The organism is Achromobacter sp. 1012554356 (assembly GCF_059760815.1).
The window spans coordinates 1-56,699 of record NZ_JCBANC010000002.1 but is presented as its reverse complement, the minus strand read 5'-3'; the positions used below and the strand labels follow the sequence as shown (position 1 = coordinate 56,699).

Sequence of the window (56,699 nt, the reverse complement as noted above, 5' to 3'; positions counted from 1 at the left end):
TTCGCCATGCATCGCGCCGTCGAGCCGCAGGGCGAGGCGCGAAACGATTTCGATATCTTCGCGGAACTCGCGCGGCGCGCCGGGTTTGGCGAGGCGTTCACGGCGGGGCGCGATGTGCCCGGCTGGTGCCGGCATGTTTATGACGGCATGCGCGCGGGATGTCAGGCGCGGGGCGTCGAACTGCCTGACTTTGAGACCTTCTGGGCGCACGGGCATGCCGAAGTGCCCCCGCCCGAAACGCCTTATGTGCTGTTTGAGCGCTTTCGGCAGGATCCGGCCGCCAACCCGCTGTACACGAAGTCGGGGCGCATCGAGCTGTATTCCGAAGCGGTGGCCGGATATGGGTATGACGATTGCCCCGGTTATCCGGCCTGGCTGGCGCCCACGGAATGGCTGGGCGCGCCCGCGGCAAAACAATGGCCGCTGCATCTGCTGACCAATCAACCGCGCACGCGCTTGCACAGCCAGTTGGATCCCGCCAGCCTGTCGCGCGCCGGCAAAGTGTCCGGCCATGAACCCATTGCGATCAATCCGCTGGATGCCGCCGAGCGTGGCATCAGCAACGGCGATGTGCTGCGGGTTTTCAACGACCGTGGCGCATGTCTGGCTGGCGCGGTGCTGGACGACGGGCTGTCGCGCGGGGTGGTGATCATGGCGACGGGCGCCTGGTCGGATCCCGACGGCAACCTGGACAGGCATGGCAATCCGAACGCACTGACCGCGGACATCGGGACCTCGCGGCTGACGCAGGGGCCCAGCGCGCAGACCGCCTTGGTGCAGGTGGAAAAACATCTGGGCGAGCCGGTGCGGCATCGGGCTTGGGAACTGCCCGTGTTGCTGTCCGGAGCGGCTTAATACCTCAACCCTCCCTGCCTCAGTCAAGTATTTCCGCGACATATCCTTAGAACGGCACGTTTGATTTTCTGGCGGCAAACTTCGTTTTCCTTATTTACGATGGATCCGGAGTGCGCCATGCGCCTTAACCAGTTTTTGGGTTTGCTGCTGTCTGCGTCGGTGCTGAGCGCCGCGCAGGCGGCTGATATCACGTTGGCGCTGGGCACCGAGCCCTCGACGCTGGATCCGCAGACGGCGCAGGATGGCTCTGAGCGCGCTGTCTCGCGCAACATCTTCGAAACCCTGCTGACCCGCACGCCCACGGGCGATCTGGTGCCGCAATTGGCTACGGGCTTGCCGCGTCAGATCGACGCGACAACCTGGGAAGTGACGCTGCGTCCGGACCTCAAGTTCAGCGACGGCAAGCCCCTGGACGCCGCTGCCGTGGCGACCAGCATCAACCGCATCGTCGATCCCAAGACCGCCTCGCGCCAGCGTCCGTTCTTTCTCGGCATCAAGCAGGCCGAGGCCGTGGACGCCGTGACCGTCAAGGTGCACACCAATGGCGCGGATCCGGCGCTGCCGGCGCGCCTGTCCTGGCTGACCATCGTGTCGCCCGCCGCGGCCGCCGATGGCAGCTTGAGCCAGAAGCCGGTGGGCAGCGGCCCCTATGTGCTGACGGAATGGTCCAAGGGCAATCGCATCGTCCTCACCAAGAACCCGAATTACTGGAACCCCAAGGCAGTCGGCAATGTCGACCGCGCCACCTATCGCTTCGTCGCCGAACCCGGCACGCGCCTGTCGGGCCTGCGCGCCGGCGATTTCGACTTCATCACCAATCTGCTGCCGGAAGACACCAAGCGCGTGGCCAAGGCCGTGACCCTCAAGGGCACCGACCTGCCCTTTGTGTCGCTCAACGCCTTGAAAGGCCTGACGGCCGACGTGCGCGTGCGCCAGGCCTTGAACTACGCGGTGGACAAGGAAGCGCTGGCCAACGACCTCTATGGTGGCTACGCCTCGGTGTCGCACGGCCAATTGCTGGCGCCGGGCTGGTTTGGCTATGACGCTTCCATCAAGCCCTATCCCTACGATCCCAAGCGCGCGACCGAGCTGCTGAAGGCCGCTGGCGCCCACGGCAAAAGCATCGATCTCTACGCGCCCTCGGGCCGCTGGCTGAAAGACAAGGAATTGGCGGAAACCATTGCCGCCTACTGGGAGGCCGCGGGCCTGAAGGTCAACTTCCGCGTCCTGGCCTGGGCCGAATATCTGGACGCGCTGAACAAGAATCGCGTGCCGACCGAAGCGCAGATCAGCAGCAGCCATTCGAATCAATTGCTGGACGCGGATCGTACGCTGAGCGCCTATTACGCGGAAGGCGGTGTCGCGGCCGCCAACGACAATGCCGAACTGAAGAAGCTGATCGAAGACGCGCGCCAGGAAGCCGATCCCGCCAAGCGTCAGGCCTTGTACTCCAAGGCCCTGCAGATCGGCCGCGATCAGGCCTATCTGGTCTTCCTGCTCGATGGCGGAGAAATTTTCGGGTTGTCCAAGCGGGTGGAATTCTCGCCGCGCGTTGATGGCCTGATCCCGCTCAAGGACTTCCGTGTCACCGACTAATCAGGGCGGGCGCGGCTTGCCGCGCTTTTTGCTGGGCCGCTTTCTGCAAGGCTTGCTGGTCGTGGTGGGCGTGACGACGATCGTGTTCGTCGTCACGCGTCTTATCGGCGATCCAGTGCAAGCCATGCTGCCGGTCGATGCCTCGGCCGAAGACCGCGCCGTGCTGGCGCGCGCGCTGGGCATGGATGGCCCGATCTGGCTGCAGTACGTGCACTATCTGCGCGATATCGCCAGCTTTCAGTTTGGCGACTCCCTCTGGCAACACCGGCCCGCCGTGGACATCGTGCTCGAACGCCTGTCCGGCACCCTCACCTTGTGTCTGGGCGCGCTGGCATTCGCCGTGCTGCTGGGCGTGCCGCTGGCCATTGCCGCAGCCCTGAAACCCGGGCAATGGGCGGATCGCATTTCGGTGCTGCTGAGCTTGAGCGGCCTGTCCCTGCCGCAATTCTGGCTGGGCTTGCTGCTGATCCTGCTGTTTGCCGTGACCTTGAACTGGTTGCCCTCATCGGGATCGGACACCGCAGCCAGCGCCGTGCTGCCCATCGTGACGCTGGCTTTACCGGCCTTGGGACGTATCGCCATGATGTTGCGCTCGGCCTTGATCGACGAACTCAATTCGCAATACGTGCGCACGGCGCGCGCCAAGGGATTGCGCTCGCGGCGCATCGTGCTGGTGCATGCCCTGCGCAATGCCGCCGTGCCGACGGTCGCGCTGCTGGGCTGGGAGTTCGCCGCCATGCTGGCCGGCCATACCGTCGTGGTCGAAACCGTGTTCGCCTGGCCGGGGCTGGGCCAGACGGCGGTGCAGGCCATCGAGCGCCAGGACCTGGTGCTCTTGCAAGCCGTGGTCTTCTTCATCGCCTTCCTGATCGTGATTCTGAATTTTTGCCTGGACATCGTGTACCGGCTGCTGGACCGGAGAATCGCGGTATGAGCGCGCCCGTCTGGGAATTGCCGGTGCCCGCGCCGGCGGCAAGCGGCTGGCGTGCCCTGTCGGATCGTCAACGCGGCTGGATCCTGGCCCTGGTGCTGCTGCTGGCGCTGGCAGCGGTTGCCATCGTCCTGCCGTGGCTGGCGCCTTATGACCCCGCCACGATCAAGTTGTCCGCGCGCCTGCGTCCGCCGGCCTGGGAAGAACGCGGCAGCCTGGCGAATCTGCTGGGCACGGACAACCTGGGACGCGATGTGCTGAGCCGGGTGCTGCATGGCGCGCGGCTGTCGATATTCATCGGCGCCGCCGTGGTGGCGATCTCTGCCGGTGTAGGCGTGCTGGTGGGTTTGATTGCCGGTTTCGCCGGTGGCCGGGTGGACGCGGTGCTGATGCGCTGGGTCGATATCCATGTGGCCTTCCCCGGCCTGCTGCTGTCTCTGGTGATCCTCGTGATTCTGGGACCGGGCCCCGGCACGGTCATTCTGGCCTTGGCCTTGAATGGCTGGATGGTTTACGCGCGGCAGATCCGCAGCGTGGTGCTGTCGGTGCGTCAGCTGCCTTACATCGAAAGCGCCGAGATGGCCGGCGCGCGGCCGGCTCGCATCCTGCTGCGCCACGTCTTGCCCAATCTGGCGGCGCCGCTTATCACCTTGATGGTGCTGGAGTTTGCCCGCGTCGTGCTGGCCGAGGCGGCGCTGTCGTTTCTGGGCGTCGGCGTGCAACCGCCCGGCGTGTCATGGGGTCTGGACGTGGCCAATGGCCGCAACTATCTGACCAGCGCCTGGTGGCTGGCGACCTTTCCCGGTCTATCCATCGCGCTGACCGTGCTGGGCGTCAATCTGGCTGCCAGCCGCCTGCGCCTGGCGCTGGACCCGCGGGAACGCGAAAAGGACTTCGCGCGCAAATTGCTGGCCAAGGAGGCGCGATGACGACGCAGCCTCTATTGAGCGTTCGTGATCTGAGCGTTGAATTCCTGACCCGCCAGGGCAGCGTCAACGCGGTCGATCGCGTCTCCTTTGATCTGCATGCCGGCGAGACCCTGGCCCTGGTTGGCGAAAGCGGCTCCGGCAAGAGCGCCTGCGCCTTGGCGTTGATGGGTTTGACCACCCTGCCCGGCCGGGTGGCGGGGGGCAGCGTGCTGTTCGACGGCCAAGACCTGCTCAGCCTGCCGGAACGGGCGCTGGAAGACATCCGCGGGCGGCGCATCGCCATGGTGTTTCAAGACCCCATGAGTGCGCTGAATCCGCTCCTGACTATCGGCACGCAGATCGATGAAGTGTTGGAGCGCCATACCGCGCTGAATGCCGCAGCGCGCCGTGCGCGCACCATCAGTCTGCTGGAGCAGGTGGGCATCCCCAAACCGGCCGAACGCCTGGCGCGCCTGCCCCATGAGTTTTCCGGGGGCCAGCGGCAACGCATTCTGATCGCCATGGCGCTGGCCTGCGATCCGCAGGTCCTGATCGCCGACGAGCCGACCACCGCATTGGACGTCACAATCCAGGCGCAGATCCTGGCGCTATTGGCCGAACTGAAAACCCGCCTTAAGCTGGCGGTGCTGCTGGTGACGCACGATCTGGGCGTGGTGGCGCAGGTGGCTGATCGCGTCGCGGTGATGTATGCCGGCCGTCTGGTCGAGGTCGGCGATGCCGATGCCTTGTTTGCCCAGCCTGCCCATCCCTATACCGCGGGCTTGCTGCGCGCCACCCCACGGCTGTCGGATAACCAGCACCGCATGACGGCAATCGAAGGCGTGCCGCCCGATCCCCGTGTGCGGCGCAGCTATTGTGATTTTGCGCCGCGTTGCCCCGGCGCCGATGCGGCATGCGCCGCGCGGCCGCCGTTGCAATCGCTGTCGCCGGGACGCCTGGCTGCCTGTGTGCGGCCGTTTGCACCGGTCTGGAAGGAGGTGGCATGACGCCCCCGTTGTTGCAGGTAGCGGATTTGCGCGTGCATTACCCGGTGCGCTCGGCGGGCTGGTTCAGCCGGCCCATGACCGCGCGCGCGGTCGATGGCGTCTCGCTGGAACTGGCGCGCGGTGAAACCTTGGGCCTGGTGGGCGAGTCCGGTTCGGGCAAGACGACGTTGGGCCGCGCGGTCCTGCGCCGCACGCCATTGACCTCGGGCTCCATCCGGTTTCGGGGTGAAGACATCAGCACCGCAGGCACCGCGCAATTGCGCGAACTGCGGCGGCACATGCAGCTCGTGTTTCAGGACCCGTCCACCAGTTTGAATCCGCGTCACACGGTGTTCGATGCGATTGCCGAGCCCTTGATCGTCCATGGCTGGTCAGCGGGACGGCGTGCGCTGGAAGAACGCGTGGCGCAGTTGATCGCCCAGGTCGGCCTGCCGGCCGACACCGCCAGGCGCTATCCGCATGCCTTCTCCGGCGGTCAGCGCCAGCGGGTCGGCATTGCCCGCGCGCTGGCGATTCAGCCTGAGCTGATCGTGGCCGATGAGCCCGTGTCGGCGCTGGACGTCTCGGTGCGGGCGCAGATCATCAATCTGTTCCAGGACTTGCAGCAGGAACTGGGACTGTCCTTCCTGCTGATCGCGCACGATCTGGCCGTGGTGCGGCATATCTCGCATCGCATCGCCATCATGTATGCCGGCCAGGTGGTCGAGACCGGTCGTCGTGACGATGTCTATGACCGGCCGCTGCATCCGTATACGCGCGGCCTGCTGGCTGCCGTGCCCGAGCCGGAACGCCATCGCGATGGCCGGCGGACGTTTCCGGTGGCGCTGGGTGAACCGCCCAGCCCGATGTCCCCGCCCTCAGGCTGCCGCTATCACCCGCGCTGCCCGCTGGCGGTTGAACGTTGCCGCCAGGAAGCGCCGACGCTGACGGCAATGGCGGGCGAACACAAAGTGGCTTGCTGGTTTCCTGGCGCCGCGCCGATTTCCTCGTAATTTTTCATGGAGAAACCATGTCTGTTAAAGCTCTGACCCCTGTTGCGCCGGCCGATGCCGACGCGGTGCGTGCCTGGTTCAAGGAACTGTCCGACCATGTCCAAGCCGTGGATTACGCGGCGGCACGCCATCTGTTCGCAGAAGACTTTGTCGCGTTTGGCACGTACACCAACTTCGTGCACGGCCGCGATCACGCCGAGAAGAACCAGTGGCGCAATGTGTGGTTCAGCATCGATAAGTTCTTGTGGCGTCTGGACGACGTGCAGACCTTTGTGTCGCCGGATCGCCTGTTCGCCGTCGGTGCGGCGGTGTGGGACTCGATCGGCTATCACCCCGACGGCAAGACCTTCGACCGCCTCGGCCGCGCCACCGTGTCGTTCGCGCGCGAAAACGTCGGCGATCCGTGGGTGGCGACGCACACGCACATGTCGCTGTTCCGCGATACACCCAGCGTGTCGCACGGGAACAAGCCGGTTCGGAGTTAAGTAAGCGAGGCGCTCAGGCCAGCAGCAGACGCAACTGCTGCACCAGATCCGATCGGGCTTCCCGCGCTTGCGGCAGGATGCGGGTCATGCCGATGAAGCTGTGCGGCACGCCGGGGTAGATTTTCAACCACGGCTGCGCGCCCGCCTCGCGTAGCGCCTGCGCCAGATCCTTGGTGTCGTCCAGCAAGGGATCAAGCTCTGCGGCTTGCAGAATGACAGACGGCAGACCCTGCACGCTGCTCAAGAGCGGCGCAACGCCGGGATCCTGCAATTGCGCCTCATCCGCCACATACTGGCGCCAGAACCAATCCAGCTTGTCGGTCGACAACCCAAAGCGGCCATCGCCCAGCTCCTGCTGCGCCGGCGTATCCCGGCGCGCCGACAGCATGCCGTAAATCAACGCAATCGCGCGGAGCAACGGCTCGCCCGCATCACGCAGCCTTTGCGCCGCCGCCAGCGTCAGATTGCCGCCGGCAGATTCTCCGCCCAAGCTCAAACGCCCCGCATCCAGACCCAGCGTTGCCGCATTGCCATGCAACCAGCGCACCGTTCCCAACACCTGCTCCACGGCGACCGGATAGCGCGCCTCAGGCGACAGCGCATAGTCCAACCCGCCCGTCACCACACCGGCCTCATTGGCGATCTCGCGCTTCCAGCGATCCAGGGTTTCCAGATCCCCGTGCGCAAACCCGCCGCCGTGCAGATGCAGATACAGCGGCAGCGCCTTGCCCTCCGAGCCCGCCGGATAGTAAAGCCGCAAGGTCGCCGGCACCGGCAAATGATCCAGCCGATGCTCAACCACGCGTCCGACCTCGGGCGCGTCCCCCGCCAACCAGATTTGATAACCGCGCGCCTGCCGGCGCACTTGATCCAGCGGGGTGGTCAGCACATTGGGGGTGCCGACACCGGCTTCACGGCCCAGGGCCTGGGCGGCTTGAACTTCGGGTGACAGGGTGCTCATGATGCGTCCGATGCAAGGAAGGAAGGCGGCCCGGCGGGCAGGCCAAAACCGCTCAGTATGGACAGGCCGGTGGCAGGAGGCCAAATACGATTCAGGCATATGCTTTTAACCTGAGGCGGAAGGCGATCTGCGCGGCACCCTCGCGCAGGTTTCATCAAAACCGTGGAGCGCGATCAGATCCATGTCGCGCATAGCGGGCCGGTATCGCTTACGTCCTGGCTGATGGCGCGGCTTACGACGAGATCAGCGGCAGGCCTAGGGAAATCCCGGGGCTAGCCTGGCCCTTGCCCTTCCCCTAGAATTTGGCCTGCCTTCACGCATTGAAGGTCGGCCCGGTAAGTTCCAAAGGCGCAACTGCCAGCAAGGCCGCTCAGTGTTTCTCGTCGACAACGGCGTCGACATCCTGCCGGGTTCTCGGCATACCCACAAACTTACACACGTCTACGCGACTTTCGGCGTCGGCCTCTGCACGTCCCTGCACTTCGCGCCGGGCGCCAGACCGCGCGCGCCGCAAGCGCTCAAGGGGCCATCAACATGAGCATGAACCGCCGTCAGTTCCTCTCGTCTACCGCAGCCACCGCCGCCTCTGCCACCCTGATGGGGCTCACTGGCTCGCGCGCCTTTGCGGCTGGCGACGAAAAAATCAATGTCGCCGCCATCTACGATCTGTCCGGGGGCCTGGACATCTACGGCAAGCCGGTGATGGACGCGCTGCGGTTCGCGGCAGAGGAAATCAATGCCAAGGGCGGCCTGCTGAACAAGCAGATCAACTTCATCGCGTATGACGCGCAATCGAACATGCAGCTCTATGCGCAATTTGCGCAGCAGGCCGCGCTGCGCGACAAGGCCGCCGTGGTCCACGCCGGCATTACCTCGGCCTCGCGCGAGGTCGTGCGTCCGGTGCTCAACCGCTATCGCACCCTGTACTTCTACAACAATCAGTACGAAGGCGGCGTCTGCGACCGCAACTACTTCGCGGCCGGCGTAACGCCCGCGCAGACCGTGCAGAAGCTCGCGCCCTACGCCGTCAAGCAATGGGGCAAGAAGGTGTACATCGTGGCGGCCGACTACAACTACGGCCAGATCGTGTCCAACTGGGTGCGAAAGTACGCATCCGATGTCGGCGGCAAGACCGTCGCAACCGAATTCTTCCCGCTGGACGTGACCGATTTCGGCGCTGCCATTTCCAAGATCCAAGCCGCCTCGCCGGACTTCGTCTGGTCGGGCCTGGTGGGCGGCGCACACATGTCCTTCTATCGCCAATGGAAGGCCACCGGCATGACGGGCAAGATCCCGCTCGCCTCGACCACCTTTGCCGGTGGCAATGAACACATCGTGCTGTCGCCCGAAGAATGCAATGGCTTCCTCGTCTGCCAGAACTACCTGCAAGAGCTTCCTGGCGCGGCCAACGCCGACTTCGTCAAGCGCTTCCATGCCCGTTACGGCGCCGACTACCCGTACATCACCGAACTGGCCATGGGCGCCTATCAGGGCTTCATGCTGTGGGCCGAAGGCGTGCGCAAGGCCGGCTCGATCGACCGCATCAAGGTCATCGAAGCGCTGGAGTCCGGCATCGCCATCGATGCGCCGAGCGGCCGCGTGTCGCTGGACCCCGCCACTCATCACTGCACCCTGGATGTGCACATCGCGGAAGTACGTGACCGCAAGCTCAATCTCGTCGAGAGCTTCCCGCAGCAACAGCCTGGCGACACCGCCGCGGTCTGCGACCTGATCAAGAACCCGACGGACAACCGTCAATACGCCATCAAGTTCTGAGCGATTCATGGATCTCGTTGCCATTTATGCCATCGATATCCTGGGTGCGATCGCCACCCTGGCGCTGTTGAGCGTCGGGTTGGCGGTGGTGTTCGGGATGATGAAGATCATCAATCTCGCCCACGGCGAATTCATGATGCTGGGCGGCTACGTCGCCATCCTTGCCACCAATCAATGGGGCGTTCCGATCTGGATCTCCATGCTGGTGCTCGCGCCGTTGATCGTCGGCATGTTCGGCGTGCTTGTCGAACACCTGCTGGTGCGCCATCTGTATGGCCGCATGATCGACACCATGCTGGCGACCTGGGGGCTGTCGCTAGCCGTCATCGGACTGGCCACCATGGTCTTCGGGAACACGACAGTCGGCATCTCGTCGCCCCTGGGCGGCATCACCATCGGCGCGCGCCAGGCGAGCGGCTACACCCTCTTTCTGATTGCGCTGGCTGCCGGCGTGATGCTTGCGCTGTGGTGCCTGCTGCGATTCACCGATTTCGGCCTGCGGGCCCGCGCGTGCATGCAGAACGCCGCGATGGCCAATGCGTTGGGGATGAACCCCAATGGCGTTTACAAGATGACCTTCGGTCTGGGCGCCGCCTTGTCCGGTCTGGCCGGCGCCGTGCTCGCCCCGCTCACGGGTGTCATCCCGACCATCGGCGCGGCCTACATCGCCAAGGCCTTCATCACGGTCATCAGCGGCGGCAGCGCCGTCATCGCCGGCACGGTCAGCGCATCGGGCTTCTTCGGCGCAATCAGCCAGGGCGTGACTTTTCTTGCCACGCCGGTTTATGGCCAAGTGGCCTTGCTGCTGGCCGCCATCGTGCTGATCCGTCTACTGCCGCAAGGCATTACCGGGCGATTTTTCAAGCGAGCGATCTGATGCGTGTACCTGTAATTTCTCTGGCGCTGGGCGCAGTGGCCGTCGCGGCCGCGGTCATGTTGCCCACCGTCGTCGACATGTTCAGTCTCCTGTCCATGACGGTCTACCTTGTCATGGCCTTGCTTGCGCTGAGCCTGGCCTTTGTCTGGGGCCACGGTGGGATTCTGTGCTTTGGGCAGGCTGCGTTCTTTGGTCTGGGCGCCTATGCGTGGGCGATCGGCGCCTTCAATTTCGGACCCGGCCTGGTCGCGATGGCGTTGGCCGTCGCCGTGCCAGCGGCCTTTGCCGCCCTGCTTGGCTACTTCATGTTCTACGGCAAGATCAGCGACGTTTATCTGGGTGTCATCACATTGGCCGTGACCTTGATCCTGTTTAACCTGATGAATTCGACCTCGGGCGACAGCTATCGCATCGGCGAAGCGCTGCTGGGCGGATTCAATGGCATTCCGTCGATCCCGCCGCTGACGCTCCCGGGCGCGACAGAGCCCCTGTCCCCCGAAGGCACGTTCACACTGGCCGCCCTTATCCTCATCGGGGCGTATTTTGGCCTGCGCGCCATCATGGCCTCGCGCTTTGGCCGCGTGGTTGCCGCCGTACGCGAAAACGAACAGCGCGCCCTGCTGCTGGGCTACAACGCCAGCCTGTATAAGCTCGCCGCGTTCACGCTGGGCGGCGCGCTGGCCGGCCTGGCCGGCATGCTTTACGCCAACTGGGGCGCCTTCGTCAGCCCCGGCGTGTTCGGTCTGTCGCAGTCGGCGCAAATTATCATCTGGGTGATCGTCGGCGGCCGCGGCACACTGATCGGCCCGATCATCGCCTGCGTGGCGCTGCAAGCCATGGTCACGGAACTGGGCGCGCAGCACACCGTGGACACCGGCCTGGTTCTGGACCTCATCCTGATTCTCTTTGTTCTGTTGATCCCGCGCGGCCTGGCCCCGACAGTGCTCGACGCTTGCCGCCGCGTGGTGCGGCCCGCCAAGGAGCAAGCATGAGCGAACTGCTGTTGGAAACCCAGGCCCTGGGTGTAAGTTTTGGCGGCGTGCACGCCGTGCGAGACGTCGATTTCCGGCTGGAGCGCGGCGAAGTGCGCTGCCTGATCGGCCCCAACGGCGCCGGCAAAAGCACCTTCTTCAAGATGCTTTCGGGCCAGTTGCAGCCGAGCCGCGGAGACATCCGCTTCAAGGGCCAACCCCTGCGCGGTCTGGCCACACATGAGGTGGCGCGCCTGGGCATCGGCATCAAGACTCAGGTGCCCAGCGTCTTCGAAGGGCTGGACGTGCGCGAGAACCTGCGGCTGGCCGCGGCGCGGCGCACCGACGGCGAGCCGGACGCCATTGCCGCGCAGGTGCTGGCCGAAATCGGCCTGGATGCGCATGCTCGCACGCCCGTCAATGCGCTGGCCCACGGCCAACGCCAATGGGTGGAGCTGGGCATGATCCTGGCTTCGCGGCCCGAGCTGGTGCTGCTGGATGAACCGGCAGCCGGCATGACGCACCAAGAGACGCGCAAGACCGCCGACCTGATTGCCGCCATCAACCGCCACAGCACCGTGGTCGTGGTCGAGCATGACATGGCCTTCATCCGCCTGATCGCCGGCCGCATCACGGTCTTCAACCAGGGCGAAGTGCTGGCCGAAGGCAGCTTCGACGACATCATGGCGCATGCCGAAGTGCGTGCCGCCTATCTGGGCAAGCAAGGAGAAACACATGCTCCAGGCGCGTGATTTAAAAGCCGGCTACGGCCGCATCCCGGTGCTGCACGGCGTGAGCTTCGAAATGGCCGCCGGCGAATTCACCGGCATTCTGGGCCGCAACGGCATGGGTAAGACGACGTTATTGCGCACGTTGATGGGCGAGCTTCCCCTTACCGGCGGCGACCTGACGCTGGCCGACCGAAGGATCGGCACGCTTGCCCCGCATGCGCGCGCCCGCCAGGGCCTGGGGTTCGTGCCGCAGGGGCGGCAAATCTTCCCGGCGCTGAGCGTCGCCGAGAACCTGCGCATGGGTTGTGTGAAGAACCTGCGCGGCGCCGATGCCATGGTCACCTCGGTGCTGAAGGTGTTTCCGCGTCTGCAACGTCTGCTTGATCGTCCGGGCGGCAGCCTGTCGGGCGGCGAACAGCAATTGCTGGCGCTGGCCCGTTGCCTGTGCGGCGAACCCAGGTTGATGCTGCTGGACGAACCCACCGAAGGCATCCAACCTTCGATCTGCGACGAAATCGTCGAGGCCTTGCAGCTCCTGCGTGCCTCGCATGGCATCGCCATCCTGCTGGTCGAACAGGACATCGATTTCCTGTGCGCGCTTGCCGACCGCATCCTGGTGCTGGAAAAGGGCGAGCTGATCGCCGACATTCCCACCGCAACCACTACTCCCCAAGAGATCGCCCGGCGTTACGGCGGTCTGCAATCCTGAACCGGAATCCGAGATGTCCCTTCCCCGTCCCACTCTGGAAGCGCTGGACCAGGCCGCGCGCCGCATCGGCCTGAATCTGGACGATGCCATGCTGCGTGCCTACGACAGCATTCTGGAGGCCACCTTCGCCGAGTACGACCAGGTGGATGCCATGATCGATCAGCCGCCGGTGGTGCGCTATGCGCGCACACCGGGCGTGCAGCCCGAGGACAATCCGCTCAATGCCTGGTATGTGCGTACCGAGATCGATGGCCGCCCCGGCGGTCCGCTGGCCGGCAAGCGCGTGGTGCTCAAAGACAATGTCTGCCTGGCCGGCGTACCCATGATGAATGGCGCGGCCACCTTGCGCGGTTATGTGCCCGACCAGGACGCCACGGTTGCCACTCGCATTCTGGATGCTGGCGGCCGCATCGTCGGCAAAGCCCATTGCGAATACTTCTGCGTATCGGGCAGCAGCCACACCAATGCCACCGGTCCCGTGCGCAACCCGCGCCAGCCCGAGCATTCTGCGGGCGGTTCGTCGTCCGGCGCGGCGGCGCTGGTCGGCGCCGGCGAAGCCGACATGGCCATCGGCACGGACCAGGGCGGTTCGGTACGCATTCCAGCCGCCTATTCCGGCATCTATGGAATGAAGCCCACGCATGGCCTCATTCCCTATACCGGCATCATGCCGATCGAAATGACGCTGGATCACGCCGGCATCATGACGGCCACGGTGGCCGACAATGCCCTGCTTCTCGACGCCATCGCCGGCAGTGATGGACTGGACCCGCGCCAGCAGAATCTGCCGGCCGAACGCGCGTCGTACTGCGAGGCGTTGGGCCTGCCTCTCAAGGGCCTGCGCGTCGGCGTGGTGCCCGAAGGCTTTGGCTGGCACAACAGCGAACCCGAGGTTGACGATGCGGTGCGCCAGGCCGCCGCCGAGCTGGCAGCCCAGGGGGCCGACGTGATCGAGCTGTCGGTGCCGCTGCACCGCAAGGGCCATGCCATCTGGACCCCCATCGCGGTCGAAGGCACGACCCAGCAAATGAAGGGCTTCAACTACGGCAGCAACTGGAAAGGCTTGTATGTCACCGGTCTGATGCAGGCGCAACGGCATTGGCTAGATCATGCCGACGAGTTTCCGCATGACGTCAAGACCTGCCTTCTGGCCGGTGAATACTTCTACGCACGCTACGGCGGCCAGTACTATGGCAAGGCGCAAAACCTCGCGCGCCGCCTGCGCCAGGCCTATGATCAGGCTTTGGACCGTGTCGACCTGCTGTTGATGCCGACGGTGCCCATGCGCGCGCCGCGCCTCATCGATTCCGACGCGGCGCCGGACCTCTTTGTGACCCGCGCCCTTGAAATGAACGCCAACACCGCGCCTTTTGACGTCACCGGCCATCCGGCCATTTCCGTTCCCTGCGCCCTGCGAGACAGCTTGCCGGTCGGCATGATGCTGGTGGGCCGTCATTTCGACGAAGCGACGCTGTATCGCGCTGCCCATGCTTTCGAGCGCTCGCTCGACTGGACGTCGCTGTGACCGCGACCACAGGCCATCGCGTCGGCCTGCTGTTCTCGCACGAGAGCCTGACAGCGGCTACCGAGATCACCCAGGAAAACGCCACGCTGCTGGCTATCGACGAGGTCAATGCCGCCGGCGGCATCGATGGCGCGCCGCTCGTCCCAGTCAGCGCCCGCGTGGGCGCCCAGCCGGCCGACTATCGCGAGGCCGCCGAACGGCTCTGCGATCGCGAACGCGTGCCGCTGATCTTCGGCACCCATATGTCCAGCACCCGCAAGGCAGTGCTGCCGGTCGTGGAAAGCCGCCGCGCCCTGCTGTTCTACGCCACGCTCTACGAGGGTTTCGAGTATTCGCCCTATTGCTTCTACGGCGGCTCCGTACCCAATCAGAACTCGGTGCAGCTGGCCAGTTACGTGATCCGCCACTTTGGCAATCGGGTGCTGTTCATTGGCGGCCAATACGTCTACCCGCGCGAGTCGAATCGCATCATGCGAGAGCTGTACGAGCAGGCGGGCGGCGAAGTGGTCGACGAGGTCTACCTGCCGCTGAACGCACCGCAGGAACACCTTGCCGAAGTCCTCAAGCGCGCCGTGGCGTTGCGTCCGGACGCCATCTACTCGACCATGGTCGGACGGGACATCGTCAAGCTGTATCGGGCCTACCGCGAGCTGGGCCTGGATCCGGCGCGCATGCCCATCGTCAGCCTCGCCACCAACGAGACCGACGTGGCGTTGCTCACTGCCGAACAGGCCGAAGGCCACATCACCGCCGCGCCGTACTTTGCTTCGCTGGACACCGCGCCCAGCCGCCGGTTTGCCCAGGCCTACCATGCACGCTTCGGCGAAGACAGCCCGATCACGGCGGGCGCCGAAGCCGCCTATTCCCAGGTCCATCTCGTGGCCGACGCCGCGCGCCGCGCAGGCGGTCTTGCCCTACCCGAGCTGGTACGGGCCCTGGACGGCGCCCAATTCCAAGCGCCGCAGGGTCTGGTCACTATCGATGGAGACACGCAGCACACCTCGCTCTGGCCGCGCATCGCCCGCATCGATGCCCAACGGCGGTTCCAGATTATCTACGCCGCGCGTGCCGCGGTGCGGCCGGTGCCGTACCTCGTCGACCATGCGCTGGATCCCCACGCCCTGACGCTGCCGTGACTGCCTTTCTTTCCCGGCCATGCCGCAGCACCACGGCGCTGCGCGAACTCAACGGCCTGCGCGTGCTGGTCCTGCACCCGCAGGACGCCGAATCGCGCCTGTTGATGTCGCATCTGAAGCGCATCGGCTGTGTGCCGACCCAGCAATGGCCGATGCCCGATACGCTCTGCGCCGATGCCGACGTTGTCGTTCTGCCCATCGAAGAAGACTATCGCGAGGCCATTCAGAAGCTGGCCGATGGCCTGAACGCGCTGAGCCCGCCGCTGGTCGGCATCGTCGAATACGAAAATCCGGCCACGCTGCAATTGGTTCTACATAGCGGCTGCACCGGAGTCATCGAACGGCCGATCCGCCCCTTTGGCCTGTTGACCCAATTACTGCTGGCACGCACCGCCTGGCGCCAGCAGGCCGCCACCATGGCCCATATGCGCAAGCTCGAGGGGCGTTATGCCGCCGTCAGCAAGGTTGCCACGGCCAAAACGCTATTGATCGCGCGTGAGGGCATTACCGAAAACGAAGCGCACCGCCGTATCCAAGGCCGCGCCATGGCCACGCGATCATCGCTGGAAGACGTGGCGCAAACCATCATCAACGAATTCTCCTGATCCCATGTCCGCCTTCTCCTTCCAGACCGTCCCCCACATTCTCGTCGAGCCGGGCCTGGCCCGCCGCCTGGGCGCCCTGCTGCGCGAACGCCATACGGGCGCTCGTGCGGTGTTGGTCACCGACAACTTTCTCAATCGCAGCGGTGCGCTGCAACCGGCGCTGACCAGTCTGGCGGCCAGCGGCTGGCAGACGCTGGTTATTGACGACGTGGTTGCCGACCCGCCCGAAGCCGTGGTCCAGGCAGCAGCCGAACGCGCCCGGACGTTCGACGCCGATGTGGTTGTCGGTTTTGGCGGCGGCTCTTCCATGGACGTGGCCAAACTGGTGGCCTTGTTGTGCAATAGCGATCAGCCGCTGCCCGCCATGTATGGCGTCAACCAGGTGCAGGGCCAGCGATTGCCGCTGATTCAGGTGCCGACTACGGCTGGCACGGGCTCGGAGGTCACGCCCATCTCGATCGTGACTACCGGCGCCACGACCAAGAGCGGCGTGGTGTCGCCGCAGCTCTATGCCGACGCGGCCTTTCTGGACGCCGAACTGACGGTAGGCTTGCCGCCCGCGGCCACCGCCGCCACGGGCGTGGACGCCATGGTGCATGCCATCGAAGCCTACACCAGCAAACGCCTGAAGAATCCGCTGTCCGATCACCTCGCCGTCCTGGCGTTGAAGCTGCTCACTGCCAACCTCATCACCGTTTGCCGCGACGGCGCCAATCTGCAGGCGCGCTCCAACATGCTGCTGGGCGCCATGCTGGCCGGCCAGGCATTCGCCAATGCCCCCGTCGGCGGCGTGCACGCGCTCGCCTACCCGGTCGGCGGCATATTCCATGTGCCGCACGGCCTGTCGAACGCGTTGGTCCTTCCCGCCGTGCTGCATTTCAATGCGCAGGCCGCAGCGCCTCTCTACGCCGAACTGGGTGCAGCGGTGGGCCTGCCGCCAGCCGTGGATACCGCGAGCGGCGCGGCTGCCTTCATATCCTTCCTGGAAGACCTCATCCGCCAGGCCGAGCTGCCGCAGGGCCTACGCGCCGTCGGCATCGAAGAGTCCGACCTGCCTACGCTGGCAAGCGCCGCGATGGCGCAACAGCGCCTGCTGATGAATAACCCGTTGCCTATCGACGAGGCCCAGGCGCTGGACATCTACCGTGCCGCATACTGACCCGGCATGGCCGTGGCGATGCTACCGGCAAGGGAACGACCGCGCCAGTGCCTCGCCAACCAGCGGCCCGGCGTTTCCATTGAGCCGATTGTCCGGCAGCGCAGTCAGATAGCTGTGCACCCTATCCTTCAACTCATGCGGCAGAACGCCGGTTCGCGTGCACCAGAGCGTGGCTTGCGTCTGATCGGCAACCCCGCTCACGTAGGCCTGCGCATAGGCCGAAGCGAATTGGCGGCCAAGCGACGCATCGCGCACCTGCGACGGCATCCGTCCTTCCATGGCGGCAATCAGATCAGCGCCGGAAAAATGCCAGGTGCGGACTTCCTGCGCCTGGCCCGTCACCGCGGCAGAAAGCATGAAGATCAAAGCCACGCTTCTCATTGTCATCGTTCCTCTTGGCCCCAAGCTGGGCATTGGAACGAAGCTTAGCGCACGCTGAAAGACGCTTTAAGGCGCTTGTGACCCGCGCCAGGATTTCAACAACCTGATCTCCGACGTGAACATCGGGCGCTGCGGATACGAACGCACAAGCGAGGCGGCTTATTGTTCCTTCAGCCCCAACGATTTCATCAACGGCGCGAACAGTTTCTTTTCTTCCTGCACGCGCGCGGCATAGTCGGCCGCACTCAGCGGTATTGCCTCGGCGCCCGCATCCAGAAAGCGCTTCTGGATCTCCGGCCGCGCAAGCACTTTGTTGAGCTCGGCGTTCATGCGAGCGACCACATCATCGCGGGTGCCGGCGGCGGCATACACGCCGAACAGGCTGTCCGCGAACACACCGTCGATGCCGGCCTCGGTAAAGGTTCGAATGTCGGGCGCCACGGCAGCGCGTTGCCGGCTCGCCACCGCCAGTACCTTCAGCTTGCCCGCCTGCACCATGGGAAAGACCGTGGCGGGTCCAAACGCAAAGTCGATCTGGCCCGCTGCCAGGTCTTGAATCGCCGGCGCCACGCCGCGATACGGCGCATGCGTGGCCTGCATGCCCGTCGCCTGCTTGAGCAGCTCGCCGGCCAGATGCGGCGTCGTGCCGTTGCCGGCGGATCCGTAATTGAGCGGATCGGGCCGCTTGCGCGCGTATTCCACGAACTCCTCAAGCGTATTGACGCCCAACGAGGACCGGACAAACAGGAACAATTGGCTATTGGCCAGCAAGCCAACCGGCCGCAAATCCTGCTGCGGATCGAACGGCATGCTCACGAACATCAGCGGGTTGACCGATTCAGTCGTCGAGGGATTGAGCAGGAAGGTATGGTTGTCTTTCCCGTTGCGCGCCACCTCCGCGCCCGCCACGTTGCCGCCCGCGCCGCCGCGATTCTCAACGATGACGGTCTGCTTGAAGGCCTCGGCCAAGTGCGGCTGCACGGTGCGCGCCAGCACATCGACCAGCCCGCCGGGCGCCAGCCCCACGACCAGACGCACAGGCTTGGTGGGCCAGGCCTGAGACGGCGTTTGCGCATGGCTGCCCGTCGCCCAGCCCGTCAGCGCCAGCATCATCAAGGCCAGACAACGTCTACGCAACAGCATGCGATTCTCCATATGGGGCGTCACCCCGCAATTTCGCGCACGGTGCGTCACTTGCCGCACCCCGGTGAACCGCCCTCATGCCTCATCGCGGCGGCGGCCCTGCATCCGCCGCTCATTCTTCACAAAAGTTTAAGCATAAAGAATCCCGGAATAACCCTAACTGCTGACGGCAAGCGTGCCGTCTACTCGGCGACGTGCGACAACTCATGCACCAGCCCCGCCTCGAGCTGCCGCGCCACGCGCCCCAGGCCGCGGTTCAAGGGCCAGACGATGTCCAGATCAAGACCGCCTTCCACATCAACAGGCACGACATTCAGCCCATGACGGCGCGCATACAGGCCGCTCATGCTATCCAGAATGGCCACGCCCAGACCGCGTTCCGCAAAGGCGCAGGCGGCCGAGTACTGATTCACCTCGATCACCGGCAGAAACGGCAAACGCTCCTGCTCGAACTGCCGCGCCGTCAATGCCCCGACCTGCAAGTGACGGCTGAGCGAGATATACGGAATATCCGCCAGGTCAGCCAATGCAAGACGATGGCGATGCGCCAGCGCGTGGTCCGCCGGCATCACGGCCTGCAGGCTCAACCGTGCGAGGGTGCGCTGGCCCACGTTCGGCAGCGCCGCCGAGCCGATCACGATGCCGATATCGATGCGCTGATCGGCCGCCAGCCCCGCCACGCCCAGCGTCATGTCCGTGCGCACGCTGACGCGCACACCGGGCTCGCGGGCCTGCAACCAGGCCATCGCACCGGGCAGGATGCTGGCACCCACGGCCGCCACCGCCCCCACGTCCAGCCGCGCGTGCGCCCCGCCCCGCATGCTGGCCGCCACCCGTTCGGCGTTGTCCATCGCCGCAAGCGCATGAACGATCTCCGGCAGCAACATGCGAGCCTCGGCGGTCAGCGCCAGCCGGCGCTTTTCGCGACTGAATAGCGCAAAACCCAGCTTGTCTTCCAACGACTTCAGCATCGCGCTCGCCGCCGGCTGCGACATCCCGGTGGCAGCCGCCGCCAATGTGACGGAGCCGGTGCGCCCCACGGCTTCGAACAGCGCCATCTCGCGTTTATTCATCTGAACCTCGCTGTTCATACAAATCAATGTATGAAATGACTCAATATATATATTTGACTATATCAATCTGGGTGCCGGACACTGGCTCCACATCACAACAGCCGGCGCGGCTTCGATGCGGCGCACGGCAATATTGCGAGGAGACACCGATGCAAACGAAACCTGGCGCACACCCACGCAGGCTCCTGGCCAGACTGCTCGCACCGCTGCTCGGCAGCGCGTTGCTGGCTTGCGGGGCGCCCGCGCTGTCCGAGACCCCGGCGGGCGGCACGATCCGGATCGTCGTCGGTGCGCCGCCGGGTGGCGCGCCCGACACCGTGGCCCGCATCGTGGCGCAGCACATGCAGGTGGGCGGGCGCGCCGTGATGGTCGAAAACAAGAACGGCGCCGCCTCCATGATCGCGGCGGCCTACGTGGCCCGCGCGCGGCCCGACGGCAACACTCTGCTGCTCGCCAGCCAGACGACAGTCGCCGTCGCGCCCACGCTGCAGAACGTGACAACGTTCGACCCCATGAAGGACTTCACCGGCGTGGCGCTGGTGGGCAGCGCGCCGCAAGTGCTGCTGGCCGGACCGAAGCTGCGCGCCAACTCCGTCCAGGAACTCATCGCCCAGGCCAAGGCCGCGCCGGGCGAGATCGATTTCTGCTCGGGAGGCATCGGCACCTCGCCCTACATGGCGGCCGTGCTGTTTGCGCAGACGGCGGGCATCGAGTTGCACAGCATCCCGTTTGCCGGCGAACAGGCCTGCATCACCGAAATGCTGGCAGGCCGGTTGCCGTTCATGTTCGCCAATGCCTCGACGGCCCTGCCGTACATGAAGGACCAGCGCTTGCGCGCTTTGGCCGTGACCAGCAAAGTGCGCGTCAACTTCGCGCCGCAGTTGCCGACCACGGCCGAAGCTGGCCTCAAGGATTACGAGGTCGCGACCTGGCTTGGCCTGCTTGCGCCCGCCGCCACGCCGCCCGACGTGGTCAACGCGCTGAACGCGGAAGTGCGTCGTGTGCTGCGCCTGCCGGATGTGCGCGAAAAGCTGGAGGCCCAAGGGTACGAACTGTCGGATGACAGCCCGGCCGCCTTCACCCGCTACTACCAGGCCGATCGCGACAAATGGGTGCGGCTGATCCAGACCGCCGGCATCAAGCAAAACCCCTGAACGCCGCCGCTTGCACGTCCTCCCCCTTCATCTACCCGAGCATCCCATGAGCCGTATGCAGCCCGCCCTTTCTTCCGACGACCCGCGCACCGTGCTGGGCATCCGACACAGCCCCGTCACCAGCACGATTCCGCCCGGCGCCTGCGATTGCCATGTGCACATCTTTGGTCCGTTCGATCGCTATCCGCTTGCCGAAAACCGCGTGTTCATGCCGGGGCTCGCCTCGACCGACGATCTGCTTGCGCTGCACGCGGCGCTTGGGGTTGACCGCGCGGTGGTCGTGCAGGCCAGCCCGCAAGGCACCGACAATCGTTGCATGACCGATGCCCTTGCCACCCTGAATGCGGCAGGCCATGCGTCGCGCGGCGTCGCAGTCCTGGCGCCCGATATCTCGCGCGACGGCCTGCGTGCGCTGCATGCGGCGGGCGTGAGGGGCGCTCGCGTCAACCTGCAGTCGTTCGGCCAGCAGGATCCGGCCATCGCGCGCGATGCGCTGGCGCGCACCGCCGAACAGGTTGCCGATCTCGGCTGGCACGTGCAGATCTACACCACGCTGCCGGTCGTCACTGCGCTGGCGCCTGCGCTGCGCGACTGCCCCGTGCCCGTCGTGATCGATCATTTCGCACTGGCAAGCGCCGTGGCCGGCACGGGCCAGCCCGGCTTCGATGCGCTGCTGGAGATGGTGGCGACGGGCAACGTGTACGTAAAGCTCTCTGCCCCATACCGCCTCACGGTCTGGCAGGACGGCCGCCCGCCCAGCGAGGCACGCGAGATCGCGCGCGCCCTGATCGATACGCGGCTTGATCGCATGCTGTGGGGCACGGACTGGCCACACTCGGGCGCCTGGCCCGGCGTGGCGCGCACGCGCGATCGCAGCGAACCGCTGCATCCGATTGACGATGGCGAACAATTGTCGGCCTTCTGCGCGTGGGTAAGCGAGACGGAGAAGCAGGCGATCCTGGTCGATAACGCGGCGCGGCTTTATGGCTTCTGAGTGCGGCGCCGAAGTCTCGCATCGACGCTTTGGCCCGGCGCGGCCACCTGCCCGAAGTGCTCGACCCGGTACATCACACCCCCGATGCGATCGTTGTGAGCCAGCGCAGTGACCGGCAACGATCTGCTGGGGCAGCTGTCCCTTCAACGCCTGATTGACGCGCCGCCACGCACGCTGGCATCTCGAATTCGGTAGGATGTGCCACTCTGCTGTTTCGATCGAGCACGCCACCTTTCATCAGCCCGAATCACGCCCATGTGCGAAGGGCGGCGCCCAACTACAAAAAAAATCCACATGCATCGACATCTTCGACACGCTGTATCCATCGCTCTGTTGACCGGCCTCGGTGCCTTCATCGCCCCCGTCCACGCCCAGGCCCCGTCAACACCAAAAGTGCAGACCGGCGGCGGACACCCCTACGAAATCGCGGACAGCGAAGTATGGGACGTGCCCGATCCCGTTTCCAAACGCGGCTACCAAGTCTTCGTTGCGTTGCCGCCCTCCTATGCCAAGCAGCCACAGCGACGCTACCCCGTGCTGTATGTAACGGACGCCGACTACGCCTTCCCGATCATCCGGCAGCTAGGGCGCCGCCTGAACGTTGAAGGCCCCCAGATCGAGGAGTTCATTCTCGTCGGCCTATCTTATGGAAAGGGCGAGGACGGCGGTGTCAGTCGCCAGCGTGATTACACGCCGACACCGAACGGCCCAAGTACGGCATTGCCCGGCGCGATACATGGTCAGGGGCGCGCCTATCAACAATACCTGCGCGAACAAGTGAAGCCGTTCATCACCGCCCGGTATCGTACCGACCCTGCCAGATCAATATTTCTGGGTCATTCCTACGGTGCCCTACTTGGCATGCAGATACTTTTCACCGATCCCGGATTGTTCAGCAGCTATATCCTCGGCAGTCCGTCCATCTGGTACGACAAGCGACATGCCATGAAGCTCGAGGCGAACTACGCCGAGCAGAATCCGGACCTGAAGGCGAATATTTACCTTTATGTCGGCGCCTATGAAGCCTTGCGCAAAGGTGATCGGCGCTACAACCAGACGGTGGACATGGTTGCCGACAATCGTGCATTGGAAGCGGTGCTGCTGAGCAGAAAGTACGCAAGCTTGAAACTGAAGTCGGCGGTCTTGAACGACGAGGATCATCTCACCGTCGCACCACGAGGCTTCACGCAGGGGTTGAAGTACCTGCTGCCAGTGCGCTGAACAGCTTAAAGGACGACATGACTGAAGCTATCGACGTATTCACCCACAATCAAGCCGCTTGGAATCTCCAAGCCGCGCAAGGCTGCGCCTGGTCCCAGCCGGTGAGTTCGGAAGAAATCAGGGCCGCTCGTGCAGGCACCTGGCACGCCCGGCTTACGCCCGGACCGCTGCCCTCCGGCTGGTTAGATGATGTGCGTGGCCTGCGCATACTTTGTCTGGCGGCCGGTGGAGGCCAGCAGGCCCCCATACTGGCGGCGGCGGGTGCAGAGGTCACTGTCTTCGATTTTTCAGAGGGGCAGTTGGAGCAGGACCGAAAAGTAGCTGCGCGAGACGGCCTTGACCTGCGCTGTGTCCAGGGAGACATGCGAGACCTCTCCATCTTCGAAGATGCCATCTTTGACTTGGTCTTCCACCCCATTTCCAATCTATACGTACCCGACGTGCGCCCTGTCTGGCGAGAGTGCGCCCGAGTGCTGGTATCGCAAGGACAACTGTTGTCCAGTTTCTGGAATCCCGTGGTTTTCGTCGCTGATCGCGACCAAACGCTAAGCGCCCAAGGCCTGGTGCGTCCCAACCGAAGACTTCCCTATTCGGACATCGCGCATTTAACCGCGTCAGACCTGGCGGCCAAACGCGAGCGTGGCGAGGCACTGGTGTTCGGCCATACGCTCGCAGACCAGATTGGCGGGCAACTTGACGCCGGTTTCGTGCTGACGGGTTTTCACGAGGACTGGCAACCTCACCCACGCTTCGTGGTTGAGAACGTCATGCCAACCTTTATCGCGACCAAAGCCGCAAAGCGTTGACTCCGCGGAGTCATGCCGCTGCGACCTGCCTTGCGTCTCATTTGGCTGCACATTCGCGCCTCAAAGACATAGGCAAGTTCGACTCGTTCATCTTCGTCGTCTTGGTACGCTAAAGATGACACTCTCAAATTCATTGCCCGTACTGGTCCGTGCTGACTTTTTCCATCCAATCCACCGACTTCCCATCTAGGGATTCCGCGATTGCAATGTGGCTCATGCCGACTGACGGACTGGCTCCGTGCCAGTGTTTGACACCCGGAGGAATCCAAACTACGTCGCCCGGGCGGATCTCCTGCACGGTATCGCCCCATTTCTGTACTCGCCCCACACCTGACGTAATGATGAGCGTCTGGCCCAATGGATGCGTATGCCAAGCTGTGCGTGCGCCTGGCGCAAAGGTAACAACGCCTCCCCCCACGCGCGCGGGCGCAGCGGCTTGAAAGCGCGAATCCACAAGAACGGATCCGGTGAAGTTTTGCTCCGCACCCGCGCTGCTTGGGTTGGAACCGACCCGCGTAACGTTGATCGGCTCCTGTTCGGCCGCATAGACGGCCGACGCACCAAGGGACAAGGCAAGGGCTGCTGCGGGGAGTCTCATGTTCATCCTTTCTGAAATCTCTTTGATTGGTTCATGGTGCTTGGTTGATTGCCTTGTTCAATTCGTTTTCTTCAGAACAGGGCTGACAACGGCCCGTCAAATGTCGAGCTGACGCTCGCTCATCCACTTCACCATGGCCGGATCCCGGTGCGAGAAGAAGCTGCTTTCGCCGGTCTCGAGCTGGGCGATGCGGGCCATGTCAGCTTCATCCAGGGTGAAGTCGAGCACTCGCAGGTTCTCTTCCATCCGCTCCTTGCGCACCGACTTGGCCAGCGCCACAATCCCGCGCTGCGTCACCCAGCGCAGCACGACCTGCCCCACCGATTTGCCGTGCTTGCGGCCGATGTCCACCAGCGCTTCGTTCTGGAACAGGTTGTTGCGACCTTCGGCGAACGGCGCCCAAGCTTCAGCCTGCACGCCGTTCTCACGCATGAAGGCCACGCTTGTCTCCTGCTGAAGGAACGGATTGACCTCCACCTGGTTCACCGCCGGCACGACATCGTTGAAGCCGATGATGTCCATCAAGCGGTCGGGATGGAAGTTGCTGACGCCGATAGCTCGAACCTTGCCGGCCTTCAGGGCGTCTTCCATTGCGCGCCACGATCCATGCACATCACCGAACGGCTGGTGGATGAGGTAGAGGTCAAGATAGTCCAGTTGCAAACGGCGCAGCGATTTGTCTATAGCTTGCTGGGTGCGCTCATACCCAGTGTCTTGCACCCAGAGTTTCGTCGTCACGAAGAGGTCGGCGCGCGGGACGCTGGCATTCTTGATGCCCCGGCCAACCGCTTCCTCGTTCAAGTAGGACGCCGCCGTGTCGATCAGCCGATAGCCGGTGCCGATGGCCTCGATCACGCAGCGCTCGCATTCATGTGGGTCAGGAATCTGGAAAACGCCATAGCCGAGGATGGGCATCACGACGCCATTGTTCAAAGTAACTTGTTGCATGGTTAGCTCCTATGTTTTCGGGACGCCGCCGAGCCAGCTCGTCACGCGCTCCATCGTTCGCCGCTCCTGGTCCATCTCCATGACGAAACCATCCAGCAACCGCGCCTTCGGCGCATCGCTCGCCAGCACTGACTTGCTGTTCCCTGGCCCGTAGCCGCCGTGGGTGATGAAGGGGATCAGGGTCTTTCCGGACAGGTCGTGCGCGGACAGGAAAGAACGGACCACTGGGGGCACGGTCGTGCCCCAGACGGGAAAACCGAGGAACACCGTTTCATAGCCAGAGATGGCGGGCACCGTCGCCGCCAGAGGCGGCCTGTAGCCGCTCTCGGTCTCCTGGCGAGCTCGCTCGACCGTTTGCTCGTAGTCTTCTGGATAGGCACTGGCCGGCCGGATCTCGAACAGGTCAGTACCGCGTGCACGATGTATCAGTCCGGCGACGACGCGCGTATTGCCCGATCGTGAAAAATAGACCACCAGTGTCCGCGAGCCCACCTGTCGCATCTCACCGCCCTGAGCGTTCGATGCCGTGGCTGCGGCTCCCAGCGGAAGTGTCACAAGCGCAGCCATCACCGTACGTCGAGTCGAATCATGGGCGACAGTCATCCAAGCCTCCTTGATGTCATCGACCAACCCGGGCCTGCAGCGCGGCAGGATAGCGATCGCCTTGAATTTTTACGTCCGCCAAGGCCTGCGCGATGCTGGAAAGATCGGTGGCGGACAGTTCGACGGAGGCGGCGCCCAGGTTCTCTTCCAGGCGATGTAGCTTGGTGGTTCCAGGGATAGGCACGATCCAGGGCTTTTGCGCCAGCAGCCAGGCAAGTGCGATCTGCGCGGCCGTTACGCCCTTGTCCCTGGCAATCTTGCCGAACAGGTCAACCAGGGCCTGGTTCGCCCGGATCGCCTCCGGCGAGAAGCGCGGTACTTTGCTGCGAAAATCGTCGCTGCCGAAAGTCGCGCCTTCCTTGATGGCGCCCGTCAGGAAGCCCTTGCCCAATGGACTGAAGGGGACGAAACCGATGCCGAGCTCTTCCAAGGTCGGCAAGACTTCCCGTTCCGGCTCGCGCCACCACAGCGAATACTCGCTCTGCAAGGCGGTGACCGGCTGCACAGCGTGCGCACGGCGGATCGTCTGTACGCCCGCTTCCGACAGGCCGAAGTGCTTGACCTTGCCTTCGGCGATCAAGTCCTTGACTGCGCCAGCGACTTCCTCAATGGGCACGTCGGGGTCGACGCGATGCTGGTAGAGCAAATCGATCACGTCGGTCTTCAGGCGCTTGAGAGACCCTTCGACGGCCCAACGGATGTGCTCGGGGCGACTGTTCAGGATCTGCTGCGTGTTGTCGTCGCCGAAGGTAAAACCGAACTTGGTGGCGATTACGACCTGGTCGCGCACAGGGGCCAGCGCTTCGCCCACGACCTCCTCGTTGACGTAGGGCCCGTACACCTCCGCCGTATCGAAGAAGGTCACCCCGCGATCGACTGCGGTCCGAATCAGCGATACCGCTTGCCGGGTGTCCGTGGCCGGCCCATAACCGTGACTCAGGCCCATGCACCCTAACCCGAGGGCTGAAACTTCCAACGTGCTGTTTCCAAGTTTCCGCTTATGCATATGTCTTACTCCTTCAAACGCGCCCGTCCAATGTGACCCGCCAGCGTTCGCCATGCGGCGGGATAGCTGGCGGCATCGCTACATCAGCCAATGTAGCCATCACGTCTAGCCAGCACTAGAGAGTAAAATCCGCAAATACTTATGAGGTGAACTCATAGATGGCGAAAAACAGCTACAACGACCTGTTGGCGTTCATTGCGGTCGCGCGAGAGCGAAGCTTCACGCGGGCCGCCGCCCAACTCGGCGTCTCCCAATCGGCATTGAGCCATCTGATTCGCGCTCTTGAGACCAAGATGGGTGTTCGCCTGTTGACGCGCACCACCCGGAGCGTTTCGCCGACAGAGGCCGGGGAACGATTGATGCAAAACATCGCTCCCCGATTCCAGGAAATCGAGGCCGAGCTGTTGGCCGTCGGAGAACTGCGGGACAAGCCGGCCGGCACGATCCGCATCACTGCCAGCGAGAACGCTGCCGACACCGTGCTCTGGCCCAGGCTTGCGAAAGTGCTTCCCGAGTACCCACTGATCAAGGTCGAGATCAACGCGGAATCACGCTTCGTCGATCTCGTCGCGGAGCGCTACGACATGGGCGTGCGCCTCGGCGGCGATCTGGCCCGGGACATGACCACGGTGCGTATCAGCCCCGACTTGCGTTTCGTGATCGTCGGCTCACCCGCCTACTTCGCCAAGCGCTCCCTTCCCTTGAAACCGCAGGACCTGGCCGACCACAACTGCATCAATCTGCGGCTGATGAGCCACGGGGAACTCTACGCGTGGGAGTTCAAGAAGGGCAAACAGCAGATCAGCGTTCGAGTCGATGGGTCGCTTGTCTTCAACCGGACCCAGCCCATCCTTCAGGCGGCGCTGGCCGGCTTTGGCCTTGGATACCTGACCGAAGAGATGGCTGCCCCCCACATCGCGAAGGGCCGCCTGCGGACGGTCCTCGCGGATTGGTGTCCGACGCTTCCTGGATACCATCTCTATTACCCCAGCCGCCGGCATCTGTCCCGAGCAATGACCGTGCTGATCGACGCATTGCGTCACCCCGAAAAAGAGGTGTGACTGATATGGCCCTGGAGACTTTCAGCGATGTTCTCGCCTTTGTTCATGTCGTGCGAGAAGGCAGTTTCACTCGGGCGTCCGCCCTGCTTGGCGTATCGCCCTCTGCCTTGAGCCATGCCGTTCGCGGCCTCGAAACCCGGCTGGGCGTCCGACTGCTGACGCGCACCACTCGCAATATTGCGACCACCGAAGCGGGCGAACGCCTGTTCAACAGTGTGGCGCCTCGTTTCGACGACATCGATGCCGAGGTGGCGGCCGTCAAGGATCTACGCGACAAGCCGGTCGGAACCATCCGCATCACGTCCGCCGAACATGCAGCAACCAGCGTTCTCTGGCCCAAGCTGTCCAAGGTCATGCGCGATTATCCCGACATCAACGTCGAGATCAGCATCGACTACACGATGGCGGACATTGTCTCCCAACGCTTCGACGCTGGCGTTCGAGTGGGAGACCAAGTCGCCAAGGACATGATCGCTGTACGCATCAGCCCGGACCTGCGCATGGCGGTAGTGGGCTCGCCCGAGTACTTCGCCTCACGGTCCGCACCCCGCTCGCCCCAGGAACTGACTCGACACGATTGCATCCGGCTGCGACTTCCAACGTACGGAGGCTTCCTTCCTTGGGATCTTGACCGGGATGGCGAAGAGGCCAAGTACCCCGTCAGCGGCCAATGGGTGTTCAACAACAGTTCCTCCATTGCCCGGGCAGCCCTGGCGGGCTGTGGCTTGGCCTACGTTCCGGAGGATATGGTGTTGGAGGATATCGCCGCAGGGCGGCTTATTCGTGTGCTGCAAGACTGGTGCAGCCCGTATCCGGGGTACCACCTGTACTACCCAAGCCGACGCCAGTCCTCCGGCGCTTTGGCAGTTGTTGTCGAGGCCTTGCGACATCGCGCATAGCCAGTTCGCGGCTCTGCGTCATTTATGAGTTCACCTCAGTAGTGAATGCGGAATCAGGGGCTTAATCGAAGCGTCCGCATCACGTAGCATTTTCAGCTCCCCGAAAGGAAAGGCAAATCCAAGCCCTCATCCGGCGTTTTGCCTTTCGCCGACACCATGCCGCCACCCCTGGCCGATATGCATGCCGGCCAATCCGAGCAACGGGATGGAGCTGTCAACGATGATTCAAAAAAAGCCTGCTTACAAGCCTGCGATCAGCACGTTGGGTGTTGTGATGGCACTGACTTCCGGGCTAACGCTCGCACATGGTCATGCCACAGCAAAAACTGAGGCAACGCAAGCGACGCCCACACAAGCCGCCTCGGATACCTTGTCCGCGAAACAGCAGGCCGTGCCCCTGATCGCCGCCTTCATGGCCGCAAGCGATATGCCCCAACTGAACACGGCCTTGAACCAAGGCCTTGACGCCGGGATGACCATCAGCGAGGCCAAGGAAATCCTGGTGCAGCTGTATGCATACGTCGGCTTTCCTAAAAGCCTTAACGCGCTTGGCGAACTCCTGAAGGTGGTCGAGGCACGCAAGCAACGCGGGATTCAGGACGCACCGGGACGCGAACCCAGCCGCGCCATTCCCACCGGGGACGAACTGATAGCGGTAGGCAAGGCCAATCAGACCCGCATCTCAGGCGCACCGGTCACCGGCCCCGTCATGGACTTTGCCCCCATCATCAATCAATTCTTGCAAGCCCATCTGTTCGGCGACATCTTCGAACGCGACAACCTCGACTGGCAGAGTCGCGAATTGGCCACTGTCGGGGCGCTGGCGGCTACGCCCGGCGTGGAAGCGCAGTTGCGTTCGCACATGCGGGCCAGCATGCGGGTAGGCCTGACGGCAGCGCAGTTGCGCCAGTTGACCCAGATTCTGGCTGAGCGCGGCGGCAAACAGGCCGCGGAGCGTGCGGATGCGGCCTTGACTCAGGCCCTTGCCGCGACCTCGGGGCGCTGAACATGAACCTCACCAAAACCCTGCTCGCGTGCATCGCGCTGAGCTCGATGACGGCTTGCACTGCCCTTCCCGACAGCCCACACAATGCCAGCGGTCCGCTTGTCATCCAGGAACAAGGCAGCTTCGCTGTCGGCGGAAGCGTCGTGCAGAAGCCTGGCCTGTACGACAACAACAAGCCAACCGCCGAAGGGCAGACATTCCACGGCGACCACCTCTACGCCTTCTATCAGGTCCCGCAGAACGCCAGACCGCTGCCCCTGGTCATGCTGCATGGTGCGTACCAATCGGCGCGTAGCTGGGAAACGACGTCAGACGGCCGTGAAGGTTTTCAGACCCTCTTTCTGCGTCGTGGCTTTCCGGTTTATCTCGTCGATCAGCCTCGCCGCGGCCGCGCCGGCAATAGCACCGTGGCAACCACGATCGAGCCCACCCCCTTCGATCAGCTGTTCTTCGATCAATTCCGGATCGGCAAATGGCCAAGGTACTTCGACAACGTGCAGTTCGACCGCAAGCCTGAAACGCTGGATCAGTTCTTCCGTTCGGTCACGCCCAATACGGGTCCTTTCGATGCCGGGGTGATTTCAGACGCCATGGCCGCGCTGTTCGACAAGACGGGGCCCGGCATCCTGCTATCGCATTCTCAGGCAGGCGGACCGGGGTGGTTGACCGCGATCAAAAGCAAGAACGTCAAGGGAATCGTCGCCTTGGAACCCGGTAGCGGGTTCATCTTCCCTGAAGGAGAGCTTCCCCCCGCGATGCCAAGCGCCGCAGGGACGCTTACGCCCGAGGCCGTGCCGCTGGCAGACTTCGAGAAGCTCACGCGCATCCCGATCATCATCTATTACGGCGACAACTTTCCGACCGAGCCGACCACGGAGCGCGGACAGGACAACTGGCGGGTGCGCCTGGCCATGGCCCGCCTTTGGGTCGCCGCCATCAACAAACATGGTGGCGACGCGCAGCTCGTGCACCTGCCGGAAGTCGGCATTCGGGGCAACACGCATTTTCTGATGTCCGACCTGAACAACATCCAGATCGCCGATCTGGTGTCACGGTTTCTTGCCGCGAAAGGTCTGGATTGACAAGCGCGCAATTGCAGCCTGATGCATCGCCTAGGCATTGGGAAATCGGCCCAGCTACCGCAACACCAGCCGCCGCAATCAACAACAGTGGGAATTGAGATGAAAGATCCATTTATCAGCAGAACCCGACGCGATTTTCTAGGCGCATCCGCGTTCGCTGTCGCCAGTGCAATCATGGGAGTTCCAATAATGAGCGCCACCGCCGCCGCAGCCGACTACAAGAAGAATCCCTTTACGCTGGTCTACGCCGGCGCCCTCTCGAAGAATGAACCGGGCAAGGTCAATATTCATCCGGTCAAGTACAAGCTGAACGATCTGGATATCGTTGCCAACGTCTACACCCCGTCGAACTACGATGCGCAGAAGAAATATCCCGCAATCGTCGTGGCCCATCCCAATGGCGGCGTGAAGGAGCAGGTCGCTGGCCTGTATGCCCAGCACCTGGCCGAACTTGGCTACATTACGATCGCGATGGATGCCGCCTATCAGGGCGGCAGTGGCGGCGAGCCCCGCAGCACGGACAAGCCGCAATTCCGCATAGAGGACATCCACGGCGCAGCGGACTTCATCACTCAGTACCCGGGTGTTGATGCCACGCGCCTGGGGCTACTCGGCATTTGCGGCGGAGGCGGCTACTCGTTGTCCGCGGCAAAGTCCGACAAGCGTTTCAAGTCGATCGCGACCCTCAGCATGTTCAACTCCGGCCGGGTTCGTCGGAATGGCTTCGCCGATTCTCAACTGAATACGATTCAACAACGCCTGAAGCAAGCGTCCGAAGCACGCGCCCAGGAAAAGGCGGGAGGAAAGATTCCGTACTCCGGCGACGCCGACATGACAGATGCACAGATCGCCGCGCTGCCCTTCGAAATGTACCGGCAGGGCTACGAGTACTACTGGAGGACGCACGCCCACCCCGGCTCGACCTTCAAGTACACGACCAGCAGCCTGTTGGATCTGATGCGCTGGGATGCAACCGAACAGATCGAATTGATAGACCAGCCTTTGCTGATGATCGCCGGCAGCAAGGCGGACAGCCTGTATATGACCGAAGAAGCCTTCCCGAAGGCCACGGGAACCAACGACAAGCAACTGTTCTTGATCGAAGGCGCGACCCATATCGAGACCTACTGGGTTCCCAAGTATGTGGCCGCCGCGCTGGGTCAGCTCAAGCCGTTCTACGCTCGAACCCTGTGATCATTAACAGCACGAGGTGAGGATCCGAAAGGTCCCATTCACCCATGTGCGAGCGATCTGAGGCGATTTTCACATGCGTCCTATCGACGCCGCCGTAGAAGTTGCCGACGATCGCTTTCACTGGGTAGCAGTCATTCGTAGGCAGACAACCAATGGCCGTTATGGGTCGGAAGCAGGCTGTCATCAAAGACTGCTCTCCGGCCATTAACCGAAATTCAAGCACACCGGTCACGCGGTAGCGGAGAGGCCGTGCGCTCACAACACCTTTCGGTACTGAACAAAGCCGCTTCTATCGGCGATTTTGTCGTACAGGTGCATGGCATCGGTATTTGTCTCGTGCGTGAGCCACCAAACGCGGCTGCCGCCCTGCGCTTTTGCTACTGCGTATACATGCTCGATTAACGCCCGACCCACTCCTTGGCCGCGTAGTTCTGGGGTGGCGAACAGGTCTTGCAGGTACACGTAGTCTCCCGCAGTCCAGCAACTACGGTGAAAGATGTAATGCACTATGCCTACCAGTACACCGTCTTGTTCGGCCACGGCGCAGTGCATGGGCTCGGCAAGATCCAGAAAGCGCGCCCATGTTTGCTGCGTCACAGCCTCAGCGATATTGGTTTTGTAAAACGTCTGGTAGCCCTGCCAGAGCGTGAGCCACTGCGCGTAGTCTTGCTCATGGGCCAGTCGAATGTTCATGGTGTTTGTCCTTTCGATATTGGAGGTACTGCTGATCTAATGCCTTGCCGTGCACGGTTCAGCCGGCACAGGCGCGACTAGCCGTTGCCGAATGTCCACTAGCGACATGCACCGGCTGCCATCGGGTTCGACGTTGTCTGGTGCGCGCCAGGTTTCAATGGTCGCGTTCACAGTCAGCATTTGCAGTCCGTGATGGAGATCCACGCCGTGGGTTTTGGCGTTGATCGGTTCCAGTGGACGGATGCGGCCTTCTAGCCGAGTACGCCGGGATAGAACGAGCATCCCAACGGGACACGGGCGGGCCGATGGGCTGCTCGCATTCGATGAGACATGGATGATGTGGAAGCTCTTTCAGAAACGAGAAGGGCTCACTTTAAGACCGTCATGGCCTTATAGAAAGGGCCAGAAAACTAGATTCTTATAGAGCCACGACTTACAAACTAGCAGCTTGCGCTAATGAAAGCGCCACTCGACAAAAGCTGCACCGAGCCCTTGCAGCGACGCTGATGACGTTGGACGTTGCACCCCCAAGACAGGCGGATGTATGTGTGTGTAGGCCTTGACGCAGTGAACCAAATGTCGAAGTTCATTGAAGGTGGAAACTCGACATGATGTAAATCACGGACTTAGCGAAATTTGGTTCATTCACTTTGGCCGCAGTGGTTCATTGAACATCGCATTCTTCCCCAGAAAGTTCATTGAACTTGGGTGATGATTGGGACCATCACATCTCGAGGCCCACATGCCAGTGCGCCTGTCCTACCCTACAACGGCTGTGAGCTAGACGCGGTTGACGAGCGTCCGCCAGCGGCTGTGCAGTCAACCGGTCGTTGCAACACATCTTCTGCTTGCGCAGCCTCTAGTGTGTTGCAACGACCAGTTGAATGCACAGTCAAAAACTGCGCCGACGACTCCCGGCCAGGAGCGGTCGTCCAATGCGTGGCCGCGAACGGCAGGTTCTGGCTATTGCTGCCGCAGAGCTTCGGCAAGTCTGTGACCGCTGCCGCCGATACCGGACATTGATCCACTATCTGGCCAGACGACCGCTGTACGCCTCAAACCGGAAACTTGCTCGATCGCAGCGCGCAAGACAACCTGAACGGCAGCTTTCATCAGACGTAAATGGGTGCTTCCGACCCAGCCTGTAATCCCTTTAAATTCGTTTCCTCTTGCGGGGCTGTACGGTAAAGGGCGTCCGGCGCGAGGCGATTGAAAAAATGAGGCTTACCGGAACTACATAAGATTAATGTGGGTCGATAAACATCTTGGCGGCCGCTTCGACGCTCTTGCGGACTACCTCAGAACCAGCTGCTGCCTTGAAGTCATCTGGCAGCAAAGAGAGCGACTTTTCCACCTTTAAAAGCCAGAACTGCAAGGCGGTCCGTTCTCCATTTACCAAATCTCCAATCCGTGCCGTCACAAACGGCTGAACGTGTTCAAGCACTTTCACAGCGTAAAATCGATGGCTGCCGTCGCCGAGCATTGCATCGATTCGCTCAACCCCGAGAAGAATCGCATCAATGTTGAAAATCGCCTGACCCGTCCTCTGCTCCATCGCTCGCATCAGAGCTATGCGGAAAGCCTGAGTATCAATCTGGTAGGTTTGGAAACCGGGAAGCTTTTCGGCCTTTCTGTAGGCCGTGGTGATGAATTCGTCGGCCGCGTCGAGCCGAGGCTTTTCCGCCATCGCTATAGCATACTGAAGCCAAAAGAGTGGCTCCCCATTTACCCGCTCGTCGTATCGTAGGCGTTCATAGATGCTGGGAATGAATGTATCCAGATCTCCCTTGCCGCGCAAGGTTCTACGTAAGCTCGAATACGCCATCATGTCCGACATGAGAATTCGATACGGTCGCTCGCTTCGCCGCTGGGCCGCAGCCAGTGTCACCTCTACAACTGCGTCAGCGATCTCCTCTGGCGCGATGAATGCTGAGATCACAAACGAGGAGAAGATAGACGATCGAGCCCTGAAACCGTCAGCTGACGCCTCGAAAATCTCATGCGATAGATCCTCCAGCGGTTTAAGCGCTATAAATGGATCCCCGCCGATTACGTTTCTCATGAATGAGGCACTGACGGAGCCTTGATGAGTGGCGATCAGCATAGTCATAGTCAGAATTCGCCGAGTAGTCCTGTTTTCAAAGAGGGGGGCTAGGGCCTCTTTCACACGATCGCGGACTGCGGCATTTTCGAAAAGATCAAGCAACACGTCGCGGAGGTCACCGCGATGATCGAGATTAGGCGTACGAAGCCCTGCTCTCTCACACAGTCGGCCAAACGCGGCCATCTCTGGTCTTGTGAGGCCATTAAGGCTCACCCGGTCAAACGGCTTGGGTAGAAGCTTTACGAACTCATGAAAGCGGACCTCGAACGTCCCAGTTCGGACTTCCACTACGAACTTAGCCTGTGGAAGAGCCTCGTGAAGACCGCGCAAATTGTCCTGCGCGGACGAGTATTGGTCGACAAACAAGACCAATTTATCGACTTCGACTAGTGCCGCAACCTCGCGCTGAAGGTCCGGATGGCCAAACTGGAGCTGTAGACAGATCCATCCTCTCGAAGAAAGCTCGAACGCAAGTAGGTGAAGAAAAATTGATTTGCCGTTACCAAGGCGACCATCTACAACGAGCGATGCCTTGCTCTCGACAATATTCGCCGCAGCGCGCACCGAATCCGCCCGAGCAACTGCATACTCTTCACTGGGTTGCGATCGAGCAAGGCGACCAGGATCGAAATCGCCATAGACTAGAAGATCGAACACCTCGGTAGCAGTCGGACGAGCAACTGTCTTCTTATCACGAACGGGTGACAGCGAACGAAAAGAACGCAGATCATCCAGTGAGGGGGCAACTGAGCGTGGAGTGCACGCAAGAATTTCGGCGAAGCCGTCGGTGCCTATAAACAGCGTGCGTCCGTACTTCGCAGTGCGTCGTAAGAATGTTTCGTCGACGGTGGGTCCTTGAATGAAGACAGTTCGCTCGGCAAGCTTAGGATTGGCCATCAGCAAGCCGGCGATATGATAATCGGCCAGACTGTATCCAACTATATATAATGCGCTTGCGAATGCCAGATCGCGCTGAAATTGATCGTACCAGCGCGATTTCACGACATACTGGTTGACGTAAGATCCTTCGCCAAGAACCAGACTTTTCATCACATTTTCAGACGTGATCAGTCGGATGCTGCCATGAAGGTGCACTACTGCGCCGTGAGGCAGTTTGTTCGGAACTGGCTCCGAGACATCGTACGCATTCGGCGGTAATTTATTTTTTAACCGATGCAACTCGACCGCGTCGTCGTAGTTTGTCGAGTAAATGCGTCGCCAAGGCTCATTCAACACTGCTGTTTGGCCAGCAGTCAGCCCAGTCAGCCGGAAAATCCTATAGAGCTCATCTCGAAGCTTGCCAGAATCATGCTCGGCAAATTCCTCGCTGAGGATTTGTAAATCGTAGTCAGTTTCCGCTGGGAGGTTGAGTTGCTCGATAAAGTGGCGACGCAACCCCCTGCCGTTGGGCGGGGTCCCATTCGCGATATTGCTCGCGCCGAGGCTAAACCCAGAGCCTAAGAAGAGAATAGAGGACTCTGGATCGAGCCCTCCAATTACATCAATATTATGCGCCATAGCTCCTCCCAATCATACAATTTTCTAAGTATACCCAAGCTGGAACATCTGATATTGTGTGCCGCTGAAATCAAGGAGATGCAATTGCGGAGCTTCGAGGGAGCGGTTTTGTTCATCGACATGCTGGGTTTCAATGCCTTAACTAGGGGGAAACTTACGCTAGGTAGCGCAGAGTTAGCGCCATGGAAAATAGACCCAAAAGGAAAGTACCCCCACCAACTACTTGCCGCAAAAATATTAATCGAATTCCGCAAAGCACTTGTGCAGACAAACAAGGAATTTCCTGGCGTGAGAGTCGCTCAGTTGTCAGATTGCGCGTTCTTATGGGCCGCTGATGTGGGGAAAATTGCCGATGCCGGACGTTATCTTATGTATGAGGCTGCGTTGAAGGGGCTCCTGTGTCGCGGCGGCCTCGCCTTTGGCGACATCCACGAGCCGAGTAAGTCGAATAAATCGTTGGGAGCATTCATCGTTGGAGATGCCGTGACTCGTGCAGCAACATATGAGGCCGAGGGGAAGGGTATGCGGATATTTACTGATATGAATAGTGCTACTCGGGTAATGAAGACCCGTCCGAACGAGCGCTTTCAGCCGCTTCTCAATCCGTTGACTGGCGTGAACGTTGATGAATGGAAATGGTACGCGCCCAGCCCACAAATGTTGTCCGAGCAACGTAAGCCGCGACTCCGTCAGGAGTTGGAGCGTGTTGTCGGCTGCCATACGACACTACGCTTCTCGCCAAAGCTCTCTTGGAGCGCAACGACGGAAGAGGGCAGGCGTCAAATAGCCTGCTCTGTCGCTGCTGTGTCTGACGCCATGGAGCAACTTTCTGGAAATTCGGAAAAGTATCAGTACTCCGTCGAGAGCTTATTACTTTCCGATTCGGGTCGTTCTGACGCTGTCTGCCTGAAAATCCAGAAGAGATTTGTTGAGGAACTGTTCGACTACATGCAGAGTAGGTGACTAATCAAATAACAACACGGTTGGTTGCACGTAGCCGAAAGCTGCTGGTTGCAAACTGGCTGCTTTCGGTTATAAGCGGTCACCTGAAAATTTTGGTTGAATGCCCGCTCAGGCTGGAAACGGCCGTTTAGTTGTCCCACTCGATGAGTTGCAGCAGTTAGTCGCTGTGCGGCCGGCGCTCGTTGCAGAACTGGCACCAAGTCTCAAGTAGCACATTAGTTTCGGCCAGAGAGCGGAACCATTCCCGGTTGAGCGGTTCGTCGCGCAGCTTGCTGCTGAAGCTCTCGACGAAGCCGTTCTGCCAGGGCTTGCCCGGCGCGATGAATGCCGGCCTGATGCCCTCCTCATCCGGCCAGTGCATGACCGAGCGGGCGGTGAACTCTGGCCCGTTGTCGCCTCTGATGTTCTCCGGCCTGCACTAGATGTGCATCAGCCTGGAGAGCACCAGGATCGAATACGGGGAGCGGATGGCAAGACATTCGTGCGTGTGCTCGTCCAAACCCCATAGCAGCTCAAGCTGTCGACGCGGCATGCGACCGTCGTAGTTGATGGGGACGCATGACCGCAAAAAATCTTCCACTGCGCCGCAGTGACGGAGCCTTTCCTCAATGCTTACTGAAATCCTTAAGAACCAGAACAAGCTTAGGCCAGGGCAGCTGGGAGCGCTCCTCGCCCTCCAGTCCCACTTCCTTGGGGTGCACCGGAATACCGTGGCGCAAGTCCATCTTCCGACGGGCTACGGCAAGACCCTCGTGATGCTTCTCGCTCAGCAGCTTTTTAGTGACAACGGGCAGACCTGGGTTGTCTGCGGGAAAGATGTCTTGCGGGAACAGCTAGTCGAGAACTTTCAGGCGCTGTACGGGGAGCACCCAGTTGAGATCCACCCTCCAAGTGGAGCCATCGCGCGCGAAATCACGGGAGCCCGCGCGCCATTAAAGGGAGCATCACCACCCCAGGTACACCTCAAGAAGGGGCTTACCGACGCCAGCATTCCGCCTAGCGGGACGAAGGTGGTGGTTTCGACTCCGACCTCACTTGCCAATTACTCTCCAGCGAGCAGCGCGGCTTGCGTGGTGTCAAGCGGAGACGCCGTCAAGCTCATCTTGATTGACGAAGGGCACCACCAGCCTGCGAAGACATGGTCCGAAATCATCGCGAAGAACCCGGGCGCCAGGGTCATCCTCTTCACTGCGACGCCATTTCGGCGAGATCTCCAGCAGCTTGCAGGCAGGATGGTCTTCAGCTACGCGCTAGCCGATGCGGTCGATGAGAGCGCAGTAGCCGACGCAAAGATTCACCGCCTACCTTTCACCCCTAAGGGCACAGAGTCCGCCCAGAAGGCAGATCAGCGCAAGGACGAGTTGGTCGCAAAAGCCTGCATTAAACTCGTTTCGCAACTGCGAATGGACCACCCGGACGCGGCAGCGCTGATCAAGTGCAACACCGTCGCGCGGGCTCAGCAACTGCAAGCAACCTATCAGGCGCTGCTGACAGGACATCCGAAGGGCGTATTGGCCCTTCATTCAAAGCTAAGTCAGGCTGAACGCTGCACTGCTTTGGGTCTACTTCAGAAGCGGGACTACTCTATTCTGATCTCAGTCGAGATGCTGGCAGAGGGTTTCGACCAAGACAATATTTGCGTCCTAGCTGTTCATGACCGCATCGCTGACTTCAGTCACTTCGTCCAAGTGGCTGGGCGGGTAACCCGCTCCGTGTCCGGCCGTAGCGACATCGTCGTGTGTGAAAGCGACATGCCTCTGGAGCTCGCCAGTAACCCGCAGATGTCACGCCTGAGGGATGTCAGTGACGCCCTTCGCAGCGCGGTTCTTCGCGAGGAACTGAGAAGCGAGCTGCTTACGTCTATAGAGGACGGCGAGATCCCCTCCGGCCAGTTGCAAGCCGCCATGGATGAGCTCCAGCTCGGCAGACATGCCTTGGTGCTGGCGGTTGACAACAAACCGAGGGCGAAGGCAGCACCCATAGTCTTCCCGTCGGCTCCAGCCGTATTCGGCAAAGTCGAGGTGATTGGGTCTCACACAGAATCGCTCCCGATGGGCGAGATGTGGGTTGGCGTCATTCGGACCCCAGACCCTCAACGATGGCTGGGCGACCTGGACACGCTTTCCGTCAGGCATGGGCTTCTGCTTGCCTACGCTCCGAACGTTTCCACCGAGGTCAAACGGCGCATTATTTTCATTTCTGCATCGAGTGAGCACCGTCCGTGCGCCCACGATCTGGTGAAGGAGATCGAGAAGTCACACAAGCTGCGCCCCGTCGCTCTCAAAGACCTGAAGTCTGCGTACTCCAAGCCTGACCGAGTCAGCTACTACAACGTTGGGCTGCGTTCTCGGCTTCCCTCGCCTCTCGTCGAGCGCTACCGCATCATCACCGGCAACGAAGTCGAGGTCGCCCTGGACGGGGAGACGGCTCGGGGGTTCAACCAGGGTCACCTCATGGGTAAGCTGTTCACGACCGTCAACGGCGCGGTGGACACTGAGGTTTTGGGTGTGAGCAGCAGCGGCGTTGTATGGGCGGCTGGCACGACCACGCCACGCGAGCTGTGCTCGACGTGGCTGCAGAACCTCGCAGAGCTGGTGACCTCCGGATCCAAGCCTCGTCCGACAGCACTCGAGCGACTTCCCGCGACTGAGCTTTTGAACATCGGGTCGCTGACCAAGGCAGCTGGCCTGCTCGGCGTCTGGGGTAGTCAGAGCATTGAACGCCAACTAAAGCTGTTCGGCGGAGGCTCTACACCATGGGAGATGACACTCTCAGACGCCTGCATCACCTCAATCCAGACCATCCCTGCCGACGGCAAAATCACCTTCCGACTGCAGGGTACCGCTCAGCTGGAAGCGGGCGGAACTCTCGCGGTAGATGAGTTAATCGAGCAGACCGACAGTTCGAGCATGTTTGAAGTATCGCCTGAACTCGAGGTTGAAATGCTCGGTGGCGTGGGTCGGACAACGCTGTGTCAGCACCTCAAGATGGACCCGCCTCTGCTCTATCTGCAGGACGGCTCAACAGTCCAAGGTATGCAGCATGCGCCGCCCCTGTCGGGGATGAGCTTCGAGTTCCTCAAGGGCACTCTGTTTGTGGCCGACTGGTCCAAGTGCAATACGAACATCGAGAAGCCAGCGAACTTTGAACCTTCCAAAACGAAGCGAGCGCCTGGCGCGCCAGCGCACGTGAAGCCGACTGACTACGACCCAGCGGATGACACAGATAATTCGATCTTCAAGCTGGTTGCTCAGGAGTTGATGGCACTCGTGTCGAAGCAGAAGCTGGACTTCGTAGTCTGCGACGACGATTCGTACGAGATGGCGGACTTCATTGCTGGCAAGAAGACGTCCGCCAATACCGCATTGATCCAGTTCTACCTTTGCAAGCGGACGCTCAGCCCGCCCGGGATTAGATCTGAGGATGTTGCGGAACTTTGGTCTCAGGCGCTACGAACGTCTCAGATTCTGACGCCTGAGGCCTTGTTGGTGCGTTTTCGCGAGCGCAAGCTCAACCGGATGAAGCTGACCCCAGCTGTGAATAAATCAAAGCGCATTGCTGAAGACTTGCTTAAGCCAGGCATGGACGTGACCTTCGAAGTAATCCTGGTCCAGCCTGGCATCGACGTGGCCAAGCTCCAAGCCACCAAACCTGGCAGTCCCGGACCCAAAGCGACTGTCAATCATGCGTTCGTCTCAATGGCCGCAATTTTCCAGCGGCGCGGCGTTCGGCTGCTGGTTGTCGGCGATGTTGGCAAAGCTGCTGTAAAGACCGCTGCGCGAAAGTCCACTAAGGCCCGTCCGGTCAAAGTACCTGCACCCTCTTCTTTTGATGACATCTTCAAGCGGCCCTTCATTTGAATGAGCCGCGGGTACTCACTCAGGTCATATCGGCGAATGAACGCGGTTGAAGTCGCCACGTTTTCAAACCAAGTCTCCAACCTCGCCATGCTCTATGCGCGTACAGAAAGCCTCTCTCGGCGCCAATACGTCTTCAAGCGTTAACCACTGTAAATTGCCCAGGGCCTCGAGGAGGCTCGGCAAGCCTCAGTCCACGGTTCAACCTGAGCATCGAACGACCGCTTTCGAGCTTCGAGTTCTGCAAGGCTTAAGATCTCCCACGCTGCTTTCCAGCCACTCGTAAACAATACGTGAGCGACCGCACTGGTCGACAGCCGAAGTCTTCGTTGCTTGAAGCGCTCCGGTCGCCCTTACCACGAACATCTGGCCAAACACGAAATTACGAAACTCAGCTTTCGTAGCCACACACCCTTCTCATCAAAAGATCGGTCAACACCTACCAAAAACCAGTTTTTCACGAATCAAGTTGAAGAGCTCTGCCTGGTAAACGGCGTCATCCAGGGCGTCATGGTTGCCGGAGCTTTCAGGGTTCACAACCTTCTCAATCTCGCTAGAGCGAGTCGATTTCCAAGCGCAGTCGGAGGCTCCGAAGTACATCGACTTGATGTCGAGTGCTGCAATACCGAAAGGGTTCTCGCCCAAGAATAGATGGAAGTAGTAATTCACGAAGCTCCAGTCGAAGGACGCGTTGAATCCTACGAACACTACGGTCTGGGCAGCACTAGCAACGGACTCCACCCATGCATTGAATTGCACCATCGCCTCGCGTGGATCTAGGCCCTCCTCACGAAGTCTCTCAAGTGACAACCCGGTCACCTCCAAGGCCGCAGGCACGAACTCTTGCGAGATGGGCTTAATCAAGCAAGAGAACTGCTCAGCCGGGTTCGACGCCAAGCATGCGCCAATTGACAGCATGCTGTACTTCCCAGGAATCGGCCCCGATGCCTCGATGTCGACCGATACGAAAACTTCCTTTTCGTCTTTCATAAGCACTCCGTTTGAGCTGGTGCCTAGATGGCAGCCGCAGTTTCGCTACCCGGAACCATACCGCTACAACGATCACTATGCAGCCGCAGCGGAGCGTGAGCGGAGCCTTCCGAGTCGATCAAACGAATTGCTGCTCATTTATCCTCCATGACTGGGGATGGCCTCATCGCCAGAATCGAGTCGGTCAGATCTTTGAAACTAAGCGGACGGTTAGGGAAGGCTTTCGCCATCGCCGTAGGGTACAAGCGAGTCCGAATATCGGAATATGTCCATGCTGGCAGACCGTTGCGCTCTCCAGTGACAGTGGTCAAGTCGTTCAATTGGTTGTCTGTGAGATCCATGCCCGCCAGATCCATGCTGAAAAGCTCTTTCCGAGCAACAGCGTCTGGTCGTGTGAACTCTTCAACGATGGCTGCGCGACGGCGAAGTGCCGCGTCCAAGACTGAAAGCCGATTCGTGCATAGAATCACCACGATCCGACCGCCGTACTTGCGCAAGTCATCCACGCCTTGGATCAAGGTGTTCACAGCCACCTTATCTTCGTGATGGCTCTGACTCTGCGACCTGGAAGCCGCGATCGAGTCACCTTCATCGATGATGAGAATCGCTCTGCGTTTTTTGCCAGCTGCCTCTACAACCTCCGCAAAGGCTTGGGTCAAAAGAGTGCCCATCTCTCCGACCTTGCCGGAGCCACGGACTCTGTTGCTCAGTTTAAACAGCACCGAGTCCTCAGCATGTGAGTCTCGCACGATGCGGTTAGCAATGCACTCCACCGTCGCTGTCTTCCCAGTACCGACGTCGCCATGAAAGATCACGAGGGGGTACTGATCGGCAACCAGAGTGCAAATTGGCAACACACGTTTATGGTGCACTCTGCTCCACTCGGACAATTGGCTCTGATTTAACAACAGTTGAAGTTGGCTTTGCACACGCTCGTAGCGATCCGAAAACCCGAGCAACACTTTCTCGCGCGCGGTCAGTTGAGCTTCCGGCAGTTCAATGGCCGAGTCAAATACAGTGCTGTTGCTCATCGAATATAGTCCTTTCGTTCCATGCCATAACCGTTGCTAGAGTATTCACGACCGCCCGCCTGGGTTAGCTGAGAGTGGCTAATGTCGTCGTGAGAAATCGTCCAGTTTTCTTTCAACTTTCCAGACATTCTCTCGCGCGCTTGCGCGGTATAGCTATCGTTGTAAGACAGAACGATGCGCAGATGCGCCCCCTGAACCTTCGGCCATCGCGCATCACCTGGGCGCTGGTTAGCCAAAGAACCAGACTCATTGACATAGAACCGGGTGGCCTTCTGCTCGACTCCATGACTAAGCAAAGTGAGATCCGCAAACTTGAGGTAGCCATTTTTGGCCAGTAGCTCAATGTCATTGGCCCACTGTCTCGCTTTCGCCTCAGACACAGCTTCGCTGCTGGACGCGTTCATCACCAGATCGGCGGTTATCCGCCGCATGACCGCTTCGATGTCAGTGGTGGTGTAGGTGGTGGATTGAGTAGCGCTGTAGCTCATGCTGCATCCTCAACTTTGAAGCTCTTACCGAACAGCTCTTTCCAAATTTCGAGGTCGTCCTCCTCCGATGCGAAATGCGCGGTTGCCCATGACTCATCGGCGAGCTTGATGATCTCCTTGCGCTCGTCTTCAGTGATTCGGCTGGCCACATTGTTCGTGTCGCATACCGGATCGATGATTACGACCGCATCTTTGAAGTCGAGAACCCGCCCGTTCTCAGGAAACTTGATGACGTCCTTGAGTCCTGACTCGGCGATGTAAAGGAGAAAGTCACGGAAACGCCTTTCCAACGAGCCGGTCGTCCCTTTAAGCTCAAGGACGTAAGCCATGATCAACTCGATGTGGAAAGATTTGAGCGGCACCTCCTTCGATGTACGCCAACGCTTGGCCAAGCGCACCAATGTGCGAAAGTCCGGATCTTCGCCCTTCCGAACCTTGACGAAGTTCACCTGGCACGGCGCGCAGGTTTCGGTTTTCGAGCCGTCAATCCGGTCGAACTGCCAGCCGTAACCTTCCTTTTTAGGATTTTCGATCACCGGGACGATATCGACCTCAAGCCCTGTACCCACAAAGGTGACCTTTGCGGCCTTGCGCTGAATTTCAAAGTCTTCGACCGACTTGTTTGGATACAGCTTAATCAGGGCGTCGTAGATTTTCTGGCTGAGAGTCGCGAAGGTCTCTTCATCGACTTTCTGGCCGCTAATGTAGAAAACAACGTCGACGTCGGCAGGGTGCAGAGCATTGGGCCGCAAGATGGTGTGCTTGGCGAAAGATCCGGCCTTTACCACTTTCTTGATGGTGATCTTGTCTTGCTTTTTTAGACTGTCCTTAAGCGCTCCGATTAGGCTGTCGACTTGGTGGCCCAAAAGGAAGTTGCCCGGCAGCTGGGCGTATCTCCCACGTTGGTCAACTTCATGATCAAAGACGCGCTGACTCACTGCCGCCTGCGGCTCAAACGCTGAGCTCGCCCAGCAGCGCCGCCTCCGTCGGCGCCCGCTCCGGCGCCTTGCCGGCCATCTCCGCGCTTTGCACGATCTGCCCGTTCTCCATCCGGATGATGCGGTCGCCCAACGTGAAATACCGGTCGTCGTGCGAGATCACGACGACGCCCTTGCCGCGCGCGCGCAGCTCGGCGAGCACATCGCGATAAAAGACTTCCTTGAACGTCGGGTCCTGATCTGCGGCCCATTCGTCGAACAAGAGAAACGGGCGGTCTTCCAGGCACGCGGCCACCAATGCAAGCCGTTTGCGCTGGCCCTGGGACAGCGCGCGTGTCGAGAACGCGCCCCCGCTTACGGTCACTTTGTGGTCCAAGTGCAGCTTTCGCAGCCACTCGTTGGCCTTGGCGTCCAGCCCTTCGGGCGGCAGGCCGATCAGCGTGTCGAACAGATGGAAGTCGGAGAACACCGCGGAAAAGCACTGCCGATAGGCATCCCGATTGCCGTCGTCGATGGGCACCCCATCCATCGCGACCTGACCGCCCTCGGGCACATACAGACCGACCAGCAGCTTGGCCAGCGTCGTCTTGCCCGACCCGTTGCCACCCACCAGAAAAACGACCTCTCCCGCCTGCAGTCGCAAATTGACCGGTCCTAGCGTGAAGAGATATTCCTCTCTTTCCCGGAAATAGGTGTGCGTGACAGTCGTCAGCCGGACTTCGCTGGCCGGCCAGTCGCGATGCGCCTGCGATTCTGTGTTGACCAATTCGTCAGCCAGCTTCTCGATGCGCGCCGCGGATATCTTGGCGTTGTTGAAAAGAGGAATATTGTTCAGCAGGTTTTCCAGCGGCGCCATGATGTACAGAAACACCAGCACGTATCCCGTCGCCACTGTCGGCTCGAACGCGCCCGCATACGTCGGATAGAACACCGTGAAGCCGATCAGCACGAAAAACATAAACCGTCCCCAGCTTGCCGACACCGAGAACAGCGACAGCGCCATGGCGCGGTTGTACCGCACGGCCTCGATGGCGCTAGCCGTCTCCTGCTCGAACGTGGCGCACTTGTCGCGGTTGAGCTTGAGCTCCTTGCCGCCGGCCGACATCGACTGGAAGCGCCGGAACAGGCGGTCCTGATCATCCCCGGCCTGCCGCAGATAGCGCAGCACCTTCCGGTGGTTCAAGAGATAGCCGGCCACGCCGACGGCCAGCACGGCGCACGCGATCAGGAACGTTCGAGGCGACAGCCACGCCAGATACGACAAACCGCCCAGCACCGTCACCGTGTTGCCGATCAACACCGGCATGCCCACGAAAAAGGCAGACACATTGGCCGTATCGTCCGCCAGCAGCGCCTGCACACGCCCTTCGCCCACTTCTTCCACCCGCCGAAACGGCGCACTGGTCAGCCGGTGGAAGATGTACCAGCGCAGATTGGCCTGCGTGCGCTGGCTCAGCCGCATGAAGAGAACGCTGGCGGTCGTCTGCGCCAGCACCATCACCAACGCCAGAGCCGCGAACATCGCGACGCCGCGCGCTACCCCATCCGGCAGCGAGCGCAGCGCATCGTTGATGGCAGACAGCAGAAAAATGCTGGCCGCGCCATAGGCCAGGCTGGCCAGTGCCGCCGCCAGCAGCAAGCCGCGCGCCGCGGCCAAGAGCATCTTGAAAATTCTCATCAGGGCATCCTCGTCGCAGTGCGCGGCATTTCACCGCCACATATCAATAGACGCTTTTCCCCACTTGAAAATTAGTAGTCGTCTTGCCGGCCGCCTCTTGTTGATCGTGCCAAAGATCTTCGGACATGGAGACGGGATCGCCAGGTTCCGAGCGGCCCACGTTGTTGACCCGCACGTCGATGCGGCCGTAAGTCTGCATGCACGCCCGCACTAGCTCCGCCACCTGGCGCCCATCCGTGACATCGCACTGCTGTACCGTGACCCTGCCGCCTTCGGCGGCGACGGCCTGGACCGACTGTCGTGCCGCGTCGATGTTCAGGTCGCAATCAAAAATCGCGGCACCTTGCCTCCCAAGCATTGCCGCGGCCGCTTTTCCGTTGCCCAACCCTCGTCCAACGTCCCGCAACCGGTCACCAGAGCTACCGTGCCATCAAGACGAAATATCCCGGCTTCAGAGAAAGATCGTGAAGCAAGGCTAAGCCAGCGAGGCCCTGGGGCTAAGTTCCGATTTGAACGGGATTGATAGACAAAAAGAATGAAACAGACCACGAGACAATTACGAATCTTCGTTCTCCTGGCCGAAACGTTAAGCTTCCATAGAACGGCCGAGATACTGCACGTCACTCAACCCACGCTCAGCAAACTGCTAAAGGAAGCAGAAGAGACCCTGGGCGTCCAACTCTTCGAGCGCACGACCCGCATGGTGCGTCTTTCGCGCGAAGGCCTGGACATTCTGGAGATCGCGCGCAAGATTACTGCGACGCATGAAGAAGGCATGCTGGAATTGGACCAGCGGCTACGTGGTTGCAACAATCGCGTAGCCGTCGCAGCTAAGCCCACACTCGCGGCTTCGCTGATTCCGTTGTTAATTGAGAGCCTCGCGCGCATGCTACCCGCAGATCTGGGTTGAGATCTACGATCCCATCGCCAGCGAGGCGCTGCAGTTGCTGCGGCAGCGGCGAGTAGATATCGCCGTGACTACGATGACCGAGGAAGATACCTCCGATCTCGTCTATCAAGAATTGTTTACCTAGCCCTTCGCCCATTGGCTCATGTTCGCACATGCAGCCTCGGCCCGGATACCCCTTCGGAGAGCGAGTGGGCCAGTTGCGACGGTCAACGCTCTTCGCCTTCGAGACATGCGCGCCAGCGCCTTGGTGAAAAGACCGATCCTCAGGCCCCGGTCCCTCGAAAAAGCCATGAACTCGGCCAAGACTTGTCCATTACGCACATCGGGGCGCAGCAACACATCGATGCGTCGATCACTAGGACGGATTCGAGGTAGCGCGAGCTTTCGCATACGCGTGTGTGTCGCAATCCACCGATCCTCTAGCCGGCGATCGTATTGGGCGTGCTGCTGGCTTGCCCAACCCTCATGCCTGCCATGTGAACCCTGCCAGCCAATCCGCTCAGCGTACCTGCCGCTTCCGCAATAAGTTGAAGGGAAACAGCGATCCGCTGGCCTCTGAACGACGCGGGTTGCGCATTCTCTGCGCAGGACAGGGGCGCGCGCTTGCCGCGGACGCTCACATTCCCATGTTCAATGAACTATTTCGCCCGATTTTCAAGTTGAGTGAACAACTTCCGCGCTTTGCCAACTTCAGTGAACCAAAAGTGCACCCGATCTCATTTGCAACGGCGACGCGCAAATTCAGTCGTTTTTGGTCTGATTGCCGCGCTCCTTGGCCACACCCCGCACGGCACCTCGATCTACACATTTGTTACACACCAACTTCAGTGAAACAAATCTCAAGTTGAATGAACTTCGACAGTCGAGAACAGATATCGACGCCAAGGATTGGACGGCGATTCGCGAGCCACGCTATCGACGAAGCGTCCCGAGGTTCAAATCCCCTACTCTTGGTACGAGCAACCTTTGACTCTTCCGAGTTCTGGCGCTTGCTCGGATTTGAGGAGGCTAATCCCTTGGTTATAGGGTACCGACGGGATCTGATGGCTCAGAAGCTCAATATCCCGCGTCCCCTGCCCGCTGATTTGAACCGCCACATGGCGGTGATCGACTTCTTTTCGGGACACCACCGGGCAGAGAATTTCATATCCACCCAGCATGCCCTGGCTGTCGAGGTGTCGGAGACCGAGCTGGCCTTCGACGCTGTGGTCGCCGAATACGATCCGAGAAGCTTCGGCCAAAGCGAGAAGCTTTTTTTTCGCGTGACCCTCGATATCCGAGCGTTGATCCCGGCCACGCGCTGCGACACCACGCAGGCCCTGGAATTGGGGGTTGTTGAAACGGATTCGGGCTATTCGTTTGACCGTCTTCATGTCAATCTGCGGGGTATCCGCCAGGCGTAGGCATCCTCCGAGTCAGGATGCGCGCCCTGGCCGTCAACCATTCCGAATGGTCGCGTTTTACTTTGAGTTCAGTGCTTAAGCGTTGATAGCATCCTGAAGGTCTATAGCCTTCCGGAGGATTCGATGTCCACTAGCTCTCCCGCCCTTCTCGACCGCGTCCGGCCGCATGAATTCAGAGCGGACATTCTCGAGGCTCAACTACTCAATGTCATCGCAGACGATTCCGTGTCGGTGTACACCATTGACAAAATTCGGGAATGCGTCGGAAAGCACGTAGCCGGCGAAGGTTTCTTCCTGCTGCAGAAGACCGAAGATCAACAGGTTCTCCACGACAGCCTGGAAGTGCTGCTGTACACGCCGATGTCGAAAATTCCGAAGTCGGTCTTGCACCGACTGCCTGCAGTCATCATGCAGTACGTGGTACTTAACAGAAAGCTGGGGCGCAAACTCATGGGGCCTGAAGCGTGGCTGCGCGTGAAGGCTGCTTACGAAAAATTCGCAGCAGAGCACGACCCCCATGAACCATATGAAGAGGAGTCTTCACCGCTTCAGAACTTAGAAACGGGTGTGCCCTCCACCTCCTGGAGGCGGCGCCTCGTATCAGTCTTCTTCATCCAACAGAGTTGACTATCGGATCGCCCGTCTGCTTTCGTAAGAGCGCTGGCGTAGCGGATGCGTCACGGCGCGGCCAAGCGTGTTTGGAAGACGACTACTCCGGAAGGCCCCAATTCCTTTCTGCATCGTTCCGTCTGTTCGACTTGTATGGCGTACTTTGCTCATGGACGACTTCAGCGCCATCGGGTCCTTTCCATCGGAGTTCGATGGAATAGCCCTTCGTGGCGCCGGAATTGCTCTTGTATTGCAGTACAGTGCGCGACACCTCGACGCTGCCGATCATCATAGTGGCATGCCCCATCTTGTTCTTCCCGTGAAAGAAGAAGAATTCGTTCACGAGATCGGGCGTCAAAGCATCGGGCGATATGGCGGCCGGATCCGACAGCAGCGCCTCCTTTGCCTCTCGCATTATCCGCGCGCGGATACGCTCGGCCTCATGCAACTCATGGAACCCTCGACCGTCCGCGGCATAGGCAACAAGCGTTTCTGCAGGCTCGCCAGACGGACGTTTCATTGGCAACGCTCTGTCTGCATACAGACTCAAGAGAAGCTGAGCGCCCTGAGGACTCGTCTTGTGAGCGGAGTAATACTCCTCTTGCTTCACTTCCTCCAGCGCCGCGAGGAGAATCTTCTTGCCGCCGACGTCTACAGCAAGCGGCTCGCCGTCCGGATCGTAGCCGGGCTCACAACAAGGAGCCAGCGCGTCTTCAATCCACTTCCCAATCAGCTTCATAGCTGAAAGCGGCTTGACGCCGGGTAGCAATTCGAGCGCGTCGCGTAGACGCATAATCTTAAATTCAGCTTGCATCAGTTTCCTTTGGGCTCAACGTCTTTCGACGGTCAACAGTCTCGTTTGCTTGCCGCATCCACCTCGCGCGAGCGGGATGATGAGCTTTGGCGTGCAAGGCCTGAAAGGGAAAAAGACGTTCGATGTTCAGACACCATACCTCGGTTCCCGTCCGTAGGCGGTTCACCGCCGAGGCTCCTCTTCTCCACCTTCCCCCTTGAGCCTCACGCCTGCCGGAATCGTAGACCGCCCCCGGTATCCGTTGCGTGCGTTCATCGGCACGTGAATCTGCTGCTTGGGCGCGGCGCGCTCGCCGTTCAACTCAACACCACTCGCTTCGGCCTGCATCCTAACGTAGCCGCGCAGCATCTTTTCGTTATACGTGTACCAGCCGGCGCGACCATCCATCGACTTCAAGATGGAGCCGAAGCTAGGCTGCTTGAGCTGACGCAAGCGCTCGCCGAACTTCGCGCGAGATAGCGTCACCGGCTCCATGCGCTTCTGGCAAATCATTTCGTACGACACGTACATCATCGCGATGTCAGCCTGCAGATCGTCGCCATCGGCGGAGGCCCACACCACCGATTCGTAGTCTCGGTCGCGGTACAGTACTGCCTTCTGATACGGACGCCGTAGCTCCGCGGTGATGTCACCTGTTGCCGCGTGCAGACCGGCGATATAGTGCTTTGGACCAAGGACTTCGACGAGCTCCTCGGACGTGAATGCATCCCAGAGCATCTTCTCCATGATCAAATGAATATAGTAGGGATAGCCGTCTGACACGATACCTATGCGGTAGGCCATATTGATGTCGAGGTCGAGCCCGAAGGCGTGCGCCGTCTCCATCGCGATCTCTTTCCTGCCCTCCCAACCTAGCCTGGCCAGCTCAACAGTCGCGAGCTGCCGGTACGCGGACTGATGCGCGCCCAATAAGTCATCGAGCGACGATCCTACACCCGTGAAGATGAATTTGATCGGCACTTCTTGATCGCCGATCGTCTTCAGCAGGGCAGCAAACTTGTTGCGCTCGGAGACGTCTGCGATGGTGTCGAACTCGTCCAGGACGATCACTGGCTCGCGGGAATGCAGCTTACCAATTTCCGCAAGCAGACCAGCTGCATCTCCGATGGTCTTGATGTGGGCTGCCAGGTCTACGGGCGACACTTCTTCGACTGAGTTAAACGACAAGCCTCGCCACGAAAACCCCGCCGAGGATTTCGTCGAAACCTTGTCCACGTGCGACCGGTCCAGAGCGTGGTAAGCGACATTCGAGATGATCGAAGTGAACGTCGCATCAGCTGATCCTGACACGGTAATGGGGGCGCCGTCCGCCGACTGATAGACGTTGGCAGCAGTGTGCGCGAGTGAACTCTTTCCGACCCCTCGGTCACCGAAAATGAACGCATGCCGGCCAGGCATAACGAGCGCTCGCCGGATCGTCTCAAGCTCTTTCTCTCGCCCCCGAAGGTATTCAATTGAACGAATGGGAAGCGTGGGGCTCAAGGTAGCTTGAAGCTTCTCCACGAAAGCCTTTTCGTCACGCAATGATTCGATCACCTCTGCCCCTTTAGCGGTATGAACGAGCTATTTTGCCCCATCTCGAAAATGACGTATGCAAGCTCTAAGAAACGGCCGCCCGGTGGCGAACATTACGCGCACGCGCCACCCCCGAATTCGCCAAACATAATGTCGACAATACACGTTCCCAGAGGTGCAAATAAGGTGGTTAGAATTCAGACCTCGCAAGGAAATCAGGCTTTAAATCAGTGATGATCGATGTGCTGGCGGACAACTACAAGAGCGTTCACCACCGCTCCTTTATGCAAACGCGTTATGAGGACCAGGGCGCCTTTAGTCCGGTTTTCCCGCGCGATTGGGCTTTCGACGTTCTAGGCGAGTGGCGCCCCCAACTTCCGGCGACCCCCATGACGAGAACGGCCCTGAGGACCTTTTGCACGTCCGACGCGGATGTTCTGGACTGCTACCTAGCCGTCATGGCATGGGGGCGTCAAGATGCTGCGCGCGCCGGACGGGTCAGGGCACTGAATACATGGCGCCGGAATCAAGTTGCCATCTATCAACATCTTGAAATCCTACGACGCGAAAGGCTCAACCGGGCGGAGGCCTTCACCCTATTCTGCGCTCTCGGGCGCATTCCTGGGCTCGGCGTTGCGTTCTTCACCAAGCTCCTCTATTTTTTTGCGCCTCCAAGTCCCGCCGGCGCGGATCGGTACATCCTCGATCAGTGGACTGCCAAGTCGCTCAATCTCCTTGCGGGTGAACCGGTCATTCACATGTGTCGCAGCGGAACCGTCACCAGGCGCAACACCTCAGAGATCTACGAAGCCTACTGCACAGAAGTTGAGGCGCTGTCAGTCCTTCTGAATGCGAACCACGTCGACGCACCGTTGCGTGCCGAGGATGTAGAGTTGATGCTCTTCTCATCCGGCGGCCGGGGAAAGCCGCAGCGTCCATGGCGTCAGCATGTGCTCGCCAATTGGGGAAAAGACACCACTAGACGTTTCAGCCGCCGCCTCACTACAGACCGAGCGCTACGTCTGAGAACACTGATGAATGCAATGCTCCACGATTCCCAATAGACCGGCACATATGTCTTTCCGCAAAATCTTCCTGACCTCTCTCCTAACCTTGTGCAGCGCGGCGACGGCGTTGGCTGAGGGCGTGCCGGCGCTTAAGGTAACGGCGCCGAACGGCCAAACGAGCATCATGATCGGAACCCTGCATGTCCCGTATCCGGGTCTTGTGCAGCCCGCCCCCACACTGCTGAATGGGCGCAAGCGGTTGGTGGTTGAAGGGTCTGTCACCCAAGGCCCCCAGCCGAAGGCGCCTTCGCTTTCCGAATTACTCGATCCAGAGGCGTACCAAGCTTTTACCGCGGGTCTCGGGTTTAAGCGCGCGCCTTGGGCGGCACATCTTACGGAGGAGCAAACAAATCGACTCTTACACGGCGTACAGTGCCTAGTGCCGTCAATGACGCCAGAGATGTTCGAGATGTTCCTGGCACACAGAACTGCACGGGCGGTCTCGGGATTTGCCTATCTTAGATGCGGTCCTGAATGGGGCAGTTCGCGGGACGAGATCCTGGCCCAAGCAGCCACAGCCCGCGGTATCCCCACTGACATACTGGAAACGCAAGTGGACATGGACCGGCGCCGTAAGGCCGTACCCCCACGTTATTACGAATCCGCGCTCGCAGACGCGTTCGCCCCCGATGTTGATGATCGGTTCCGAATGGTGGTCCAAGCGCTTAACAGGGGCGACTATGCCGAGGTCCTGTCGGCAACGCAAGGACGTCCGCGTTATCCCGAAGACGCTGAGGAACACAATCGCCTCATGCTGGTTGAGCGCAATTTGGAGTGGATCGCGCCGCTTCGCAGATACCTCGACGAGGGCAACGCGGTAGTTGCCGTGGGCGCTGGTCACCTTCCTGGCCCCCAGGGCCTAATCGCCCTGCTACGTCGTGAAGGGTATCAAATCGACCCCACTGTCGTCCCAGCCCAATAACTGTGGGGCAACCAGTCTTCCGCATTCATTCGATGCGGTGATGAATGTTCCCAGATCCACAGGCAGGACATTTCGCAAGGGGAGTCTGACGGCAGATATGGAGGATACGAAGCCTCTGAAACGTGCATACCAAAAATGGAGTATGGCGACTCTACCGGCCTTCTTAGATGATCTTTGTACCCCAGGCGCTCACGGCACGCCGCACGCTCACGGACATCAAAGCCAGTCTCAGCTTGGTTCCTCGTTGGACCGAAGAGGGGGAATCATTTGACCGCTGTATATTTGTCTAGACGGGGCAGGGCATTCGCGAGGTGGCGCATGAGTTATCAAAAAATTCTTCGAATCACAATCATGTTCATCCTGATTGCTGGGCCCAGCTTCGCGTTTGCACGTTGGCAAGCAACAGTCACTTGGCAAATCGGGCCAGGACCTGGCACATATAAGGGCATCGGCGAGTCCCAGGGTGAAGCCTTTTTGGCAGCCCAAAATCTCTGCTATCAAGCTCAACCACTCGATGATTGGAAAGCATATTGCCTGAACGCGCCTGCAAAGACGGAGTACACCGCGCTTCCTGGGGGGAGCTACATAGAGAGTTGCGGCAATTGTCGCCCTGAAAACAACAAACTCGTATGCGATTGGTGCAAGCCGGTGCTTGAGCGTCGTGAACTTGATCTTTCTACTTGCCCGGCCAGCCGCTTAGATCACATCCAAAACTGTGGTGGCGATCTCAATTGCACCACTGGTTGTTGATTGAATGCGCCCTTCCCTGCTGACTGCCCGCTCGCCGCACCCATGAGTCCAACACCTTCGCAAGGACTGTGATGGCTGGGTACATCTGCGATGATCGCCACCCTGCTTCAATCCGCGCAAGGCACCTATTGAGGGCAAACCGGTAGATCGACCGGCTGGCTGCCGGCGTGCATAAAATCGCCGCTCGTCAGGCCTACTGTTATTCGCCAGCAGACGCCGGCGCGCTCGGCACGCGTTGTTCCACATGAACCACATTGCGCTCGGCGAAGGTGATGTGTTCGCCCAGGAAAAAGCCGTCGAACTCCGGGCCAGCATCGGGCTGGCCGGGGAAGCCGATCACCACGCCACCATAGGACTCGTGATCGATCAGGCCGTCGTGGACGCGGTCGAGCCAAACGCGCGCTCGCAACATCGGACCGACCACTGGCTGCAGATGCACGAAGTCGCCATTCTCGATTGTGGTTCGCCGCTGGTCACGGGCTAGATCCCAACCGCGCGTGTGGCCGTCGGTCTGGTCCGTGAAGTCCTGCGGCACGCGCCGCCCGCAGGTCATCTTAAAAAATCGCCATGCGGCCAGCGGGATGGCTTGGGTGCCAGCCTCCCAGCGTTGGACTTGGCGCTCCAACACGCCGAGGATCGAAGCGACTTGCGCCTGAGTGCGGCGGGCCTCCAGACGGCGTCGTTTAAACGTGGGGCCGTCCGGCGCGCGTTCGGCCTGGCGGGCGTTCGAGTTCATCATCTTGGGCTCCTTACCCGTCCTAAAGACGCCCCCCATTGTATCCCGTCATTAGGACGGGTAAAGACCTTTACTTGAAAAGGGATAACGACGGCGTCATGCCGCAAGTGTGGCGACGCTTGCGGCCCCGGTGTACCCGCATACCCGTTCTGAACAGAACGCAAGCGATATCACGCTGGACCGCACACGGCACGACATGCGCGACGTGGCCGCCGCTAGGTGTCTCAGCCGAGTTGCCTTCCGACAGGCACGAAAGTTGCTGCACTCTCGGGTACCACCACAAGAAGGAGGTCTTCATGTCAGATGATCTGAAAAACCGGGGCGCCCAGGATCGTTCGCGCATTAACGTGAATGAGACCCACGAGCTGCGCTACTGGACCAAAGAACTGGGTGTGACTGATGAACAGCTGCGCAACGCCGTGCAGGCGGTCGGCGTATCAGCAACGGCGGTGCGAGAGCATTTGACGAACAAGGGCGGCGGCAAGCACTCGTAGCGGACGTCAAGGGCAGGACCGTGGACAATGGCCGCAGATTTATCGTTTATCGGTCCCTGACTCATCAGGAACGGTTCGAGCTCCGCTTGGAGATTGGTGAAGCCATGCGGCGCTGGTTGGTGATCAACGGCGTCCCGCTTGACCCAAAGGCGAGACGCATCGCAGTGGAGCAGCCGGCGGCTCCCGCTGTCGGTCGGAAGCGCAAGGGACATCCTGCCGTGTCACCACTCAGCGGGGAACCGATATCCGTGTGGGATGCCGGAGAGTGGCACTCGGCTGGCGAGGAGCGCGGATACGAGGCCGGCCATCTGAGGTTCAGCCTTAACGGCAAGTGCCGCAATCCACCGATCCTCTAGCCGGCGATCGTATTGGGCGTGCTGCTGGCTTGCCCAACCCTCATGCCTGCCGTGTGAACCCTGCCAGCCAATCCGCTCAGCGTACCTGCCGCTTCCGCAATAAGTTGAAGGGAAACAGCGATCCGCTGGCTTCTGAACGACGCGGGTTGCGAATTCTCTGCGCAGGACAGGGGCGCGCGCTTGCCGCGGACGCTCACATTCCCATGTTCAATGAACTATTTCGCCCGATTTTCAAGTTGAGTGAATAACTTCCGCGCTTTGCCAACTTCAATGAACCAAAAGTGCACCCGATCTCATTTGCAACGGCGACGCGCAAATTCAGTCGTTTTTGGTCTGATTGCCGCGCTCCTTGGCCACACCTCGCACGGCACCTCGATCTACACATTTGTTACACACCAACTTCAGTGAAACAAATCTCAAGTTGAATGAACTTCGACACCCGGGACAAGTAGCGCCCCAATATGTAACAG

The 56,699-nt window shown here is 60.7% G+C and carries 54 protein-coding genes and 1 pseudogene (1 of these 55 running past the window's edge); 35 read left to right on the top strand and 20 right to left on the bottom strand.

Annotated elements, in window-relative coordinates; all coding sequences use genetic code 11:
* The 7 genes from AC6LJW_RS01285 to AC6LJW_RS01255 all read left to right on the top strand — a co-directional run.
* Positions 1-855, top strand: the 3' end of a protein-coding gene (locus AC6LJW_RS01285; protein WP_498086267.1) for a molybdopterin-dependent oxidoreductase. It extends 1,434 nt beyond the left edge of the window; the window shows 855 of its 2,289 coding nt (coding positions 1,435-2,289); the start codon falls outside the window, past its left edge; its stop codon occupies positions 853-855.
* A gap of 117 nt (positions 856-972) precedes the next feature.
* A complete protein-coding gene (locus AC6LJW_RS01280; RefSeq protein ID WP_056558737.1) occupies positions 973-2,451 on the top strand; it encodes an ABC transporter substrate-binding protein in 1,479 nt (492 codons plus the stop codon).
* Positions 2,438-3,385 (top strand): ABC transporter permease, encoded by a 948-nt coding sequence (locus tag AC6LJW_RS01275; protein WP_498086266.1) that lies wholly within the window; start codon positions 2,438-2,440, stop codon positions 3,383-3,385. Before AC6LJW_RS01280 ends, AC6LJW_RS01275 begins: the two co-directional genes overlap by 14 nt.
* A complete protein-coding gene (locus AC6LJW_RS01270) occupies positions 3,382-4,311 on the top strand; it encodes an ABC transporter permease (RefSeq protein WP_056558743.1) in 930 nt (309 codons plus the stop codon). Before AC6LJW_RS01275 ends, AC6LJW_RS01270 begins: the two co-directional genes overlap by 4 nt.
* On the top strand, positions 4,308-5,297 hold the full coding sequence (locus AC6LJW_RS01265; RefSeq protein WP_498086265.1) for an ABC transporter ATP-binding protein: 990 nt from the start codon (positions 4,308-4,310) through the stop codon (positions 5,295-5,297). The genes AC6LJW_RS01270 and AC6LJW_RS01265 overlap by 4 nt, the downstream gene beginning before the upstream one ends.
* Positions 5,294-6,289: an ABC transporter ATP-binding protein gene (locus AC6LJW_RS01260; protein WP_056558748.1), complete on the top strand. Its 996-nt coding sequence runs from the start codon at positions 5,294-5,296 to the stop codon at positions 6,287-6,289. The genes AC6LJW_RS01265 and AC6LJW_RS01260 overlap by 4 nt, the downstream gene beginning before the upstream one ends.
* 17 nt (positions 6,290-6,306) lie before the next feature.
* A complete protein-coding gene (locus AC6LJW_RS01255; RefSeq protein ID WP_105240496.1) occupies positions 6,307-6,774 on the top strand; it encodes a YybH family protein in 468 nt (155 codons plus the stop codon).
* Positions 6,775-6,787: 13 nt separating this feature from the next.
* Here AC6LJW_RS01255 and AC6LJW_RS01250 read toward each other — a convergent pair whose 3' ends face one another.
* Positions 6,788-7,735 carry an alpha/beta hydrolase gene (locus tag AC6LJW_RS01250; RefSeq protein WP_498086264.1) on the bottom strand — a complete coding sequence of 316 codons (948 nt, stop codon included), beginning with the start codon at positions 7,733-7,735 and terminating at the stop codon, positions 6,788-6,790.
* Between the two features lie 534 nt (positions 7,736-8,269).
* Between AC6LJW_RS01250 and AC6LJW_RS01245 the strand changes: the two genes are divergently transcribed.
* From AC6LJW_RS01245 to AC6LJW_RS01205, 9 genes are read left to right on the top strand one after another with little or no spacing between them, the layout of a single operon-like run.
* Complete coding sequence (locus tag AC6LJW_RS01245; protein WP_498086263.1) at positions 8,270-9,511, top strand: urea ABC transporter substrate-binding protein; 1,242 nt, start codon at positions 8,270-8,272, stop codon at positions 9,509-9,511.
* 7 nt (positions 9,512-9,518) lie between these two features.
* Positions 9,519-10,388, top strand: a complete 870-nt coding sequence (locus AC6LJW_RS01240) for an ABC transporter permease subunit (RefSeq protein WP_105240499.1) — start codon at positions 9,519-9,521, stop codon at positions 10,386-10,388.
* Entirely contained in the window at positions 10,388-11,380 is a 993-nt protein-coding gene (locus AC6LJW_RS01235; RefSeq protein WP_498086262.1) for an ABC transporter permease subunit, read from the top strand. The genes AC6LJW_RS01240 and AC6LJW_RS01235 overlap by 1 nt, the downstream gene beginning before the upstream one ends.
* Positions 11,377-12,111, top strand: a complete 735-nt coding sequence (locus AC6LJW_RS01230; protein ID WP_498086261.1) for an ATP-binding cassette domain-containing protein — start codon at positions 11,377-11,379, stop codon at positions 12,109-12,111. The genes AC6LJW_RS01235 and AC6LJW_RS01230 overlap by 4 nt, the downstream gene beginning before the upstream one ends.
* The gene (locus AC6LJW_RS01225) at positions 12,095-12,799 is read left to right on the top strand and encodes an ABC transporter ATP-binding protein (RefSeq protein ID WP_105240502.1); all 705 of its coding nucleotides are present in this window, start codon (positions 12,095-12,097) and stop codon (positions 12,797-12,799) included. Before AC6LJW_RS01230 ends, AC6LJW_RS01225 begins: the two co-directional genes overlap by 17 nt.
* 13 nt (positions 12,800-12,812) lie before the next feature.
* Positions 12,813-14,324 (top strand): amidase, encoded by a 1,512-nt coding sequence (locus AC6LJW_RS01220; protein WP_498086260.1) that lies wholly within the window; start codon positions 12,813-12,815, stop codon positions 14,322-14,324.
* Positions 14,321-15,460: a transporter substrate-binding domain-containing protein gene (locus AC6LJW_RS01215; protein WP_105240504.1), complete on the top strand. Its 1,140-nt coding sequence runs from the start codon at positions 14,321-14,323 to the stop codon at positions 15,458-15,460. Before AC6LJW_RS01220 ends, AC6LJW_RS01215 begins: the two co-directional genes overlap by 4 nt.
* Positions 15,457-16,065 (top strand): ANTAR domain-containing response regulator, encoded by a 609-nt coding sequence (locus AC6LJW_RS01210; protein ID WP_498086259.1) that lies wholly within the window; start codon positions 15,457-15,459, stop codon positions 16,063-16,065. The genes AC6LJW_RS01215 and AC6LJW_RS01210 overlap by 4 nt, the downstream gene beginning before the upstream one ends.
* A 4-nt stretch (positions 16,066-16,069) precedes the next feature.
* Positions 16,070-17,224, top strand: a complete 1,155-nt coding sequence (locus AC6LJW_RS01205) for an iron-containing alcohol dehydrogenase (RefSeq protein WP_498086258.1) — start codon at positions 16,070-16,072, stop codon at positions 17,222-17,224.
* Between the two features lie 21 nt (positions 17,225-17,245).
* Here AC6LJW_RS01205 and AC6LJW_RS01200 read toward each other — a convergent pair whose 3' ends face one another.
* From AC6LJW_RS01200 to AC6LJW_RS01190, 3 genes are all read right to left on the bottom strand, one after another.
* A complete protein-coding gene (locus tag AC6LJW_RS01200) occupies positions 17,246-17,605 on the bottom strand; it encodes a Rap1a/Tai family immunity protein (RefSeq protein ID WP_105240507.1) in 360 nt (119 codons plus the stop codon).
* A 159-nt stretch (positions 17,606-17,764) separates the two neighbouring features.
* Positions 17,765-18,748 (bottom strand): Bug family tripartite tricarboxylate transporter substrate binding protein, encoded by a 984-nt coding sequence (locus AC6LJW_RS01195; protein ID WP_498086257.1) that lies wholly within the window; start codon positions 18,746-18,748, stop codon positions 17,765-17,767.
* 182 nt (positions 18,749-18,930) lie between these two features.
* Entirely contained in the window at positions 18,931-19,821 is an 891-nt protein-coding gene (locus AC6LJW_RS01190) for a LysR family transcriptional regulator (RefSeq protein WP_498086256.1), read from the bottom strand.
* A 149-nt stretch (positions 19,822-19,970) separates the two neighbouring features.
* On the opposite strand from AC6LJW_RS01190, the gene AC6LJW_RS01185 reads away from it, so the two are divergent.
* The 4 genes from AC6LJW_RS01185 to AC6LJW_RS01170 all read left to right on the top strand — a co-directional run bounded on the left by AC6LJW_RS01185 (position 19,971) and on the right by AC6LJW_RS01170 (position 23,996).
* Positions 19,971-20,975 (top strand): tripartite tricarboxylate transporter substrate-binding protein, encoded by a 1,005-nt coding sequence (locus tag AC6LJW_RS01185; RefSeq protein WP_427985652.1) that lies wholly within the window; start codon positions 19,971-19,973, stop codon positions 20,973-20,975.
* A 46-nt stretch (positions 20,976-21,021) separates the two neighbouring features.
* The gene (locus AC6LJW_RS01180; protein ID WP_498086255.1) at positions 21,022-21,969 is read left to right on the top strand and encodes an amidohydrolase family protein; all 948 of its coding nucleotides are present in this window, start codon (positions 21,022-21,024) and stop codon (positions 21,967-21,969) included.
* 294 nt (positions 21,970-22,263) lie between these two features.
* Positions 22,264-23,190 carry an alpha/beta hydrolase gene (locus AC6LJW_RS01175; protein WP_498086254.1) on the top strand — a complete coding sequence of 309 codons (927 nt, stop codon included), beginning with the start codon at positions 22,264-22,266 and terminating at the stop codon, positions 23,188-23,190.
* 17 nt (positions 23,191-23,207) lie between these two features.
* Positions 23,208-23,996 carry a class I SAM-dependent methyltransferase gene (locus AC6LJW_RS01170; RefSeq protein WP_498086253.1) on the top strand — a complete coding sequence of 263 codons (789 nt, stop codon included), beginning with the start codon at positions 23,208-23,210 and terminating at the stop codon, positions 23,994-23,996.
* A gap of 130 nt (positions 23,997-24,126) precedes the next feature.
* On the opposite strand, the gene AC6LJW_RS01165 is transcribed toward AC6LJW_RS01170, so the two are convergent.
* The 4 genes from AC6LJW_RS01165 to AC6LJW_RS01150 all read right to left on the bottom strand — a co-directional run bounded on the left by AC6LJW_RS01165 (position 24,127) and on the right by AC6LJW_RS01150 (position 27,151).
* On the bottom strand, positions 24,127-24,600 hold the full coding sequence (locus AC6LJW_RS01165; RefSeq protein ID WP_498086252.1) for a (R)-mandelonitrile lyase: 474 nt from the start codon (positions 24,598-24,600) through the stop codon (positions 24,127-24,129).
* A 90-nt stretch (positions 24,601-24,690) separates the two neighbouring features.
* A complete protein-coding gene (locus tag AC6LJW_RS01160) occupies positions 24,691-25,542 on the bottom strand; it encodes an aldo/keto reductase (protein ID WP_498086251.1) in 852 nt (283 codons plus the stop codon).
* Positions 25,543-25,551: 9 nt separating this feature from the next.
* Entirely contained in the window at positions 25,552-26,145 is a 594-nt protein-coding gene (locus tag AC6LJW_RS01155) for a flavodoxin (RefSeq protein WP_498086250.1), read from the bottom strand.
* A gap of 16 nt (positions 26,146-26,161) precedes the next feature.
* Complete coding sequence (locus AC6LJW_RS01150; protein ID WP_498086249.1) at positions 26,162-27,151, bottom strand: aldo/keto reductase; 990 nt, start codon at positions 27,149-27,151, stop codon at positions 26,162-26,164.
* A 158-nt stretch (positions 27,152-27,309) separates the two neighbouring features.
* Here AC6LJW_RS01150 and AC6LJW_RS01145 point away from each other — a divergent pair, with 158 nt between their 5' ends.
* From AC6LJW_RS01145 to AC6LJW_RS01125, 5 genes are all read left to right on the top strand, one after another.
* Positions 27,310-28,212 (top strand): LysR family transcriptional regulator, encoded by a 903-nt coding sequence (locus AC6LJW_RS01145; RefSeq protein WP_498086248.1) that lies wholly within the window; start codon positions 27,310-27,312, stop codon positions 28,210-28,212.
* A 5-nt stretch (positions 28,213-28,217) separates the two neighbouring features.
* Complete coding sequence (locus AC6LJW_RS01140) at positions 28,218-29,111, top strand: LysR family transcriptional regulator (RefSeq protein ID WP_498086247.1); 894 nt, start codon at positions 28,218-28,220, stop codon at positions 29,109-29,111.
* Between the two features lie 181 nt (positions 29,112-29,292).
* Positions 29,293-30,117, top strand: coding sequence for a carboxymuconolactone decarboxylase family protein (locus AC6LJW_RS01135; RefSeq protein WP_498086246.1), 825 nt, complete (start codon positions 29,293-29,295; stop codon positions 30,115-30,117).
* Between the two features lie 2 nt (positions 30,118-30,119).
* Entirely contained in the window at positions 30,120-31,199 is a 1,080-nt protein-coding gene (locus AC6LJW_RS01130) for an alpha/beta hydrolase (RefSeq protein WP_498086245.1), read from the top strand.
* 189 nt (positions 31,200-31,388) lie between these two features.
* Positions 31,389-32,393, top strand: coding sequence for an alpha/beta hydrolase (locus AC6LJW_RS01125; RefSeq protein ID WP_498086244.1), 1,005 nt, complete (start codon positions 31,389-31,391; stop codon positions 32,391-32,393).
* Positions 32,394-32,648: 255 nt separating this feature from the next.
* Here AC6LJW_RS01125 and AC6LJW_RS01120 read toward each other — a convergent pair whose 3' ends face one another.
* The gene (locus AC6LJW_RS01120; protein ID WP_498086243.1) at positions 32,649-33,086 is read right to left on the bottom strand and encodes a GNAT family N-acetyltransferase; all 438 of its coding nucleotides are present in this window, start codon (positions 33,084-33,086) and stop codon (positions 32,649-32,651) included.
* Positions 33,087-34,329: 1,243 nt separating this feature from the next.
* On the bottom strand, positions 34,330-36,708 hold the full coding sequence (locus AC6LJW_RS01115) for an SIR2 family protein (protein WP_498086242.1): 2,379 nt from the start codon (positions 36,706-36,708) through the stop codon (positions 34,330-34,332).
* Positions 36,709-36,816: 108 nt separating this feature from the next.
* Here AC6LJW_RS01115 and AC6LJW_RS01110 point away from each other — a divergent pair, with 108 nt between their 5' ends.
* Positions 36,817-37,671, top strand: coding sequence for a hypothetical protein (locus AC6LJW_RS01110; protein WP_498086241.1), 855 nt, complete (start codon positions 36,817-36,819; stop codon positions 37,669-37,671).
* Between the two features lie 163 nt (positions 37,672-37,834).
* Here AC6LJW_RS01110 and AC6LJW_RS01105 read toward each other — a convergent pair.
* Positions 37,835-38,215: pseudogene (locus AC6LJW_RS01105) on the bottom strand (integrase core domain-containing protein); the annotation flags it as partial.
* A 64-nt stretch (positions 38,216-38,279) separates the two neighbouring features.
* Here AC6LJW_RS01105 and AC6LJW_RS01100 point away from each other — a divergent pair.
* Positions 38,280-41,531: a DEAD/DEAH box helicase gene (locus tag AC6LJW_RS01100; RefSeq protein ID WP_498086240.1), complete on the top strand. Its 3,252-nt coding sequence runs from the start codon at positions 38,280-38,282 to the stop codon at positions 41,529-41,531.
* A 429-nt stretch (positions 41,532-41,960) separates the two neighbouring features.
* Here the strand turns inward: AC6LJW_RS01100 and AC6LJW_RS01095 are convergent, their stop codons facing one another.
* The 6 genes from AC6LJW_RS01095 to AC6LJW_RS01070 all read right to left on the bottom strand — a co-directional run bounded on the left by AC6LJW_RS01095 (position 41,961) and on the right by AC6LJW_RS01070 (position 47,038).
* Complete coding sequence (locus AC6LJW_RS01095) at positions 41,961-42,518, bottom strand: 3'-5' exonuclease (RefSeq protein ID WP_498086239.1); 558 nt, start codon at positions 42,516-42,518, stop codon at positions 41,961-41,963.
* 134 nt (positions 42,519-42,652) lie between these two features.
* Positions 42,653-43,549, bottom strand: a complete 897-nt coding sequence (locus AC6LJW_RS01090) for an AAA family ATPase (RefSeq protein WP_498086238.1) — start codon at positions 43,547-43,549, stop codon at positions 42,653-42,655.
* Positions 43,546-44,037 carry an HORMA-1 domain-containing protein gene (locus AC6LJW_RS01085; protein ID WP_498086237.1) on the bottom strand — a complete coding sequence of 164 codons (492 nt, stop codon included), beginning with the start codon at positions 44,035-44,037 and terminating at the stop codon, positions 43,546-43,548. Before AC6LJW_RS01085 ends, AC6LJW_RS01090 begins: the two co-directional genes overlap by 4 nt.
* A complete protein-coding gene (locus AC6LJW_RS01080) occupies positions 44,034-44,975 on the bottom strand; it encodes a CBASS oligonucleotide cyclase (protein WP_498086236.1) in 942 nt (313 codons plus the stop codon). The genes AC6LJW_RS01085 and AC6LJW_RS01080 overlap by 4 nt, the downstream gene beginning before the upstream one ends.
* A 13-nt stretch (positions 44,976-44,988) precedes the next feature.
* The gene (locus AC6LJW_RS01075; RefSeq protein WP_498086235.1) at positions 44,989-46,653 is read right to left on the bottom strand and encodes a cyclic peptide export ABC transporter; all 1,665 of its coding nucleotides are present in this window, start codon (positions 46,651-46,653) and stop codon (positions 44,989-44,991) included.
* A gap of 43 nt (positions 46,654-46,696) precedes the next feature.
* Complete coding sequence (locus tag AC6LJW_RS01070; protein WP_498086234.1) at positions 46,697-47,038, bottom strand: SDR family oxidoreductase; 342 nt, start codon at positions 47,036-47,038, stop codon at positions 46,697-46,699.
* A 150-nt stretch (positions 47,039-47,188) separates the two neighbouring features.
* Between AC6LJW_RS01070 and AC6LJW_RS01065 the strand changes: the two genes are divergently transcribed.
* From AC6LJW_RS01065 to AC6LJW_RS01055, 3 genes are all read left to right on the top strand, one after another.
* Positions 47,189-47,563: a LysR family transcriptional regulator gene (locus tag AC6LJW_RS01065; protein WP_498086233.1), complete on the top strand. Its 375-nt coding sequence runs from the start codon at positions 47,189-47,191 to the stop codon at positions 47,561-47,563.
* Between the two features lie 1,043 nt (positions 47,564-48,606).
* Positions 48,607-48,966: a hypothetical protein gene (locus tag AC6LJW_RS01060; RefSeq protein WP_498086232.1), complete on the top strand. Its 360-nt coding sequence runs from the start codon at positions 48,607-48,609 to the stop codon at positions 48,964-48,966.
* Positions 48,967-49,089: 123 nt separating this feature from the next.
* Complete coding sequence (locus tag AC6LJW_RS01055) at positions 49,090-49,593, top strand: hypothetical protein (protein WP_498086231.1); 504 nt, start codon at positions 49,090-49,092, stop codon at positions 49,591-49,593.
* 82 nt (positions 49,594-49,675) lie between these two features.
* Here the strand turns inward: AC6LJW_RS01055 and AC6LJW_RS01050 are convergent, their stop codons facing one another.
* Both AC6LJW_RS01050 and AC6LJW_RS01045 read right to left on the bottom strand, forming a co-directional pair.
* Complete coding sequence (locus AC6LJW_RS01050) at positions 49,676-50,389, bottom strand: hypothetical protein (protein WP_498086230.1); 714 nt, start codon at positions 50,387-50,389, stop codon at positions 49,676-49,678.
* Positions 50,390-50,551: 162 nt separating this feature from the next.
* Entirely contained in the window at positions 50,552-51,925 is a 1,374-nt protein-coding gene (locus tag AC6LJW_RS01045) for an ATP-binding protein (RefSeq protein WP_498086229.1), read from the bottom strand.
* 212 nt (positions 51,926-52,137) lie between these two features.
* Here AC6LJW_RS01045 and AC6LJW_RS01040 point away from each other — a divergent pair, with 212 nt between their 5' ends.
* The 3 genes from AC6LJW_RS01040 (at position 52,138) to AC6LJW_RS01030 (ending at position 54,643) form a co-directional block, all read left to right on the top strand.
* Positions 52,138-52,968, top strand: coding sequence for an 8-oxoguanine DNA glycosylase OGG fold protein (locus AC6LJW_RS01040; protein WP_498086228.1), 831 nt, complete (start codon positions 52,138-52,140; stop codon positions 52,966-52,968).
* A gap of 10 nt (positions 52,969-52,978) precedes the next feature.
* On the top strand, positions 52,979-53,893 hold the full coding sequence (locus AC6LJW_RS01035; RefSeq protein WP_498086227.1) for a TraB/GumN family protein: 915 nt from the start codon (positions 52,979-52,981) through the stop codon (positions 53,891-53,893).
* A 318-nt stretch (positions 53,894-54,211) separates the two neighbouring features.
* Entirely contained in the window at positions 54,212-54,643 is a 432-nt protein-coding gene (locus AC6LJW_RS01030) for a hypothetical protein (protein WP_498086226.1), read from the top strand.
* A 199-nt stretch (positions 54,644-54,842) separates the two neighbouring features.
* On the opposite strand, the gene AC6LJW_RS01025 is transcribed toward AC6LJW_RS01030, so the two are convergent.
* A complete protein-coding gene (locus AC6LJW_RS01025) occupies positions 54,843-55,382 on the bottom strand; it encodes a helix-turn-helix domain-containing protein (protein WP_498086225.1) in 540 nt (179 codons plus the stop codon).
* A gap of 293 nt (positions 55,383-55,675) precedes the next feature.
* Between AC6LJW_RS01025 and AC6LJW_RS01020 the strand changes: the two genes are divergently transcribed.
* Complete coding sequence (locus AC6LJW_RS01020; RefSeq protein WP_498086224.1) at positions 55,676-55,873, top strand: DUF3606 domain-containing protein; 198 nt, start codon at positions 55,676-55,678, stop codon at positions 55,871-55,873.
* 20 nt (positions 55,874-55,893) lie between these two features.
* Complete coding sequence (locus AC6LJW_RS01015) at positions 55,894-56,229, top strand: DNA polymerase ligase N-terminal domain-containing protein (RefSeq protein ID WP_498086223.1); 336 nt, start codon at positions 55,894-55,896, stop codon at positions 56,227-56,229.
* The last annotated feature ends 470 nt before the right edge of the window (positions 56,230-56,699 follow it).

Excerpts from the sequence above, each read along its gene's own strand:
- AC6LJW_RS01280 (WP_056558737.1), top strand. The coding sequence starts at position 973 with ATGCGCCTTAACCAGTTTTTGGGTTTGCTGCTGTCTGCGTCGGTGCTG.
- AC6LJW_RS01270 (WP_056558743.1), top strand. The coding sequence starts at position 3,382 with ATGAGCGCGCCCGTCTGGGAATTGCCGGTGCCCGCGCCGGCGGCAAGC.
- AC6LJW_RS01265 (WP_498086265.1), top strand. The coding sequence starts at position 4,308 with ATGACGACGCAGCCTCTATTGAGCGTTCGTGATCTGAGCGTTGAATTC.
- AC6LJW_RS01260 (WP_056558748.1), top strand. The coding sequence starts at position 5,294 with ATGACGCCCCCGTTGTTGCAGGTAGCGGATTTGCGCGTGCATTACCCG.
- AC6LJW_RS01255 (WP_105240496.1), top strand. The coding sequence starts at position 6,307 with ATGTCTGTTAAAGCTCTGACCCCTGTTGCGCCGGCCGATGCCGACGCG.
- AC6LJW_RS01250 (WP_498086264.1), bottom strand. The coding sequence starts at position 7,735 with ATGAGCACCCTGTCACCCGAAGTTCAAGCCGCCCAGGCCCTGGGCCGT.
- AC6LJW_RS01245 (WP_498086263.1), top strand. The coding sequence starts at position 8,270 with ATGAGCATGAACCGCCGTCAGTTCCTCTCGTCTACCGCAGCCACCGCC.
- AC6LJW_RS01240 (WP_105240499.1), top strand. The coding sequence starts at position 9,519 with ATGGATCTCGTTGCCATTTATGCCATCGATATCCTGGGTGCGATCGCC.
- AC6LJW_RS01235 (WP_498086262.1), top strand. The coding sequence starts at position 10,388 with ATGCGTGTACCTGTAATTTCTCTGGCGCTGGGCGCAGTGGCCGTCGCG.
- AC6LJW_RS01230 (WP_498086261.1), top strand. The coding sequence starts at position 11,377 with ATGAGCGAACTGCTGTTGGAAACCCAGGCCCTGGGTGTAAGTTTTGGC.
- AC6LJW_RS01225 (WP_105240502.1), top strand. The coding sequence starts at position 12,095 with ATGCTCCAGGCGCGTGATTTAAAAGCCGGCTACGGCCGCATCCCGGTG.
- AC6LJW_RS01220 (WP_498086260.1), top strand. The coding sequence starts at position 12,813 with ATGTCCCTTCCCCGTCCCACTCTGGAAGCGCTGGACCAGGCCGCGCGC.
- AC6LJW_RS01205 (WP_498086258.1), top strand. The coding sequence starts at position 16,070 with ATGTCCGCCTTCTCCTTCCAGACCGTCCCCCACATTCTCGTCGAGCCG.
- AC6LJW_RS01200 (WP_105240507.1), bottom strand. The coding sequence starts at position 17,605 with ATGAGAAGCGTGGCTTTGATCTTCATGCTTTCTGCCGCGGTGACGGGC.
- AC6LJW_RS01195 (WP_498086257.1), bottom strand. The coding sequence starts at position 18,748 with ATGCTGTTGCGTAGACGTTGTCTGGCCTTGATGATGCTGGCGCTGACG.
- AC6LJW_RS01190 (WP_498086256.1), bottom strand. The coding sequence starts at position 19,821 with ATGAATAAACGCGAGATGGCGCTGTTCGAAGCCGTGGGGCGCACCGGC.
- AC6LJW_RS01185 (WP_427985652.1), top strand. The coding sequence starts at position 19,971 with ATGCAAACGAAACCTGGCGCACACCCACGCAGGCTCCTGGCCAGACTG.
- AC6LJW_RS01180 (WP_498086255.1), top strand. The coding sequence starts at position 21,022 with ATGAGCCGTATGCAGCCCGCCCTTTCTTCCGACGACCCGCGCACCGTG.
- AC6LJW_RS01175 (WP_498086254.1), top strand. The coding sequence starts at position 22,264 with ATGCATCGACATCTTCGACACGCTGTATCCATCGCTCTGTTGACCGGC.
- AC6LJW_RS01170 (WP_498086253.1), top strand. The coding sequence starts at position 23,208 with ATGACTGAAGCTATCGACGTATTCACCCACAATCAAGCCGCTTGGAAT.
- AC6LJW_RS01165 (WP_498086252.1), bottom strand. The coding sequence starts at position 24,600 with ATGAACATGAGACTCCCCGCAGCAGCCCTTGCCTTGTCCCTTGGTGCG.
- AC6LJW_RS01160 (WP_498086251.1), bottom strand. The coding sequence starts at position 25,542 with ATGCAACAAGTTACTTTGAACAATGGCGTCGTGATGCCCATCCTCGGC.
- AC6LJW_RS01155 (WP_498086250.1), bottom strand. The coding sequence starts at position 26,145 with ATGACTGTCGCCCATGATTCGACTCGACGTACGGTGATGGCTGCGCTT.
- AC6LJW_RS01150 (WP_498086249.1), bottom strand. The coding sequence starts at position 27,151 with ATGCATAAGCGGAAACTTGGAAACAGCACGTTGGAAGTTTCAGCCCTC.
- AC6LJW_RS01145 (WP_498086248.1), top strand. The coding sequence starts at position 27,310 with ATGGCGAAAAACAGCTACAACGACCTGTTGGCGTTCATTGCGGTCGCG.
- AC6LJW_RS01140 (WP_498086247.1), top strand. The coding sequence starts at position 28,218 with ATGGCCCTGGAGACTTTCAGCGATGTTCTCGCCTTTGTTCATGTCGTG.
- AC6LJW_RS01135 (WP_498086246.1), top strand. The coding sequence starts at position 29,293 with ATGCCGGCCAATCCGAGCAACGGGATGGAGCTGTCAACGATGATTCAA.
- AC6LJW_RS01130 (WP_498086245.1), top strand. The coding sequence starts at position 30,120 with ATGAACCTCACCAAAACCCTGCTCGCGTGCATCGCGCTGAGCTCGATG.
- AC6LJW_RS01125 (WP_498086244.1), top strand. The coding sequence starts at position 31,389 with ATGAGCGCCACCGCCGCCGCAGCCGACTACAAGAAGAATCCCTTTACG.
- AC6LJW_RS01120 (WP_498086243.1), bottom strand. The coding sequence starts at position 33,086 with ATGAACATTCGACTGGCCCATGAGCAAGACTACGCGCAGTGGCTCACG.
- AC6LJW_RS01115 (WP_498086242.1), bottom strand. The coding sequence starts at position 36,708 with ATGGCGCATAATATTGATGTAATTGGAGGGCTCGATCCAGAGTCCTCT.
- AC6LJW_RS01100 (WP_498086240.1), top strand. The coding sequence starts at position 38,280 with ATGCTTACTGAAATCCTTAAGAACCAGAACAAGCTTAGGCCAGGGCAG.
- AC6LJW_RS01095 (WP_498086239.1), bottom strand. The coding sequence starts at position 42,518 with ATGAAAGACGAAAAGGAAGTTTTCGTATCGGTCGACATCGAGGCATCG.
- AC6LJW_RS01090 (WP_498086238.1), bottom strand. The coding sequence starts at position 43,549 with ATGAGCAACAGCACTGTATTTGACTCGGCCATTGAACTGCCGGAAGCT.
- AC6LJW_RS01085 (WP_498086237.1), bottom strand. The coding sequence starts at position 44,037 with ATGAGCTACAGCGCTACTCAATCCACCACCTACACCACCACTGACATC.
- AC6LJW_RS01075 (WP_498086235.1), bottom strand. The coding sequence starts at position 46,653 with ATGAGAATTTTCAAGATGCTCTTGGCCGCGGCGCGCGGCTTGCTGCTG.
- AC6LJW_RS01065 (WP_498086233.1), top strand. The coding sequence starts at position 47,189 with ATGAAACAGACCACGAGACAATTACGAATCTTCGTTCTCCTGGCCGAA.
- AC6LJW_RS01060 (WP_498086232.1), top strand. The coding sequence starts at position 48,607 with ATGGCTCAGAAGCTCAATATCCCGCGTCCCCTGCCCGCTGATTTGAAC.
- AC6LJW_RS01055 (WP_498086231.1), top strand. The coding sequence starts at position 49,090 with ATGTCCACTAGCTCTCCCGCCCTTCTCGACCGCGTCCGGCCGCATGAA.
- AC6LJW_RS01050 (WP_498086230.1), bottom strand. The coding sequence starts at position 50,389 with ATGCAAGCTGAATTTAAGATTATGCGTCTACGCGACGCGCTCGAATTG.
- AC6LJW_RS01040 (WP_498086228.1), top strand. The coding sequence starts at position 52,138 with ATGATCGATGTGCTGGCGGACAACTACAAGAGCGTTCACCACCGCTCC.
- AC6LJW_RS01035 (WP_498086227.1), top strand. The coding sequence starts at position 52,979 with ATGTCTTTCCGCAAAATCTTCCTGACCTCTCTCCTAACCTTGTGCAGC.
- AC6LJW_RS01030 (WP_498086226.1), top strand. The coding sequence starts at position 54,212 with ATGAGTTATCAAAAAATTCTTCGAATCACAATCATGTTCATCCTGATT.
- AC6LJW_RS01025 (WP_498086225.1), bottom strand. The coding sequence starts at position 55,382 with ATGATGAACTCGAACGCCCGCCAGGCCGAACGCGCGCCGGACGGCCCC.
- AC6LJW_RS01020 (WP_498086224.1), top strand. The coding sequence starts at position 55,676 with ATGTCAGATGATCTGAAAAACCGGGGCGCCCAGGATCGTTCGCGCATT.